Origin of the sequence: Halopseudomonas laoshanensis (assembly GCF_008365385.1) — a bacterium.
Taxonomy (GTDB): domain Bacteria; phylum Pseudomonadota; class Gammaproteobacteria; order Pseudomonadales; family Pseudomonadaceae; genus Halopseudomonas; species Halopseudomonas laoshanensis.
Genome location: NZ_QOVF01000002.1, coordinates 859489 through 917159, shown reverse-complemented (window position 1 = coordinate 917159; position 57671 = coordinate 859489). Strand labels below are relative to the sequence as shown.

General features: G+C 53.7%; 52 protein-coding genes, 1 tRNA gene and 2 pseudogenes (2 of these 55 only partly in view). 32 read left to right on the top strand and 23 right to left on the bottom strand.

Features of this window, described 5'->3' with window-relative positions; all coding sequences use genetic code 11:
* The 12 genes and pseudogenes from DT594_RS10710 to DT594_RS10655 form a co-directional block, all read left to right on the top strand.
* Positions 1-1013, top strand: the 3' portion of a protein-coding gene (locus DT594_RS10710; RefSeq protein WP_096348539.1) for a copper resistance system multicopper oxidase. Its footprint begins 724 nt before the window's first position; 1013 of the gene's 1737 nt are visible here — the last part of the coding sequence; its start codon lies beyond the left edge, outside the window; its stop codon occupies positions 1011-1013.
* Positions 1014-1057: 44 nt separating this feature from the next.
* Positions 1058-1759: a copper resistance protein B gene (locus DT594_RS10705; RefSeq protein WP_231703382.1), complete on the top strand. Its 702-nt coding sequence runs from the start codon at positions 1058-1060 to the stop codon at positions 1757-1759.
* Positions 1760-1858: 99 nt separating this feature from the next.
* Entirely contained in the window at positions 1859-3211 is a 1353-nt protein-coding gene (locus DT594_RS10700) for an APC family permease (RefSeq protein WP_096348537.1), read from the top strand.
* Between the two features lie 30 nt (positions 3212-3241).
* On the top strand, positions 3242-3466 hold the full coding sequence (locus DT594_RS10695; protein ID WP_096348536.1) for a hypothetical protein: 225 nt from the start codon (positions 3242-3244) through the stop codon (positions 3464-3466).
* Positions 3459-5795 carry a heavy metal translocating P-type ATPase gene (locus DT594_RS10690; protein ID WP_096348535.1) on the top strand — a complete coding sequence of 779 codons (2337 nt, stop codon included), beginning with the start codon at positions 3459-3461 and terminating at the stop codon, positions 5793-5795. Before DT594_RS10695 ends, DT594_RS10690 begins: the two co-directional genes overlap by 8 nt.
* Positions 5796-6098: 303 nt before the next feature.
* Positions 6099-6712, top strand: a pseudogene (locus tag DT594_RS10685) (tyrosine-type recombinase/integrase).
* 210 nt (positions 6713-6922) lie between these two features.
* Positions 6923-7291: a hypothetical protein gene (locus DT594_RS10680; RefSeq protein WP_149332614.1), complete on the top strand. Its 369-nt coding sequence runs from the start codon at positions 6923-6925 to the stop codon at positions 7289-7291.
* 68 nt (positions 7292-7359) lie between these two features.
* A complete protein-coding gene (locus tag DT594_RS10675) occupies positions 7360-7686 on the top strand; it encodes a hypothetical protein (RefSeq protein ID WP_149332613.1) in 327 nt (108 codons plus the stop codon).
* Between the two features lie 10 nt (positions 7687-7696).
* Positions 7697-9115 (top strand): TolC family protein, encoded by a 1419-nt coding sequence (locus tag DT594_RS10670; protein ID WP_149332612.1) that lies wholly within the window; start codon positions 7697-7699, stop codon positions 9113-9115.
* A 1-nt stretch (position 9116) separates the two neighbouring features.
* On the top strand, positions 9117-10508 hold the full coding sequence (locus DT594_RS10665) for a multicopper oxidase family protein (RefSeq protein WP_149332611.1): 1392 nt from the start codon (positions 9117-9119) through the stop codon (positions 10506-10508).
* 21 nt (positions 10509-10529) lie between these two features.
* On the top strand, positions 10530-11021 hold the full coding sequence (locus DT594_RS10660) for a cupredoxin domain-containing protein (RefSeq protein WP_149332610.1): 492 nt from the start codon (positions 10530-10532) through the stop codon (positions 11019-11021).
* 31 nt (positions 11022-11052) lie between these two features.
* Positions 11053-11346: a copper-binding protein gene (locus DT594_RS10655; RefSeq protein ID WP_096347162.1), complete on the top strand. Its 294-nt coding sequence runs from the start codon at positions 11053-11055 to the stop codon at positions 11344-11346.
* 106 nt (positions 11347-11452) lie between these two features.
* On the opposite strand, the gene DT594_RS10650 is transcribed toward DT594_RS10655, so the two are convergent.
* The gene (locus DT594_RS10650; protein ID WP_096347163.1) at positions 11453-12067 is read right to left on the bottom strand and encodes an undecaprenyl diphosphate synthase family protein; all 615 of its coding nucleotides are present in this window, start codon (positions 12065-12067) and stop codon (positions 11453-11455) included.
* A 325-nt stretch (positions 12068-12392) separates the two neighbouring features.
* On the opposite strand from DT594_RS10650, the gene DT594_RS10645 reads away from it, so the two are divergent.
* On the top strand, positions 12393-12719 hold the full coding sequence (locus DT594_RS10645; protein ID WP_096347164.1) for a four-helix bundle copper-binding protein: 327 nt from the start codon (positions 12393-12395) through the stop codon (positions 12717-12719).
* A gap of 158 nt (positions 12720-12877) precedes the next feature.
* Positions 12878-13561: a heavy metal response regulator transcription factor gene (locus DT594_RS10640; RefSeq protein ID WP_096347165.1), complete on the top strand. Its 684-nt coding sequence runs from the start codon at positions 12878-12880 to the stop codon at positions 13559-13561.
* 16 nt (positions 13562-13577) lie between these two features.
* On the opposite strand, the gene DT594_RS10635 is transcribed toward DT594_RS10640, so the two are convergent.
* From DT594_RS10635 to DT594_RS10595, 9 genes are all read right to left on the bottom strand, one after another.
* A complete protein-coding gene (locus DT594_RS10635) occupies positions 13578-14945 on the bottom strand; it encodes a heavy metal sensor histidine kinase (protein ID WP_096347166.1) in 1368 nt (455 codons plus the stop codon).
* 125 nt (positions 14946-15070) lie between these two features.
* Positions 15071-15355, bottom strand: a complete 285-nt coding sequence (locus DT594_RS10630; protein WP_096347167.1) for a hypothetical protein — start codon at positions 15353-15355, stop codon at positions 15071-15073.
* A 135-nt stretch (positions 15356-15490) separates the two neighbouring features.
* Positions 15491-15847: a copper-binding protein gene (locus DT594_RS10625; protein ID WP_096347168.1), complete on the bottom strand. Its 357-nt coding sequence runs from the start codon at positions 15845-15847 to the stop codon at positions 15491-15493.
* Positions 15844-18999, bottom strand: a complete 3156-nt coding sequence (locus tag DT594_RS10620; RefSeq protein WP_096347169.1) for an efflux RND transporter permease subunit — start codon at positions 18997-18999, stop codon at positions 15844-15846. The genes DT594_RS10625 and DT594_RS10620 overlap by 4 nt, the downstream gene beginning before the upstream one ends.
* Positions 18996-20453, bottom strand: a complete 1458-nt coding sequence (locus tag DT594_RS10615; protein WP_096347170.1) for an efflux RND transporter periplasmic adaptor subunit — start codon at positions 20451-20453, stop codon at positions 18996-18998. Before DT594_RS10615 ends, DT594_RS10620 begins: the two co-directional genes overlap by 4 nt.
* On the bottom strand, positions 20450-21703 hold the full coding sequence (locus DT594_RS10610; protein ID WP_096347171.1) for a TolC family protein: 1254 nt from the start codon (positions 21701-21703) through the stop codon (positions 20450-20452). Before DT594_RS10610 ends, DT594_RS10615 begins: the two co-directional genes overlap by 4 nt.
* A gap of 630 nt (positions 21704-22333) precedes the next feature.
* The gene (locus DT594_RS10605) at positions 22334-23314 is read right to left on the bottom strand and encodes an arsenic resistance protein (protein ID WP_178091473.1); all 981 of its coding nucleotides are present in this window, start codon (positions 23312-23314) and stop codon (positions 22334-22336) included.
* The gene (locus tag DT594_RS10600) at positions 23284-23379 is read right to left on the bottom strand and encodes a DUF3703 domain-containing protein (RefSeq protein WP_096347173.1); all 96 of its coding nucleotides are present in this window, start codon (positions 23377-23379) and stop codon (positions 23284-23286) included. The genes DT594_RS10605 and DT594_RS10600 overlap by 31 nt, the downstream gene beginning before the upstream one ends.
* Positions 23380-23409: 30 nt before the next feature.
* The gene (locus tag DT594_RS10595; RefSeq protein ID WP_096347174.1) at positions 23410-25641 is read right to left on the bottom strand and encodes a heavy metal translocating P-type ATPase; all 2232 of its coding nucleotides are present in this window, start codon (positions 25639-25641) and stop codon (positions 23410-23412) included.
* An 82-nt stretch (positions 25642-25723) separates the two neighbouring features.
* Between DT594_RS10595 and cadR the strand changes: the two genes are divergently transcribed.
* The 3 genes from cadR to DT594_RS10580 all read left to right on the top strand — a co-directional run bounded on the left by cadR (position 25724) and on the right by DT594_RS10580 (position 27344).
* Positions 25724-26176, top strand: a complete 453-nt coding sequence (cadR, locus tag DT594_RS10590) for a Cd(II)/Pb(II)-responsive transcriptional regulator (protein ID WP_096347175.1) — start codon at positions 25724-25726, stop codon at positions 26174-26176.
* Between the two features lie 86 nt (positions 26177-26262).
* The gene (locus tag DT594_RS10585) at positions 26263-26703 is read left to right on the top strand and encodes a disulfide bond formation protein B (RefSeq protein WP_096347176.1); all 441 of its coding nucleotides are present in this window, start codon (positions 26263-26265) and stop codon (positions 26701-26703) included.
* Entirely contained in the window at positions 26700-27344 is a 645-nt protein-coding gene (locus tag DT594_RS10580) for a DsbA family protein (protein ID WP_096347177.1), read from the top strand. The genes DT594_RS10585 and DT594_RS10580 overlap by 4 nt, the downstream gene beginning before the upstream one ends.
* A gap of 175 nt (positions 27345-27519) precedes the next feature.
* Here DT594_RS10580 and DT594_RS10575 read toward each other — a convergent pair whose 3' ends face one another.
* Both DT594_RS10575 and DT594_RS10570 read right to left on the bottom strand, forming a co-directional pair.
* Positions 27520-28926, bottom strand: a complete 1407-nt coding sequence (locus DT594_RS10575; protein ID WP_096347178.1) for a heavy metal sensor histidine kinase — start codon at positions 28924-28926, stop codon at positions 27520-27522.
* Positions 28923-29597 carry a heavy metal response regulator transcription factor gene (locus DT594_RS10570; protein WP_096347179.1) on the bottom strand — a complete coding sequence of 225 codons (675 nt, stop codon included), beginning with the start codon at positions 29595-29597 and terminating at the stop codon, positions 28923-28925. Before DT594_RS10570 ends, DT594_RS10575 begins: the two co-directional genes overlap by 4 nt.
* 463 nt (positions 29598-30060) lie before the next feature.
* Between DT594_RS10570 and DT594_RS10565 the strand changes: the two genes are divergently transcribed.
* The 4 genes from DT594_RS10565 to DT594_RS10550 all read left to right on the top strand — a co-directional run bounded on the left by DT594_RS10565 (position 30061) and on the right by DT594_RS10550 (position 36467).
* Positions 30061-31290, top strand: a complete 1230-nt coding sequence (locus DT594_RS10565) for a TolC family protein (protein WP_231703249.1) — start codon at positions 30061-30063, stop codon at positions 31288-31290.
* A gap of 107 nt (positions 31291-31397) precedes the next feature.
* Complete coding sequence (locus tag DT594_RS10560) at positions 31398-32963, top strand: efflux RND transporter periplasmic adaptor subunit (RefSeq protein ID WP_096347180.1); 1566 nt, start codon at positions 31398-31400, stop codon at positions 32961-32963.
* Positions 32953-33321, top strand: coding sequence for a P-II family nitrogen regulator (locus DT594_RS10555; protein ID WP_231703248.1), 369 nt, complete (start codon positions 32953-32955; stop codon positions 33319-33321). The genes DT594_RS10560 and DT594_RS10555 overlap by 11 nt, the downstream gene beginning before the upstream one ends.
* 11 nt (positions 33322-33332) lie before the next feature.
* The gene (locus tag DT594_RS10550) at positions 33333-36467 is read left to right on the top strand and encodes an efflux RND transporter permease subunit (protein WP_096347182.1); all 3135 of its coding nucleotides are present in this window, start codon (positions 33333-33335) and stop codon (positions 36465-36467) included.
* Positions 36468-36792: 325 nt separating this feature from the next.
* Here the strand turns inward: DT594_RS10550 and DT594_RS10545 are convergent, their stop codons facing one another.
* Positions 36793-37008, bottom strand: coding sequence for a hypothetical protein (locus DT594_RS10545; protein ID WP_096347183.1), 216 nt, complete (start codon positions 37006-37008; stop codon positions 36793-36795).
* 279 nt (positions 37009-37287) lie between these two features.
* Between DT594_RS10545 and DT594_RS10540 the strand changes: the two genes are divergently transcribed.
* Entirely contained in the window at positions 37288-38604 is a 1317-nt protein-coding gene (locus tag DT594_RS10540; RefSeq protein ID WP_096347184.1) for an OprD family porin, read from the top strand.
* A 224-nt stretch (positions 38605-38828) separates the two neighbouring features.
* On the opposite strand, the gene DT594_RS10535 is transcribed toward DT594_RS10540, so the two are convergent.
* Genes DT594_RS10535 through DT594_RS10525 form a run of 3 tightly spaced genes read right to left on the bottom strand, consistent with a single transcriptional unit; the run spans position 38829 to position 40424 of the window.
* The gene (locus DT594_RS10535) at positions 38829-39284 is read right to left on the bottom strand and encodes a YqaA family protein (protein ID WP_096347185.1); all 456 of its coding nucleotides are present in this window, start codon (positions 39282-39284) and stop codon (positions 38829-38831) included.
* Positions 39277-40113, bottom strand: coding sequence for a nickel/cobalt efflux transporter (locus tag DT594_RS10530; RefSeq protein WP_096347186.1), 837 nt, complete (start codon positions 40111-40113; stop codon positions 39277-39279). Before DT594_RS10530 ends, DT594_RS10535 begins: the two co-directional genes overlap by 8 nt.
* 23 nt (positions 40114-40136) lie before the next feature.
* Positions 40137-40424, bottom strand: a complete 288-nt coding sequence (locus tag DT594_RS10525; protein ID WP_096347187.1) for a metal-sensing transcriptional repressor — start codon at positions 40422-40424, stop codon at positions 40137-40139.
* Positions 40425-40539: 115 nt separating this feature from the next.
* Here DT594_RS10525 and DT594_RS10520 point away from each other — a divergent pair, with 115 nt between their 5' ends.
* The 5 genes from DT594_RS10520 (at position 40540) to DT594_RS10495 (ending at position 44754) form a co-directional block, all read left to right on the top strand.
* Positions 40540-40896: a hypothetical protein gene (locus tag DT594_RS10520; protein WP_096347188.1), complete on the top strand. Its 357-nt coding sequence runs from the start codon at positions 40540-40542 to the stop codon at positions 40894-40896.
* Positions 40897-40942: 46 nt separating this feature from the next.
* Positions 40943-41677 (top strand): HupE/UreJ family protein, encoded by a 735-nt coding sequence (locus tag DT594_RS10515; protein WP_096347189.1) that lies wholly within the window; start codon positions 40943-40945, stop codon positions 41675-41677.
* Between the two features lie 14 nt (positions 41678-41691).
* A complete protein-coding gene (locus DT594_RS10510) occupies positions 41692-42369 on the top strand; it encodes a hypothetical protein (protein ID WP_096347190.1) in 678 nt (225 codons plus the stop codon).
* Between the two features lie 242 nt (positions 42370-42611).
* A protein-coding gene (locus tag DT594_RS10500; protein WP_218574504.1) for an IS3 family transposase occupies positions 42612-43747 on the top strand; the annotation gives its coding sequence in 2 pieces (ribosomal slippage) (positions 42612-42852 and positions 42852-43747; 1137 coding nt in all).
* A 251-nt stretch (positions 43748-43998) separates the two neighbouring features.
* Positions 43999-44754, top strand: coding sequence for a hypothetical protein (locus DT594_RS10495; RefSeq protein WP_149332607.1), 756 nt, complete (start codon positions 43999-44001; stop codon positions 44752-44754).
* Positions 44755-44862: 108 nt separating this feature from the next.
* Here DT594_RS10495 and DT594_RS10490 read toward each other — a convergent pair whose 3' ends face one another.
* Positions 44863-45780 (bottom strand): recombinase family protein, encoded by a 918-nt coding sequence (locus tag DT594_RS10490; RefSeq protein WP_047306926.1) that lies wholly within the window; start codon positions 45778-45780, stop codon positions 44863-44865.
* A 200-nt stretch (positions 45781-45980) separates the two neighbouring features.
* On the opposite strand from DT594_RS10490, the gene DT594_RS10485 reads away from it, so the two are divergent.
* From DT594_RS10485 to DT594_RS10475, 3 genes and pseudogenes are all read left to right on the top strand, one after another.
* Positions 45981-46220: a ribbon-helix-helix domain-containing protein gene (locus tag DT594_RS10485; RefSeq protein WP_034011918.1), complete on the top strand. Its 240-nt coding sequence runs from the start codon at positions 45981-45983 to the stop codon at positions 46218-46220.
* Positions 46220-46630, top strand: a complete 411-nt coding sequence (locus DT594_RS10480; protein WP_034011919.1) for a putative toxin-antitoxin system toxin component, PIN family — start codon at positions 46220-46222, stop codon at positions 46628-46630. Before DT594_RS10485 ends, DT594_RS10480 begins: the two co-directional genes overlap by 1 nt.
* Before the next feature lie 3 nt (positions 46631-46633).
* Positions 46634-49627: pseudogene (locus DT594_RS10475) on the top strand (Tn3 family transposase).
* Between the two features lie 48 nt (positions 49628-49675).
* Here the strand turns inward: DT594_RS10475 and DT594_RS10470 are convergent.
* Positions 49676-50413 carry a carbonic anhydrase gene (locus DT594_RS10470; RefSeq protein ID WP_149332606.1) on the bottom strand — a complete coding sequence of 246 codons (738 nt, stop codon included), beginning with the start codon at positions 50411-50413 and terminating at the stop codon, positions 49676-49678.
* A gap of 511 nt (positions 50414-50924) precedes the next feature.
* Between DT594_RS10470 and DT594_RS10465 the strand changes: the two genes are divergently transcribed.
* Positions 50925-51383, top strand: coding sequence for a phosphate-starvation-inducible PsiE family protein (locus DT594_RS10465; protein ID WP_149332605.1), 459 nt, complete (start codon positions 50925-50927; stop codon positions 51381-51383).
* 143 nt (positions 51384-51526) lie between these two features.
* Positions 51527-52201, top strand: coding sequence for a GGDEF domain-containing protein (locus DT594_RS10460; protein ID WP_178091501.1), 675 nt, complete (start codon positions 51527-51529; stop codon positions 52199-52201).
* 212 nt (positions 52202-52413) lie between these two features.
* Here the strand turns inward: DT594_RS10460 and DT594_RS10455 are convergent, their stop codons facing one another.
* The 5 genes from DT594_RS10455 to rpoD all read right to left on the bottom strand — a co-directional run.
* Positions 52414-52821, bottom strand: a complete 408-nt coding sequence (locus DT594_RS10455) for a transposase (RefSeq protein WP_471716035.1) — start codon at positions 52819-52821, stop codon at positions 52414-52416.
* A gap of 249 nt (positions 52822-53070) precedes the next feature.
* The gene (locus DT594_RS10450; RefSeq protein ID WP_149332602.1) at positions 53071-54345 is read right to left on the bottom strand and encodes an MgtC/SapB family protein; all 1275 of its coding nucleotides are present in this window, start codon (positions 54343-54345) and stop codon (positions 53071-53073) included.
* 43 nt (positions 54346-54388) lie between these two features.
* On the bottom strand, positions 54389-54682 hold the full coding sequence (locus tag DT594_RS10445) for an AlbA family DNA-binding domain-containing protein (RefSeq protein WP_149332601.1): 294 nt from the start codon (positions 54680-54682) through the stop codon (positions 54389-54391).
* A 1068-nt stretch (positions 54683-55750) separates the two neighbouring features.
* Positions 55751-55827 (bottom strand) — tRNA-Ile (locus tag DT594_RS10440).
* Positions 55828-55941: 114 nt separating this feature from the next.
* Positions 55942-57671, bottom strand: partial view of an RNA polymerase sigma factor RpoD gene (gene rpoD / locus DT594_RS10435; RefSeq protein WP_149332600.1) — the 3' portion only. It continues 127 nt past the right edge of the window; 1730 of the gene's 1857 nt are visible here — the last part of the coding sequence; its start codon lies off the right edge, out of view; the stop codon is at positions 55942-55944.

Sequence of the window (57671 nt, the reverse complement as noted above, 5' to 3'; positions counted from 1 at the left end):
GAATCCGGCTGCGCTTCATCAACTCCTCGGCCATGACGTACTTTGATATTCGGATTCCCGGACTGGAAATGACCGTTGTTCAGGCGGACGGCAACAATGTTCAGCCCGTCAGCGTTGATGAGTTTCGTATTGGCGTTGCCGAAACCTTCGACGTGATTGTTCGACCTAAAGACGCTCAGGCGTACACGATTTTTGCTGAATCCATGGGGCGTTCAGGCTATGCCAGGGCAACCCTTGCACCTGAAATGGGCATGGTAGCCGAAGTGCCAGAACTGCGTGAAGCTGCCCGGCTGACCATGGCCGACATGGGCGGCATGGAAGGTATGGATCACGGCAGCATGGCCGGTATGGAGGGCATGGACCACTCCAATATGGCTGGCATGGACGGCATGGACGGCATGCAGGGCATGGATCACTCCAATATGGCCGGCATGGACCATTCCAACATGGGTCAAGGATCAGCGATGGCTGACACTGGTGCCAGCGATCCCTTCTACGCTCAGGGCAGTGGCCTGATTCCAACGGCAGCCAATGGCGGCAAGTTTCTGTCTTATGCAGACCTGAAAGCTCAGAAGCCACTCTTTGAGGCGCGTGAAGCCACCCGGGAAATTGAAATGCGCCTCACCGGGAACATGGAGCGCTACACCTGGAGCATCAATGGTGTCAAATACGAGGATGCCGATCCCGTCCGTCTCCAGTACGGCGAGCGCGTTCGCTTCAAATTCGTCAACGAAACCATGATGACCCACCCCATGCACCTGCATGGCATGTGGTCCATTCTGGATGTTGGCGCCGGCCAGTTGAACCCAGTCAAGCATACGATCAGTGTTCAGCCGGGCACTACGGTCTATATGGAGACCGAGGTAGATGCGCCCGGACAGTGGGCATTCCATTGTCACCTGTCCTATCACGCCGCGGCGGGAATGTTCCGCAAGATTATTGTTGAAGGCGGACCTGAGACTGCAAGGGCAGCCGTGAGCGAGCAATCGGTCAAATTAGGAGGTGGGGCATGAGTTTTTTCAAGTCTCTGGCGGTGACCACATTAACCGGTCTGGTGATGATGCCCGCGCTGGGTCTTGCCCAGGAGCGGAGGCAGGACACAACCCCGCGTAAGGATCCCTTGAAGGTCTGGGGCGCTCAATTCGAAGAGTTTGAATACCGCTACAGTGATGACGATGAAGAGCTGGGTGTATGGAGTGGAGATTTCTTCTATGGCACAGACGATCTGAAAGTACGTTGGCTGACCAAAGGCGAATATGCCATAGAAGAGCAGGCTTATGAAAAGCTTGAGAATCAGCTGGTAGGGCAGATACCTGTCTCGGATTTCTTTGATGCCAAAGCGGGAATCCGGTTCGACACCCCGGAAGGTCCAGACCGTACCTATGCTGTTCTGGGTATTGCCGGCCTGGCGCCCCAGTGGTTTGAGATTGATGCCAACTTCTACGTGAGCAAGGATGGAGACACCTCCGCTGAACTGGATGCGGAGTACGAGCTGTTGCTGACCAACTACTGGATCCTGGCCGCCGCTTTCGATGCAACTGTCGCATTCAGCGAGGATCGCGAGATTGGTGTTGGCAAAGGTCTGGTATCGACTGAAACCGGACTGCGGCTGAGGTATGACCTGATAGATCGCTCTTTCTCCCCCTATATCGGCGTCGTACATGAGCGCAAGTATGGGGACACTGCTGACTTTGCTAGAGCCGATGGAGCTGGCACCGAACAATGGTTTGCCGTTATCGGCGCAAGACTGTCCTTTTAAGGGCCTGAACCGCTATTGGGCCTGCGCGGCCCGGGTTGAACAACCTCGGGTTGCTTGCTGTCCAAATATTCTGGTCATGAGTATTTAGCAGGAGGTTATATGAGCAAGGAGCAAGACAGGACCACGCATTACAACGAGGGTAGCCTGACACTGGCAGGTACTGTCATGTTGGGCACTGGCGTCATGATTGGCGCCGGTATCTTTGCGCTTACAGGTCAAATGGCAGAGATGACAGGTGCGCTTTTCCCCCTGGCCTTTTTGGCTGCGGCTGTCATTGTGTCTTTTAGTTCTTACTCCTACATCAAGATTTCCAATGCCTATCCGTCTGCTGGCGGCATTGGCATGTATCTGCACAAGGCATACGGTGATCGGCTACCAACCGCATTTCATGCCTTGCTGATGTATTTCTCGATGGTGATCGCCCAGAGTTTTCTCGCCCGTACATTTGGCTCCTATACGATGCAGTTGTTTGGCGGCGATGAGAGCGGACTTATGGTGCCGATTCTCGGGGTATCACTGATCCTGGCCGCATTTGTGATTAACCTGCTGGGCAACCAGATGGTTCAGGGCGTTGCATCTTTTATTGGTGTGTTAAAGATCACCGGTATTTTGATCATCGGTTTGGTAGGTGTCTGGTTGGCAGACAGTCTTGCTGTCGACTTTTCCAGCACGGGTGAGACCGGGGTCGCTGGCAACTTCTTGGGTGCAACTGCGCTGGGCATACTGGCGTTCAAGGGTTTCACCACCATCACCAACAGTGGGTCCGAGGTGAAGGACCCGCGTCGAAACGTTGGCCGCGCCATCATCATTTCCATTGTCGCCTGCGTGGTGATCTATACCCTGGTTGGCTTCGCTGTCGCCAGTAACCTGTCCCTCGCCGAGATTATCGAAACCCGGGACTACTCCTTGGCTGCCGCCGCTCGCCCGGTACTCGGTGAGTACGGAGTATGGTTTACCGTGGCAATCGCCATGATGGCAACAGCCGGCGGCATCCTCGCCAGTATCTTTGCAGTATCGCGCATGCTCGCCATGTTGACCGAAATGAAACTGGTACCGCATAGCCACTTCGGGATGTCGGGCAGCATTCAAAAGCACACACTCGTTTATACGGTGGTGTTGGGTCTGATCCTGACCGCCTTTTTTGATCTTTCCCGGATTGCGGCCCTTGGGATTATCTTCTACCTGATTATGGACATCGCCATTCATTGGGGGGTGTTGCGTTATCTGCGCGAGGATGTGAAGGCCGTGAGTTGGGTACCGGTAGTAGCCATTATGCTGGATCTGCTGGCGCTCGGCGGCTTTGTCTGGGTCAAGCTGAACTCAGATCCCTTCGTGCTGGGCGTGGCAGTTGTGGCCATGATCGTGATTGCGATTGGCGAGCAGGTATTCCTGACATCGTCAGCACGGAAAAAAGCGGTGGATGATGAGCATGCTCACGCAGACCACCATTGATATCTACGATTTGAAAAGGAGGTCAACACCATGATGAACGAGAGCATGTACGGAAATGCCATGTGGAGTGGGCACTGGCTATGGACGCTGGTGGTAGCCATCGTCGTCGTGCCGGTCTGGCAAATATGTCGGCGCACTGGATATCCGGGCTGGCTGGGACTGTTGATGCTGATTCCGATGGTCAATCTGGTTTTGTTGTACTTTATCGCTTTTGCCGACTGGCCAGCGCATAAAGCTGGAACAGGCAATGAGTGATCACCAGCACGATCATCATGATCATGAAAGCCGCGGCGAAAACGCTGTAAAAGACCCTGTTTGCGGCATGTCGGTCGATCCGCATACGGCAGAACATCGCAGCCAGCATGCAGGCAAGAGCTGGTACTTTTGCTCTTCCAGATGCCAGTCAAAGTTTGAAGACGATTCAGAGAAGTACCTCGGCGAAAAGAGTGCCGAGGCAGAGCCGGTTGCACCCGGTACCATGTACACCTGCCCGATGCACCCCGAGATCCGTCAGCAAGGCCCCGGTGATTGTCCCATCTGCGGCATGGGTCTGGAGCCTGAAGAAGTCAGCCTGAATGATGGACCTTCTGCAGAACTCACTGACATGACGCGTCGATTCTGGATCGGTCTTGTTTTGACGCTTCCGGTATTTCTGCTTGAGATGGGCGGTCACCTGACGGGGCTTGATCACATCGTGTCGCCGCAAATATCCAACTGGATTCAACTGCTACTGGCCACCCCGGTAGTGGTTTATTGCGGCTGGCCGTTCTTTGTTCGGGGCTGGAAATCTGTCCTCAGCCGTAACCTGAACATGTTCACGCTGATATCCATCGGTACCGGCGTTGCGTTGTTTTATAGCCTGGTCGCAACATTGATGCCGCAGATTTTCCCCGGCGCCTTCCGCCAGGAAGATGGCTCGGTCGCTGTGTATTTCGAGGCCGCGGCCGTTATCGTGGTGCTGGTGTTACTCGGACAGGTTCTGGAGCTGCGTGCTCGAGAGAAAACCTCTGGCGCCATCAAGGCCTTGCTTGATCTTGCCCCAGCAACCGCCAGAAAGCTGTCCGATGACGGTGACGAGTCCGATGTCACCCTTGAACAGATAAAGGTCGGCGACCGCCTCCGGGTGCGCCCCGGCGACAAGGTACCACTGGATGGTGAAGTCCTTGAAGGCAGCTCCAATGTAGATGAATCCATGGTAACCGGAGAGCCTTTGGCGGTCAGTAAAAAGGCCGGCGCCCAGGTGGTTGGCGGCAGCATCAACCAGCAGGGCAGTTTCATCATGCGCGCCGACAAGGTAGGCCGCGACACCATGCTCTCCCAGATTGTGCAAATGGTGGCAAACGCCCAGCGCAGTCGTGCACCAATTCAGGGTCTGGCAGATAAAGTAGCCGGTTGGTTCGTGCCGGCGGTCATCGTCATCGCCGTTATTGCGTTTGTCGTCTGGTCAATATACGGACCCACGCCGCCGATGGCTTTTGGGCTGATTGCCGCGGTAAGTGTATTGATCATTGCCTGCCCCTGCGCCCTTGGTTTGGCAACGCCCATGTCGATCATGGTGGGTGTTGGTCGTGGCGCTCAGATTGGGGTGCTGATCCGTGACGCGGAAGCCCTCGAGCGCATGGAGAAAGTAGATACGGTCGTGGTGGACAAAACCGGCACGCTGACCGAAGGCAAGCCGCAGGTGACCAAGCTGGTGACGGCTGACGGCTTCAGTGATGAGGACCTGATGCGCTACGCCGCTGGTCTTGAAAAGGGCAGTGAGCATCCGCTGGCACATGCCATTATCGAGAAAGCCAAAGCCATGCAGCTGACGCTCTCTGATGCCTATAATTTCGACTCCCCAAACGGTAAAGGAGTGACCGGCAAGATCGATGGCAAGCGGGTCCTGCTCGGCAATCGGCTGCTTATGGAGTCTGAGGCTGTCGATACTTCCGCTTTTGACAAAGAGGCAGACGAGCTTCGTAAAGACGGAGCCACGGTGATTTTTGCCGCAGTGGACGGGAAGATCTGCGGGTTACTTGCGATCGCCGATCCGGTTAAGGAGACCACCGCAGCGGCTATTGCAGCGTTACAAAATGAGGGCGTTCGCGTGGTCATGCTGACGGGCGACAATCGCACCTCCGCCGAGGCTGTAGCCCGTAAACTGCGTATTGATGAGGTAGAAGCAGAAGTGCTGCCCGAAGACAAAGGCAAGATCGTCCAGCGTCTCAAGGATGAAGGCCGGATTGTGGCGATGGCCGGTGATGGTGTGAACGATGCCCCCGCCCTGGCCACCGCAGACGTTGGTATCGCTATGGGCACGGGCACGGATGTCGCCATTGAAAGTTCGGGCATTACGCTCCTGCGCGGTGATCTGATGGGGATTGTTGAAGCACGGAAGTTGTCACGCGCTACGATGCGCAATATTCGGCAAAACCTGTTTTTCGCCTTCGTTTACAACGCTGCGGGAATACCGGTTGCGGCGGGGCTTCTGTACCCATTTACCGGCATTCTGTTGTCGCCAATCATTGCGGCAGCGGCTATGTCGTTGTCTTCGGTCAGCGTGATCACCAATGCCTTACGACTGAGGGTTATCAAGCTGTAAGCAAAGACCAGCGATGCCCCGTCAGTGGAGCCTCGGAGAAAACTCACCACTCGGTTTTCCTTGGGCTCCACATTATCCAAAGACAATTCCAAGAAAAACCGGGTGACTTCCTGCATTGAAGAACACCAGGCCGTCCCGCCATGGGCATTTGCAATCGATAAGGTTATAGCCAAACCCAACCCAGCGCTGCCAGCACTGAATAGCCCCCAGATTCATAGACAGTTTTGAGCGGCTGCTCTTGGCCGGTTAGCGCTTTTTGCCATTAAGGGGCATGGTTATCCTCCATAACGTGGAGGACAAGCCATGAACACCAGTGTTGCTCGTGAACCCTGGAATCAAGGCAAGCTAGTCGGGCAGAACCCGCCGCTTCGACTCAGAGATATCTGGTCTATTCGAGTAAGGCTCCAAATTGCTGAAAAAACTCGATATCTAGCTCTTTTCAATTTGGCAATCGACAGCAAGTTACGGGCCTGTGATTTGACGAAGCTACGGGTGCGCGACATCGCCCATGGTGCACAAGTATCGTCTCGGGCAATTGTGATGCAGCAGAAAACTCATCGACCAGTCCAGTTCGAAATCACCGAACAAACCCGGACGGCTCTAGAAGCCTGGATACATAAGGCCCAACTGCGAAGTGAGGATTTCCTGTTTCCGAGCAGATTGCACGCCTCAGCCGACCTTTCCATCAGACAATACGCTCGAATCGTCAAAGCCTGGGTAATAACCATTGATCTTGATCCGGTCATGTACGGCACCCATACGCTAATGCGCACCAAGGCTTCACTGATCTACCGTAGGACGAAGAGCCTCAGGGCAGTTCAGCTTCTACTGGGCCAACGAAGTTGGAAAGCACGGTCCGGTATTTAGGAATCGAAGTGGACGACGCTCTTGATATGGCAGAACAGACCGAAGTCTGACCAGCGATAGCGCCGGCTTAACCAGACCGGCGCTATCCGGCCAATAGCGGACGTCTCTCGCATATGCATGATCAGTCCGATTAACCTAGAAGCCTCACAAATAAGCAGACCTAGAATGATGGCATAGAAATTACAACTTGTTGCGTCGGCAACTGGATAAATATGGCCGTCAGCGGTAATCTCCGTATAACAACTCCATCAGGGTGCTTGATGAAAACTGGCGTACTACGTACCTGTCTGCTTTGGCTGATGATCTTGATCATCCCGGCCCAGGCAGTTGCGGGTGCGTTTTCTACGTCTTGTGCAGCTACACCTCCTGCCACGCAGCAGAACGAGATGCCAACTGAGCATGCCCATCATGCGATGGCCGAGCAGAGCCATGATGACACCGGCGAAGTGGTGCATAGCGGTTGCGTGCTTTGCGCGATCAGTTGTCATGGCATCAGCGCCCTGACCAGTTGCAACACCGAGCCTTTGGCTGAGTTTGCTCCGGTACTCTCTGGCGTGCCGGCCTATTTATTGTTTGTCGGGCAAACACCCGAGCCACTCAAACGACCTCCCCGCACCGTCCTCCTCTGAAACGATAACGGCTCCTGTTGAGCTGAACATTTCTGATCGGTAACACCGATCTGATCGCAGAGGTGGTCATGTTTTCCCCAACGTATTGTATTGGCGGCTTATTAGCCGTTCTGGCGTGGCACAGTCACGCCCAGGCAACTCAGCCTGATCCATCTGGCGCCAACGTCGTCCCGCCAGTGACTTACCAATCTCCATTGCACAGCTATCGAGGCTTTGAGCACCAGACTCCCGGCGACTGGCGTGAGGCCAATGCTACCGTCGGCCGTATAGGCGGTTGGCAAGCCTATGCGGCAGAGGTATGGGAGGCCAGCCAGTCGCAAGATGATGACGCTGATGCCGACATTGATAACGCTGCCGATGCCGGCGGCGACGCCAATCCGCATCAACATCATTAAGGAGCTGGTTATGAACAAGACCAATACGGCTCTCGCGCGTTTGGGTTCCACCGGCGTGCTGCTGTTGACCCTGGCGGGCTGCGCGGGGCTGGCGCCTCAGAGTAGCCTTGAACAAGTTCAGCAACAGAGCGCCGAGCTGACCGGGCAGGATTCGCTGCATTGGGCCACCGAGCAGGATCAGCCGCCGGTGGTCCGCGAGCGGATCGCCGAGCTTCTGGCCGAGCCGTTAGCGCTGGAAAGTGCAGTGGAAATTGCGCTGATGAACAATCCGGGGCTGCAAGCTCGCTTTTTTGATCTGGGTATCGCTGATGCGCAGCGGGTACAGGCGAGCCGCTTACCGAATCCCGGCTTTTCCATCGGGCGCATGACGCGTGGCAGCGAAGTGGAGTGGGAACGCGGGTTGCACCTTAATCTGGGCAGCTTGATCGCCTTGCCCTTAACCCGTCGCATAGCTGAGGGCCAGAATGCGCAGGTACAGCGGGAAGTCAGCTTGTCGGTAATGCGGTTGGCAACGGACACGCGTATAGCCTGGTATCGCGCGGTCGCAGCGCAGCAGAGTCTGGCTTATAGCGAGCAGGTTCGGCAGGCGGCTGATGCAGGCGCGGAAATGGCTCATCGTATGGCCGCCGTGGGTAATTACAGCGCCTTGCAGCAAGCCCGTGAGCAGAGCTTTTACGCGGAAGCAGCACTGGCTCACCTGCAGGCCAGACAAGAGCAGGTCGCAAGCCATGAGCGGCTGGTTCGCTTGCTTGGCTTATGGGGAGAACAGACGGATTTTACCCTGCCAGAGCGGCTGCCGGACGTGCCTGCTAAGCCATTGGACCAGCCAGATATCGAGCAGCAGGCCATGGCCAGCCGCCTGGACGTGAGGGCTGCACAACAGGGCGCCAAACGTCTGGCGACCAACTTGAAGCTGGGCAAGGCAACGCGCTTTATCAATGTGCTGGAATTGGGGGTCAGCAATAACAGTTCCAACGAAGAGCCCGTGCAGCGCGGCTATGAAGTTACCGTTGAGCTGCCGTTGTTTGATTGGAGCGGAGCTCGCATGGCCGGCAACGAGGCGCGGTACATGCAGCAACTGCAGTTGACCGCCGAAGTGGCAATCAATGCGCGCTCGCAGGTACGCGAAGGTTATCAAGCCTACCGTACTGCATGGGATGTGGCAGCGCATTACCGGGATGAGATTGTCCCGCTGCGCAAGCGTATCAGTGAGGAAAACATGTTGCTCTACAACGGCATGTTTATCGGTGTATTCGAGCTACTTGCTGATGCGCGAGAGCAGATCTCCACAGTCAATCGTTATCTGCAGGCCCAGAGTGACTTCTGGGTGGCTCAGTCTGAACTGGACCTGGTTCGTTTTGGGCCAGTAACGCCGAGCGAGGCCAATAGCGCTTCCTCCGCACCCGCTTCCCCCGCCGGAGGGCACTAACATGGTTTCACGACGTGATTTCTTCATGGGCGCGGGTGCCATAACGGCAGCCGTTGCTGCTTCTTCGGTCAGCCGGGTTTCTTTGGCGGGGTTGCCCGAGCCGGTAATTCAGGGCAGTCCGGATACCATGGCGCCACTGGAGCCGAATACTGGCAGGCCTTACAAGCCGGTGGTGACGCTCAATGGCTGGACGCTGCCCTGGCGCATGAATAACGGTGTAAAAGAGTTTCACCTGGTTGCGGAACCGGTAGTGCGGGAGATGGCTCCAGGCTTCAATGCCCATCTCTGGGGCTATAACGGCCAATCGCCTGGGCCTACGATTGAAGTGGTAGAGGGTGACCGAGTCCGTATTTTTGTTACCAACAAGCTGCCGGAACATACCAGTATCCATTGGCATGGGCAGCGGTTGCCCAACGGCATGGATGGGGTGGCTGGCCTGAATCAGCGTGCTATCCCGGCGGGCAAAACCTATGTGTATGAGTTCGAAGCCAAGCGCCCCGGGACCTTCATGTATCACCCGCATGCGGATGAAATGGTGCAGATGGCTATGGGGATGATGGGTTTCTGGGTAACCCACCCGCGCGATAGCCATCCAAACATCGATGAGGTAGACCGCGACTACTGTTTTCTACTCAACGCCTATGACGTCGAGCCGGGAAGCTACACGCCCAAAATCATGGAGATGCTTGATTTCAACATCTGGACGTTCAACAGCAGGGTCTTTCCCGGGATTGACCCTCTTGTGGCACGTAAGGATGACAAGGTGAGGATCCGCGTCGGCAATCTGACCATGACCAATCACCCCATACATCTACACGGCCATGAGTTCGAGGTCACCGGAACCGACGGCGGACCGGTACCGCGCAGTGCACGCTGGCCGGAAGTGACCACCGATGTGGCAGTGGGTCAGATGCGGCAGATCGAGTTCATCGCCAGCGATCTCGGTGACTGGGCTTTTCACTGCCACAAGAGCCACCACACGATGAACGCCATGGGCCATGACGTGCCGACGATGGTTGGCGTTGATCACCGCAAGGTGGTTACGCAGATCAATGATCTGATCCCCGATTACATGGTGATGGGCGAACGGGGCATGGCCGATATGGCGGAAATGCAGATGCCGCTGCCGGAGAACACCATACCGATGATGACCGGTGACGGGCCCTTTGGCTCGGTGGAAATGGGCGGCATGTTCACCATGCTCAAAGTACGTGCAGATCAGCCTGCCGGTGATTACCGCGATCCTGGTTGGTATCGGCAGCCGGAAGGCACCCAGGCTTTCGAGTGGACCGGGCCTCTGGCCGAGCCGGCGCGTTTCAAGTCCGAATCGACTACCGGCAAGCCGGCGGTTGAAGTGCAAGTACGCAAACCCACCGGGCATTCCGGACATTAATCTGCAACGGGAGATATACAGATGAACACGTTAATACGGATAACAGTCATTGCGGCGCTAAGTACGCTGTCGTTCGGCGTATTGGCGCATGGCGACGCCGAAGATAGCGCGCGCAGTGCGATGCCGCCGGAGCAAAAGGCCTGGGGCATCGGCGCAAGCGAGGACCAGGTAGATCGCGAGTTAGTCATTCGCATGAACGACAACATGCGCTTTACCCCGGATCATTTCGAAGTGGCTGAGGGTGAGACGCTGAAACTGGTAATTAAAAACGAAGGGAAAATGCTGCATGAACTGGTATTGGGCACCGCTGCGGAGCTGAAAGAGCATGCCGCACTGATGGCCAAATTTCCGGGTATGGAGCATGACGAGCCCTATATGGCGCACGTAGCAGCGGGGCAAACGCAAACGCTGATCTGGACCTTCAATCGAGCCGGGCGCTTTGACTTTGCTTGCCTGCTGCCAGGGCACTTTCAAGCCGGCATGGTTGGCGGTCTTGAAGTAAGCACGAACTGAGCTATTAACCTTGAGTAACAGGAGCAATACGATGAAAAAAGTAATGATGTTCTTTGTGGCATGTGCGCTTACTGCCACCTCCGCCATGGCAGACGAGCATGACGCCATGACCGAAGGTGAGCTGAGAAAGATTGATCAGGCTGGGCAGCGTGTCACCTTGCGCCACGGCCCGATCGACAACCTGAAAATGCCTCCCATGACCATGGTGTTCAGGGTCGAGAATGCGGCGGAGCTGGAAGGGCTGACTGCCGGGGACAAGGTCAGATTCCGTGCTGACAAAGAAGGTGGTAACTACATTGTTACCGAGCTTGAAAAGGCCGAGTGACGCTAGCTGTCGGTCGTCAGTGTCGGAAACGTGCTGACGGCCGTCAAAAGGTTTGTAGTAGTTATCATGAACTGCTGCGCCACAGCTGTCAGCGATAGCAACGCTATTAGCCGCCGAGTGTTTGGTCCTGATTTTTAAACCAGGCCAGCGCATCTTCAAAATGCTGCGGAGCAAAGTCTGGCCAATATTCATCTCTGACATAGAGATCGGCATAAACCGACTGTACCGGGAGAAAACCGCTCAATCGTGACCCTCCTCCCCAGCGAACGATTAAATCCAGACGTGACACTTCATTCGAACGCAGGCTACCTTTTTGAAGGCCGGTCAGATCCCATTCCCAACCATAGTTGACGAGTAAATTTACCTTCATTCCAACGCCTTGGCGCTGGCGGAATTCTTTTAATTCCTCGGGAAATTGCGCCGAGGTCTCATCGCCGACAACAAGAAGCGCGGCTCCACGGCGTACGATCTCCAACGCAAATGTAACGGTGGCATCGCTGAATGCCTTTTTCTGAATGGAAGGCCGCTTGGTGTTGTCTTGGGTAAAGCAGAAGATTGATGTTTCCTTGACTCCGTATTCTTTACATTTCTCGTACAGCAGCAATCCCGGGGCGATGCCATAAGCATATCCCGCTTCCTTGGGCAGGTCATGATCCGCCGCCCAGCGGCGGTTTCCATCGGGAATGAAACCGACATGGCACGGAGTAGTGTTTTTCGCCATTGCAATTATCCTTTCAATATCCCGCAAACGGTCATCGCGAACGCTCACCCGATCCAATGCCTGTTGCTTAAGATGACATTTTTAGGGGAGCTGAGCGTTACCCTCATTATTAGTACTGGTTGTCACAGTACACTTTTATCCTCTCAGCGCGCTCAACGAAGGTACTAATTGAACATGTCACTCACCCGATTGGAACATTACAGTTTTGTCAGGTTGTACTTGTTCAGAAACTTCTCAACGGATCTGTCAGTCGACTAAATGGAGTGTCTTGTCCTGGCTTGCTGGGGCAAGGCGCATTCAAATCGCTAATTGTGGAGATAAACGTATGCATACCCAATATGAATCCTGCATTCAAGCCTGCAACAACTGTGCAGTCGCCTGTCAAACCTGCGCAGCAGCCTGCCTCAACGAAGACGACGTAAAAATGATGGCGCAATGTATCAAGCTGGATATGGACTGCGCTGAGATCTGTCAGGTCGCCGCCGCTTTTATGGCAAGAGACAGCGACTATGCCGCTGAACTTTGTCGTATCTGCGCCAAAATCTGCCGCGCCTGTGGCGAAGAGTGCAAGAAGCACGAAGCGGACCATTGTCAGCGCTGCGCCGAAGCCTGCATGGCCTGTGCAGATGAATGTGAGCGGATGGCTGGTTAATCGCTTGGCGCGCTCGGGGGCAATCCCCGACGCGCCAATCCGTTCGACGCGCTAACACTTGCTGTGTGTTGGATCCTGTCGATTACATTTCTGACAGGTAATAGCATCTCTGTGCTGAGAACTGCACAATGAGCTGTTGCATAGGCAGGAGCTTGATTGTGAAAATATTGGTTGCAGAAGATGAGCCGAAGACCGGCGTTTACCTGAAACAGGGTTTGGCTGAAGCCGGGTTTGTAGTCGACTTGGTCACGAATGGTATTAATGCAGTCCAGCAGGCGCTTGATGAGGAATATGATCTGCTGATTCTAGATGTGATGATGCCGGGGCTGGACGGCTGGCAGGTGCTTGAGCGGGTGCGTGACGCAGGTAGTGAGACGCCTGCACTGTTTCTGAGTGCTCGAGATCGAGTGGAAGATAGAGTAAAAGGCCTAGAGCTCGGGGCAGATGATTATCTGATCAAACCTTTTGCGTTCTCCGAGTTGCTTGCTCGGGTGAGGTCGCTTCTGCGTCGGGGAAACGGTGCTACCGTCCAGACTACCCTGGCCATTGAGGATCTTCAGGTGGACCTGCTCAAGCGCAGAGTCGAGCGCGGTGGAAAGCGCATTGATCTGACCGCAAAGGAGTTCATGTTGCTTGAGTTCCTGCTTTGCCGGCGGGGTGAAGTGTTATCCAAGTCGCTTATCGCATCGAAGGTATGGGATATTAATTTCGACAGCGACACCAATATCATTGAGGTTGCCATCCGGCGGTTACGCGCGAAAATCGACGATGATTTCCCGGTCAAGTTGATTCACACAGCGCGGGGCATGGGTTATTTTATCGACGGCACTCAGTCCGACTAGACGTGGCGTTGCCGGCTCAGGCTACCGGCAATCTTATCTCGAATGTTGTGATTCCGACCGCAGACCTGCATTCGACTGCCCCCTTGTGGGCCTCGATGATTGAGCGAGTGATAGCCATCCCCAGCCCCGCATTCAAGGTGCTGCCCTCACGTCGCGCAGTATCGATCCGGTAAAAGCGGTCAAAGAGCTTGTCGATATGCTCGGCAGGAATGACAGGGCCTTGGTTGCTCACCTTCAAGAGCACCCATTGATCCGCTCTCAATACATCAATATCGATAACAGAACCTTCGTCCGCATAACGAACTGCATTGGACAAGATGTTCGAAACTGCCCGCCGCAACATGGGGTTGTCACCTTTTACCCAAGTGGCGCCTTCGGCACTCATGACCAGTTTTAAGCCCTTTTCGTCGGCCGCATATTCGTAGTATTCGAGCACGCTCGATCCGATAGTTGCCAGGTCGTGATTCTCGAAATCGGGGGTAATCATGCCGTTGTCGGCTTTGGCCAGAAATAGCATGTCGTCAACCATACGCGACATCCGGCGGAGCTCTTCCAGCGTCGACAACAGGATGTCCTTGTAGTTTTCGTCAGAGCGATCCTTCATCAGCGCGACTTCAGTTTGTGTCAGCATGCTGTTTAGCGGCGTACGTAGCTCATGCGCGATGTCCGCTGAAAAGGCCGATAGGCGAAGAAAGGAATTATCCAATCGCTCAAGCATGGCGTTAAAACTGTTGACCAGTTCGTGCAGTTCGGTTGGCACCGATTCGGTAGGGATTCGAGTGTCCAGGCAATGGGCAGTGATGGTGGAAGTCGTCTTTGACAGCCTGGATATCGGCTTGAGCCCTCGACCAATAAAGGCAAAGCCAAGCAGGCCGCTGAGAATTGCGCTGATTATCAATGTATAAATAAACCACCGCCGAATCATTTCAAAAAAGTGGGTGCGGTGCGTGACGTCTAGGGCCAGGTGAATTGTCCCTTCTCCATCCGCCCATTCACCGATCCGCTGGGTAGTTCCCGTGTAAAGGTTGGGGCCCACTTGAATTAGCCACCCGCCAGCATTCCCGGAGTTATGTACAGGCAGATATTGTTCGGACAGGTTGTGATGTGAATAAACGACGCGATCTCCGGCTTTAATCACGGCAGCAAAGCCAAATGAAGTGTCAAGCAATCGGTCGATGTCGGGCACCATGGATGACTCAAAACTGTCTTTACGTGTCAGAACCGACTTCAGCGTCTGAATTTTGTGCTGGAGAACCTGTTCATCCTGATGCTCAAAATGCAGGCGACAAAAAAAATCAAAGCTCACGGCAGCGAACGCCAGAACGGTTGTGACCACTATTATAAAAAGGAGCGCCATTCTGCTTCGCAGGGACAAGCTGATCATTCCTGTTTCCCGTTCATGGCCAGACAATCCCAAGATACCGCTTCTTGGGGCATGGAACCATACGCAACGGAGCCATCCTGCGATAGAGCAAGGATAGCTCCGGCTGCATCAAATTCTCGGCGACATTACTTGTTTGCTGCCGGGTTCCCCATAGCGTGCATCTTCCCAGCGCAAACTTTCGTCATCATCTCGCATTTCATGCGTGGATTCTCTGCTTTTTGCAGAGTGCCTGCGTCAGCCGCCCCAACAAAATAGGAATTTTGGTGCGTTGACGGTGGCACCATTTTTGCCGCTTGCGCTCGGGGTGCACTACTCAGCGCGTAATCACTGCCGTCTTCCGCCATTGCAAATGAAGACGCGATCGCCAAGGCCAGGGGAATAATCATTTTAGTTAAAGTTAGCTTTTTCATGTGTCACCTCATTGTTGGGAATGTATGCAGATTAACCGTATGAGGCTGACAGGAAGCTGTTGGAAGGCTTACAAATGAGTAAGGCATAGTCAGCATGGCTACCGCACCACAAGGGTCGATAACCATGGGCGCTGGTTAAAGTTGCTTGATCGAAGTGATGGTAGAATTCATCCCTTGTGAGGTGAATTCAAACTCGATCTCGTCCCCTTCGCTGAGCTCCTCAAGCTGTTCAGGCGTTGCCTTGAACCCCATGGTCATAGCGGGCCATTCAAGTTCTGGTACGGGCCCGTGGGCGATAGTGACAGTACCTTTATCCAGCTTGATGTTGCGCACGGTACCTGTCGCCTTTGCGCTCTGCGCAGCGGTATCCGTTTGCTCCATCTTCATATTGTCCATAGGCATGCTGTGCTTCATGTCCATACCTTTCATCTCTTCAGCAAAGGCTGCTGGAGTCAGTGCGAGGGCGAGAACGAGTGCCAGTTTGGCTTTCATAGTGAATCTCCAGATTGTGGTTTGGCTTGCTTAATGGACCGGCGTCTCATCAGGAGATAAGCCGCCGGGAGTACGAACAGGGACAGAAGCGGGGCGGTAATCATGCCCCCTACCATTGGTGCAGCAATACGGCTCATGATTTCACTACCGGTACCGCTGCCAAGCAGGATTGGAAGCAGGCCAGCTATGATGACTGCCACGGTCATCGCCTTGGGCCTTACGCGCTGCACGGCGCCCTCACGAATTGCTTCAAGGAGTGCCGGTCGGTCCGTACGCCCTGCATTCACCCGCTCGCTCCAGGCATTGGTCAGGTATAAGAGCATGATCACGCCAAACTCGGCCGATACGCCTGCCAGCGCAATGAATCCCACGCCAGTTGCTACCGACAGGTTGTAATCAAGCAGGTAGAGGAACCAGACACCGCCAGTCAGAGCGAATGGCAGCGTCGCCATGATCAGTAAGGCTTCGCTGAACCGGTTGAAAATGAGGTAAAGCAGCACAAAAATGATTAGTAGCGTAGCCGGCACCACCATCTTCAGTTTGGCATTGGCGCGCTCCATAAACTCGAACTGGCCGGAGTAACTAATGCTCATGCCTGATTCCAGGGGCACGTCGCTGTCGATTCTGGTACGCAGGTCGTTCACCACCGCAGCCATGTCGCGATCGCGTACGTCTATGTAAACCCAGCCAGTAAGACGGGCATTTTCGCTCTTAAGCATCGGCGGACCATCCGTCACACTGACCTGTGCCACCGTTCCGAGGGTGATCTGACTTCCCTCGGGTGTGTAGATCGGCAGGTTGCGCAAGTCGGTCAATGAATCACGCCATTCGCGCGGGTAGCGCAAACTGATGGGATAACGAGCCAGCCCTTCTACGGTTTCGCCAATGTTGGCACCGCCGACGGCGCCCGCCACGATCGACTGCACTTCGGAAATGTTCAGCCCGTAACGTGCAGCCGCGCTGCGGTCAATGTCGACATCGATATAGCGTCCACCGGTGAGTCGCTCGGCGACAGCCGAACTTACGCCTGGAACCGTCTTGGCGATGCGCTCGACCGCTTGCGTGGCCTTGTCAATCTGTACCAGGTCCGAGCCGTACACCTTGACCCCGATTGGACTCTTGATGCCGGTGGCCAGCATATCGATACGGTTGCGAATTGGCGGTATCCACAGGTTGGCCAGCCCAGGCACCTGCACTGCCTTGTCGAGTTCTTTTACCAGTTTTTCAGGCGTCATTCCCGGACGCCATTGGTCCCGGGGCTTGAACTGGATGGTGGTCTCGAACATGGTCAGCGGTGCCGGATCGGTCGCAGTGTCGGCACGACCCGCCTTGCCGAAAACGCGTTTTACTTCAGGCACGCTTTTGATCATGCGGTCGGTCTGCTGCAGCAGTTCCGATGCTTTCTGAACAGACAGACCGGGTAACGCCGTTGGCATGTACAGCAGGTCACCCTCATCCAGTGGCGGCAGAAACTCCCCACCCAGCCGGGAGATCGGCCAAAGTGCCGTCAGAAAAATAACCAATGCGATCACGATGGTAGTTTTCGGCCAACGGAGCACGGCTTCGAGAGCCGGCTGATATATCCAGATGAGTCCGCGATTGATTGGATTGCGATGCTCGTCGGGAATCTTGCCGCGGATCCAATAACCCATCAGTACCGGAACCAGGGTGACCGACAGCCCTGCGGCTGCCGCCATGGCATAGGTCTTGGTGAAGGCAAGCGGGCCGAATAGCCGGCCCTCCTGGGCTTCCAGTGTGAAAACCGGAATAAACGACAAGGTGATGATAAGCAGGCTGAAGAACAGTGCCGGACCGACTTCGGTAGCTGCATTGGTGATAACTTTCCAGTGCTCGGCGCCCTCAAGTTTCTTGCCCAGATTTTTCTTGTGCCAGGCTTCTATGTGTTTATGGGCATTTTCGATCATCACAATCGCAGCGTCGACCATGGCGCCGATGGCGATCGCGATTCCCCCCAGGGACATGATGTTGGCGTTCACCCCCTGCCGCTGCATGATGATGAAGGCGATCAGGATACCCACCGGCAAAGAGACAATCGCTACCAGCGATGAACGCAGGTGCCAGAGGAACAGGGCGCACACCAGCGCGACAACAATGAATTCTTCCAGAAGCTTAAAACTGAGGTTGGAAACGGCGCTGTCAATCAGCTTGCTGCGGTCATAGGTAGTGATCACCTCAATTCCATCAGGGAGGCTCTTCTTCAGCTCTTCAAGCTTGGCCTGCACTGCGGTGATCGTTTCGCGGGCATTTTTTCCGCTGCGCAAGATCACCACGCCACCGACTACCTCGCCTTCGCCGTCCAGCTCGGCAATCCCCCGGCGCATCTCCGGTCCCAATTGAATATGCGCGACATCGCCAAGTGTTATCGGCGTGCCAGTAGCGCCCAAGCCGAGCGGAATGGTACGGAAATCTTTCAGTGATGAGAGATAGCCCGAGGCGCGAACCATAAATTCGGTTTCGGCAAGCTCCAGTACGCTTCCGCCCGTCTCTTGGTTGGCCTCTTCAACCGCCTGCCTGATCTGCTGCTGAGTGATCTGCTGACTGGCCATCCTTATCGGATCCAGCACTACTTGGTACTGCTTAACCATACCTCCGATCGGCGCGACCTCTGCAACATTGGGGAGGGTTTTCAGCTCGTAACGCAGGAACCAATCCTGCAGCGACCGCAATTGAGCAAGGTCGTGCTGGCCGGTGCGATCCACCAGAGCGTACTGATAGATCCAGCCTACTCCGGTGGCGTCAGGGCCCAGCGCTGGCGCAGCGCCTTCGGGAAGCCGGCTCTGCACCTGGCTGAGGTACTCGAGCACCCGCGATCGCGCCCAGTACAGGTCTGTATCGTCCTCGAAAAGAACATACACATAGCTGTCGCCGAAGAATGAATAGCCCCGCACGGTCTTCGCCCCGGGAACCGACAGCATGGTCGTCGCCAGCGGGTAGGTGACCTGATTTTCAACAATCTGCGGCGCCTGCCCGGCATAGGGTGTGCGGATGATGACCTGAACGTCGGACAGGTCAGGCAGCGCATCAACGGCGGTGTTCTGGATCGACCATATGCCCCAGGCGACCGAAAACAGCGTCGCCAGCAATACCAGAAACCGGTTTGCGACTGACCATCGAATGATGTTGGCAATCATGGCTGATCTCCGAGTTGCTCGATCCGCTCGATAACAAGACCTTCATCGCTTTCGCTGACGCCTACCTGTACCCGCTCACCTTCTTTGAGTCCTTCCAGGAGGACCGGGTCTGCGATCGGAAATGCCATCGTCATGCCCGGCATGTTCAATGTCTTGAATGGACCGTGAGACAAATTGACCATGCCATCTTCTATACTCAGGATGGTGCCCTCGGCCTCGTGCAAGGCCGGTCCGGTGTCTTCTGGCGATTGCTCTGGTTCGGTGGTCAGTCCGCGCAGGCTGGCTTCGGAATCAAGCAGGAACTGCCCGGACGCAACCACGCGTTGGCCCTCCTCAAGACCCGACAACACCTCTGTCTTGAAATCGGTTTCGCGCCCGACCCTGACTTCTACTGGCCTGAACTTGCCCTCACCCTCGGCGACCATAACCAGGGTGCGCCTACCTGTTCTGATCAGTGCTTCAGTGGGTACCACCAGGGCTTCGTCTTCGTCACGGCTCAAGGTCACGTCGGCGGTCATGCCGGGGCGCAGGAGTTGATTGGAATTGGGTAACACGACTCGAACCCGAACGGTTCGGCTATCCAGGTTGGCCTGGGGTAAGATCGCCTCGATAATCCCTTCCAGGCTTTCGCCCGGGTATGCAGGCAGTTTGGCCTCGACCTTTTGCCCTACCTTCAGGTTCCTGACCTGCGCTTCAGGGACGGCAACATCCAGCCAGACCTTTTCCAAGCCATTGATGCGGGCAAGGGATGCGCCCGCAGGCAGCGTCATACCCTCTCGGACATCAAGCGAACGAAGTACCCCGCCGATAGGGCTGGTAATGGTCCAGCTCGGGCTTGCCTTGCCGCTGCGCTCCAGCGCTGCAATGTGTTCGGGTGGCATGCCGGCAATACGCAGACGCTGACGAGCAGCAGCCAGTAATTGCGGCTCGCCCATGCCACGCAATGCCAGATATTCCTCCTGTGCGGCCGACCATTGGGGGAAGAAAAGGTCGGCCAGTGGCGCATTTTCTGGGATCACGTCGTCTGGGGCCAGGTCGTAGACTTTCTCGACAAAGCCGGCGCTGCGTGCCTGGACAATGGCTACGTCACGCTCATCGTAACCCAGCGTGCCTACCGCTTCGACGGTCTGGCTGATGGATTCTCGGGTAACCGGAGTGACCCGCATGCCCAGATTCTGTATCACTGTAGGATCGATGAGCATGGAAGCACCATCCCCCCCTTCATCGGCATAACGAGGCACCAGGTCCATGTCCATGAACGGCGATGGGCCAGGTGCGTCAAAGCGTTGCTGCGGATACATAGGATCGTACCAATACAGCACTTCTTTCTCGGTCTGCTCGGCAGACTGAGCGTGAGTGCTGCTTGCCACAACTGAGAGGCTCGCAGCTACAGTGCTCGTTATAAACATGGGCAGGCCAATCAGTAGCGCCAGTCGCTTGATCTGAAGTGTCATGGCTGGGTGTCTCCAAAAGAGAAATGTAAGCGGGCGTTGGTTAGCGAGCGGTCACGGGCTAGATCGACAAGACGCAGGTGCATTTCTACCAACTCCTCGCGCGCTTTAATCACCGCAGTCAGTTCACCTTTGCCTGAACGGTAATCGGCCATGGCCAAATGGACTTTTTCATCGGCGAGAGGCAGCAGCGTTTCTTCGGTACGATCCAGCGCCCGTTCCAGACGTTGGAACTCGGCAAGGTCTGCTGACAGCTCCTGCCTGAGCTGACGCAGCCGATCCTGGCGCTCGGCTTCCAGCCCCTCCAAACGCGCGCGCTCAGCGCTGATCTTCGGATCCTGTCTGGATCCTGCGAAAACCGGCAGATCGAAGCTGAGGTTGAGGCTGATCATGTCGCCAAAGCCGCTTGCTCTATTCTGGTAGTCCACGCCCCAGGCCCAGTCGGGTGTTTTTTCCGAAATGGCCTCGGCAATCTGGGCTTCGGCTCGGCTGGTCATCGGGCCAAATTCCAGTAGCTCCGGGTGGCGGGGAAAGTTGTTTAGATAACGCTCGGGGCTGCTTCGCCATTCCGGCCAGTCGCCCTGCAGTGGCTGGGTTGCAGCCTCGCCGATCCAGCGTTGAAGCTCGGCCCGGGCAACCGCTTCATTGCGGGCCAGGAGATCTTCCTGTTCGGCCAAGAGCGCGGCTTCCTGCCTGGGCAATACGCTATCGCTCGAGAGTCCGCCAGCGCCGGCGATTTTCGCCTTGACCGCTTGAGCCAAAAGCCGATTTTCGGCGTAGAGCTGGTTAAAAATTGTCAGCTTGCGCTCGGCAGCCAGGGTGGTAATCCAGGCCTCGGCGGTCATCTGGCGGACCTTGAGCCGCTCGACCCTCTGCTGCACCCGGGCCAATGTTACGGTGGCTTCGGCGCTTTCCACGCGTGCACGGCGTTTGGCACGGTTGGGGACCTCCTGCATGACGCCGACCATCTGCATGGTCATCGCCTCTGCACCCAATCGCAGTCGGGACTCACCTTCGATAGGCAGATTCTGAACGCCCAGTTTCAGCCTGGGGTCCGGCAGTTCGCCAGCGGGCGTGACCGAGTCTTGGGCTGCTTGCAGGTTCGCGCTGCGCGCACCCAGGGAAGGGGCTTGGCGCTCTGCCAGATCAATGGCTTCTGCAAGGGTCAGTGCTGCTGACAAGCCTGGTGTTGCCACCAGGCCAAAAAGCAGCGCGGCCGCGTATAGACGCGTTCCGTGATTGCGCTGATTCATGAATTTGATTCCGTTGATGTTCTAGCGCATGCCAGAGACATGCCTAAACCGCCTGTTCCTACAGCTCAGGCGACACTAGGGGACACAAACAAAATCAGCTGCGCGGAGGGTGCCAGACAACATCAGGCGCGCGAGTCGGGGCCCGACCAGGGAGGAGGGCGGAAGGGCGAGGGGAGAGCGCTGGCGATACGACCTTGCCGAGCGCGAGTTGGAGCAAACTGCTGGTTTTACATTCCTGCCCGTTTTCGCAGACTGACCCAAGCGCATCTGGATCACAGCAATCATGCTCAGACGTATCCAGTTCCGAAGCAGCGTCGCTGGACGCCATGGCCGACGGGCTCATAGCATGCCGCGTGTCAAACGTCATGGTTTGTGCCATCCCGCTGACAGGAAGCACAAGAATCATAAGCAGAACGATAAATACATTCCGACAGGTCATCATAGGCTCAGGCTATTGGAAAGCGAAACGGGGTGCAACCGGCTCTGCCTTCCCTTTCTCCCTCAAGGTAATGCCATAATAGTAGCAGACCTCGCTGACGCACAGCTGGATTGAAGATTACATTTATGTCAGTTTTGCGCTTTCATGGTTATTCGATCTGGGCGCGCTGCAAGAGCGGCGCGTTTCTCTGTTTATCCCTTGAAAAGTTTGCCGGGAACCCACCACAGGTAAAACACCATCCCGAAGAGCTCAACTAACGATTGCACTACGATCACAACGGCAGTCACTTCCCAGCCAGCCGGCAGCGACAGAGCAAAGGGTAGCACCACAAAGGAGTTGCGTGTGCCCAAACTGAAGGCAAGAGTGCGGCTTTGATCGGCGGGCAGCGCCATGAGCTTGGCTAACCCTTTGGCGATCAGTGCGGCCAACAGCAGGAAGACCACGAATAAAGGCACAATCAACGGAAGCAACCTCAGCGCACCCTGCACTGCGCCCACCTGAGCACCCGCGATCAGAAAGACTACCAGCGCAAGTAATGGCACTGGCCACCAGGCCAGGCTGTTGCGAAAGACCTCTCGCTCTGCCCGGGCGTCAATCCAGCGTTCTGACAGTGCGGCGGCGGCGAGCGGTGCAAGAACCACAACCCATGCGGGCCAGATGTCGGCCGGTGCCAAGGCTGCCGAAAGGTCGGATCCCAGCATGAGCCACAGATAAAATGGCAGTAGCAGCAGCTGCAAAAGAAGGTTGATGGGTGTCACCGCTATTGCGCGAGGCACGTTGCCATGCCCCAACTGGCTAAAGGTGATAAACCAATCGGTGCATGGTACCAAGAGTACAAGCAGAACCCCGAGCCGCAACGCGGGATCAGCGGGTAGCCATTGCACCAACAGCCAAGCCACGACCGGCAGGACGATGAAGTTTCCCACCAATACGGTTATGACGAACCTTCCGTCCCGTATTGCATCACGAAGATGCAGCAGTGGTACCTGCAGGAAGGTTGTATAGAGCAGCAGTATCAGCGTTGGCCAAAGCAGCATCTCAAAGAAGCGGCTGGTGTTGGCCCACGTGCTGCCTACTAGCAAACCGCCAAGGATAGCTGACAGGTAGATCCATACTTGGCGACGTTCGAGTGTTAAGCGATTCAAGCAGTTTTTCCTTTGCTCAGGAGACACATCACCCTGTGTAATCTGACATGCGTTAGGGGTTGGCGTTGAGTCAGAATATGTGCACGCGCCAACCATTGAAAGGCATCTCCAGCTTTCCTGTTCTATTTTTTAAGGAGACGCAGGCCATTGAACACTACCAACAAACTGACGCCCATATCAGCAAATACCGCCATCCACATGGTGGCGTGGCCCGATAGCGTAATGGCGAGAAACAGTGCCTTGAACCCCAGCGCCAGAATGATGTTTTGCTTGAGGATGGCTGCGGTTTGCTGAGACAGACGGATGAAGGACGGGATTTTGCGTAGGTCGTCATCCATCAAGGCTACATCGGCAGTTTCGATGGCCGTGTCGGAACCAGCGGCAGCCATGGCAAAACCAATTTCAGACTTCGCCAGGGCTGGCGCATCGTTGATGCCGTCGCCGACCATGCCGACAACATAGCCGCGTGCTTGCAGTGCTTCAACGGCTTGTAACTTGTCGACCGGGAGGAGGTTGCCGCGCGCCTCGTCAATCCCCACCTGCTTGGCGATGGCCTCAGCGGTGTACGGATTATCGCCGGTCAGCATGGTTGTCTTCACTCCCAACGCGTGAAGCTCCTCGATTGCCTGACGACTGGAGTCTTTGACGGTGTCGGCAACGGCGAACAGGGCCACGGCACGCTGCGCATCGCACAGTACTACCACCGTTTTGCCCTGGCGTTCGAGTGGCTCCAGTAATGCTTCGAGCTCTGGTGAGCAGAGGCCAAGCTCTTCCACCAGGCGGTGATTACCCAGGTGAAAGTCCTCGCCCCCAATGTTGCCCCGTACACCTCGTCCCGGCAGAGCTTCGAATCCATCCACAGCTGAAAATGTCAGCGCGGTATCATGGGCATGCTTGGCTATCGCTAATGAAACCGGATGATCAGACCGGCTGGCCAGGGTGACTGCTTGGGCGCGATAGCGCTCCGAGTCCTGTTCGATCAAGGGGATGTAATCGGTCTGTACAGGCTTGCCGTGGGTAATGGTTCCGGTTTTGTCGAGAGCCAGGAAGCCAAGCTTGCCACCGATTTCAAGATACACACCGCCTTTGATCAGAATGCCTTTACGCGCTGCGGCAGCCAGGCCGCTGACGATGGTGACGGGTGTCGAAATGACCAATGCGCAAGGGCAAGCGACGACCAGCAATACCAGGGCGCGGTAGATCCAGTCGTACCAGGCTTCGGCCATAAACAGCGGGGGGACGATGGCGATAGCCAGCGCAAACAGAAATACCACCGGCGTGTACACCTTGGCGAACTGATCGACAAAGCGCTGGGTCGGTGCACGTGAGCCCTGTGCCTCTTCAACCGCATGAATGATGCGGGCCAGCGTCGTATCAGCAGCGACGGCGAACGCTCGGTACTCCAGTGAACCGCTTTGGTTGATGGTCCCGGCAAAAACCGTGTCGCCGGGGGCTTTCTCTACCGGCAGGCTCTCCCCGGTAATGGGCGCCTGGTTAATGGTGGAGTGGCCGGAAGTGACCTCACCATCGAGTCCGATGCGCTCGCCAGGCCGAACCCTGAGCACCGCTCCCACGGCAACGGTTTTTACGTCGACTTCCAGCCATGTGCCGTCGGACTGCTTCACCGTGGCCTGCTCAGGCGTCAAATCCATCAGCCCGCGTATGGCATTGCGCGCTCGATCAAGCGATCTGGCTTCAATCAGTTCGGCGACAGCAAAGAGAAACATGACCATGGCTGCTTCAGGCCATTGTCCTATCAGCAACGCGCCGGTCACCGCGATACTCATAAGCGCATTGATGTTCAGGTTACGGTTCTTCAGGGCGATCCAGCCCTTCTTGTAGGTTGTCAGCCCACAAAGCAATATGGCTAGCAGCGCAACGCCAGCCACAACCCATTCTGGTGCCAACTCGGCGAAGTGCAGCAGTTCGGACGATACGGCGGCCACACCTGATAACGCCAAAGGCCACCAGGCCTTCTTGTGGGGGGCAGCTTGCACCTCTTCGTTGGCCGTTGCTGATCCCTCAACCACAGGAGTGAAGCCCAGGTCCCGAATTGCGGCAAGTACTCCTGGCAGTGCACTTGCAGAGTGCCTGACGGTAAGTACGCGTTGAAGCAGGTTGAACCCCAGCTCCGTGACACCCGATATTGACGCCAGCTTGTCGCGGATCAGCTTTTCTTCTGTGGGGCAGTCCATCTGGTCGATTCTGATGCGGGTTTGGCCTTCAGTGGAGCCGGTAGATGTACCCACGGTTGAGGCGGCCGCAGAGGAACGTTTCACTGCTTCGCTGGTGTCACAACAGTCGCTTTGCATAACTGCTTGAGTTTTGTGGGCGTTATCGCAGCAGCCAGTCATGTGGGTATCCTCGTTGATCATGTATGCTAAGTGAACACCCTGAAGCCGCTACAGGGTCAAGCGTTTATCGAAGAGGTAGGTCATGAAAATTGGAGAGCTGGCCAAGCTTACTGATTGTCAGGTTGAAACGATTCGCTATTACGAGCATGAAGGGCTGTTGCCTGCTCCGGCGCGCAGCGAGAATAATTATCGGCTTTACACCAGTGAGCATCTTGAGAAACTAACGTTTATTCGTAACTGCCGAACACTAGACATGACGCTGGACGAAATCAGAAGCTTGCTGGCGCTGATGGATCAGCCGAGAGAAAACTGTGGGGATGTTGATCGTTTAGTTGACGAACACATCCAGCATGTAGATTCGCGTATTAAAAGTCTGCTCGCATTGCACCAACAATTGGTTGACCTGCGTCACCGCTGCGCTTTTGGGCGCGGGGCAGAGGCGTGTGGGATACTTCAGCGCCTGACTACCTCAGGCGGCGTGAATGCGCCTGCAGAAAGTAATCACTCCCACGTGGGGAAAAGCCACCGTCACTAACAATCAGTTGCAGTGATTGCTGGTCAGCGTGCCGCAGTTTCTGCATCGGCAGGCTAGGTCCCGTTATCAAGTAAAAGGATGAATAGATGAGTTCTAAGGAGTCTATACGTGACGCGAACCGCTGGGGATTATTGCTCGCCGCCTGGCTACTGGCAGTTGCAGCGACTTTAGCCGCGCTGTTTATTGGCGAAGTCATGGGCAAAACCCCGTGTGTGCTGTGCTGGTTCCAGCGGATTTTCATGTTTCCGCTCGCAGTCATGTTGACTATCGCGTGCTATCGGGCTGATTTCACCGTTTGGCTATACGCGCTGCCGCTGACCGTTATCGGCTGGGGGTTCGCCCTGTATCACAGCCTGGTTTTCGTCGGGGTGATTCCGGAGGCGCTAAAACCATGCAGCGCCGGGACCTCGTGTTCCGGCGCCGATATGCTGATCTTCGGTAGCGTGCCGCTGCCGTTGCTTTCACTGGCGGTTTTTACCGCCATTGTCCTGCTTCTTGCCATGATTCGCCGGAGAGCCCTTGTATGAACAGACGTGCCCTTGTACTGACCATCAGCGCAGTCATCATTGCCGGATTTGTTGCTGCAGCACTGCTTTATCAGCGCTCCTCTGCGCCACAGGATGCGCCGACAGTCACCCAGACGACCGGCTCGCTGGTACGTTTTCATTCACCATCACTCGGGCCAATCAATGCGCCGGTCACTATCGTCGAGTTTTTCGATCCTTCGTGTGAGAGCTGTCGGGCATTTTATCCCTACGTAAAACAGATTATGGAGAAGTACCCTAAGGACGTGCGTCTGGTCGTGCGCTACGTACTCTTTCACCAAGGTTCAGAAGAGGCAGTGCGTCTATTGGAGACGGCACGCATGCAGGGGTTGTACGAGCCGGTATTGGCCGCAGTACTGGAAGCACAACCGTTGTGGCATGACGACGCGACAGCGCAGAAAGCCTGGGAAGCAGCTGCAGCAGCCGGGCTGGATATCGAGAAGGCGCGCGCCAGTATGAATTCGTCAGCTATCGATGAAATCCTGGCCAAAGATGCAGCTGATGTACAAGAGGTTGGAATTCAAGGCACGCCCACGTTCTACGTCAACGGGAAACTCCTGACCGAGTTTGGTCCGGGGCCGTTGTTGGAACTGGTGGAAAGTGAGCTAGAAAACGTGCGTTAACATCAAACGAGCGTGAACGCGCGCCGCGCTGTCGGAACTCTTCGTTCGGCACTGGCGGCGCTCATTTTGGGATCAAAGTGCTGGCTCAATGGCTGGCCTGTTCAGCCTTAACGCTCCGATCTGGAAGCTCAACGCTGCAGTACATTGAGGAGATGGGCAAAGATCTCCTATTTTGCTATTTGACAGGCTGTTTCTGTTCGACTATCGGAAAGTTAAGGCTAAAAACGGTAATCCCTCCTGGGGTGCTGCTCACTTCGGCAGAACCGCCATGTAAACTCATGATGGAGCAAATGATTGCCAGCCCAAGACCGGTTCCGCCTTCGGAGCGGGAACGGCTTGGGTCAACTCTGTAAAAACGCTCAAATAAATGCGGAAGATGTTCGGCAGCAATTCCTTCGCCTGGGTTGGATACCGACAAAGAAATAATCTCCTGTCGCCTTTCTATCGTTAGATGCACATCTGATTCCGTTGGGCTATGCCTGATGGCGTTGGACAGCAGGTTGGATATTGCGCGCTGGATCATCAGCCGATCACCAAGGATAGTGCCCATGCCATTGATATTGAGTCTGATCTGCTTTTCTTCCGCTGGAATACTAAAAAGATCAGTCAGGCGGGCAACCTCCTGTTCCAGCCGAATCGGCTCGAAAGGTATCAGGGTGGCTGGGTGGTTCGTCTGCGCCAAAAACAGCATGTCAGATACGATTCGAGAGACGCGCTCCAGTTCCTCGGTACAGCATTCAAGCACCGCTTTATATTCTTCTGGCGGGCGTTTCTTGGACAGCGTCACTTGGGCTTTGCCCATCAGGTTGGCGATAGGTGACCGCAGTTCGTGGGCGAGATCATCAGAGAACTGTGAAAGCTGCTGAACGCCGTCATCAAGTCGATGGAGCATAAAATTGATGGCATGTGCCAATTCACTCAGTTCCTGGGGTAGCTTATCTACGGATATTCGGTGCGTGAGGTCTTGAGTGGATACGAGTGATGCGATATGCCGGAAACGTCTCAAGGGCGCAAGGCCCCTTTGCACAATCCACCACGCGCCAAAGCCAATCAGCGCTAAAAGTGCAGGTAAAAATAATAAGGCGGATTTAAGGTACATCTCAAGTAATGTGCTGTCTTCGGATCTATCGACGGTCAACAATACTTTTACCGCGTTGCCGTCCTTAAGCGAGATTATTTTCGAGACGGTAAGGTAATCAACGCCCTCAGCATCGGACCACTCGGTCAATCTACTATTGTCCGACACAGGGATGCCCGAAAGATATCGAGCGGCTGACTTGTCTCCAAGCGCAAGCAGTACTGTGGAGCGAGGCTGTAACGTGGCTATATTCAGACTTAAATTGTCGTGCCCCATGACCATATCCAGCAGCGCATGCGGATGCTGCAGAAGTGCGTGAGCGGTCATGTCCGCGTTCAGGCTGTGTTCAACTTGTCCTAGTTTGCCATCCAGATTGTTTTTGGCTATTGAGTCGAGTTGATGGTCAAGTACAGCATAGGTTAACGCGGCCAAGATGACGATCAATGCCGCACCCATAAGGCTGACTGAAAGTCCCAGGCGCAGAGATAAACTCGGCGGCTTCATCCTCTGTCCTCAAGAACATAGCCAACGCCTCTTATGGTATGGATTAATTTTATATCAAAGGGCTCGTCTATCTTTGCACGCAGTCTGCGTATAGAAACTTCAACAACATTAGTGTCGCAATCAAAGTTCATATCCCATACTAAAGAAATAATCTGAGTGCGTGATAGTACTTCACCAGACCTTCTCATCAGCAAGTGTAAAAGAGCAAACTCTTTGCTGGTAAGATCGATACGTTGAGGTCCTCGAAATGCGCGGTGTCTGGCAGGATCCAGCTCCAGATCGCTTACCTTTAATACCGAGGGTACGGGCATCTGCTCGCTACGTCTAAGCAAGGTGCGGATGCGGGCGAGTAACTCGGGAAACTCAAAAGGCTTGACTAAGTAGTCGTCGGCTCCCAGATCCAGGCCCTTTATTTTGTCAGCCAGCCGGCCTCGTGCCGTGAGCATGATAACGCGCGTGCCGCTGCGGCCCCGAATATACTTGAGAACATCCCAGCCATCGATTTCAGGTAGATTGACGTCAAGTATGACCAAGTCATAGTTATGCTGGTTCACCAAGTGAAGTCCATCTACGCCATTCGAGGCCTTATCTACTACATAGCCACTTTCGCTCAGACCCTGATGTAGATAGTCTGCGGCTTTGGGCTCGTCCTCAATAATAAGGATACGCATTGTAACGACCTTTTATATAGTGCCCACTAACGAGACACTATTGTTTGATGTAAGTTGTTAATATATTTAATTGAGCAATGCGATGCACTCATTCGGTTAATGCCGCCCGCCCGGCACATCGGGCTGACCAGGCACATGCGGAGTGACAATATGCCGCATTGTATTTTTTGACCATTGAATGATGTTTTCTTTGATCAATCCAGCGTGGGTAATATTAATATAACTAATGTTGAAATAGTCCCACATAACATATTTGTAATTATATCGACACCTCTGTGATAGCTCCACAACGCTAACGTTCCAGACAAGTAGCGTTCGGCTCCTGTTTTCAACGGTCTCTTTAGATTTCCGGGTTCAGTGAGTCTGACGGTTTGTTTGAGTAGCGGTTGAGGAGAATTTCCAAGTGCATTTAGAGAATATTGTGCCCTACGGGCAATGCCGAGGGTGGCGTTGCATCGTCGGGTTGTTGGCTCTGTTGCTGGTTCCTTTTGACGCGATGTCTGCGGTGCTATCGCGAGAATCGCTGACAATTCAGGAAGCGATGGCGGTAGCGTTTGCGGAGAACCCAGATCTAGCAGCAGCACGATGGGAAGCCGACATCGCAAAAGGGTCCGTTATACAAGCCGCTTCACTGCCAAACCCAGAGCTGTCCGTGGCTGTCGAAGATACCCGCCGTGAATCGAGCCTGACTAGCGTTGAGTTCACCCAGCCAATTGAATTGGGGGGTAAGCGTCGTGCTCGCACGACCTTTGCCGAGCGAGATCGAGATGTGGCTTTGATCCAGACAGAGCAAAAGGTCAATGAATTGCGCTCCGCGGTCATTCACGCATTCTATTCAGCGCTTCGTGCACAGGAAGCGTTTGAGCTATCCGGTAAGGCGGTAGAGCTAGCCACTCGTGGTGCTGCAGTTGCGCAAGGGCGAGTTACCGCAGGCAAGGCCTCTCCCATGGAGGCCACCCGCGCACAACTGGAGCTGTCAGACATACAGCTCAAAATGGAAAGCGCTAGATTTGACCTCGAAAATGCCTATTCGATGCTCGCCCTTGTCGGTGGTCAGGGCGCGCCGTTCTTCAACTCAGTGGAGGGAAGCTTTGAGGCTCTTCCCGCGCTGCCAGCCTCGGAAATAATACTGTCGCGTGTGGAAGGGGTACCTGAAGTCAGGTTGGCCCGCATGAATATTCTGCGGGCAGAGGCCAATGTGGGTGTTGAGAAAGCGGAGCGAATACCCACGGTGAGTCTCAGCGTGGGTAGCCAATATGATCGTGCGTTGGGGCAGCGAGTCAACCTGGTGGGTGTATCAGTGCCGTTGCCGCTGTTTAATCGCAACCGCGGAGCGCTACTCTCCGCAGCGCGAGGCGCTGACCAGGCCAGAGATATTGGGCAGGCAACAGAGTTGCGTATGCGTGCGGAAGTTCGGCGCACGTTAGAGCAATGGAAGTATGCAAAAAGAGAAGTCCATTCGCTTAATACGCGCCTGCTTCCTGACTCAGAAAATGCGTTGGAGGGCGCCGTTCGCGGTTTTGAAATGGGAAAGTTCGCGTTGATAGATGTGCTTGACGCTCAGCGTACATTCTTTGCGGTGCAGTCCCGATATATGGACTCGCTCGGAAGAGCGATTGACGCCTGGGTCAAGTTGGAAAAAATCTATGGTGTTGAGCTCGGTGTTGAGCTCGATGCCGAGTTTGATCGCTAGTTGTAAAACCTTATTACGTCGCCCGCCTTATCGGCATTGAACTGCTTCGAGTCAGGGGCAGTTGTGTGTCACGGGTTTTTATAATTACTTTATTACTGGAGTGTCAGATGGCATCCACAAATCCCAAAAAGCAGTATTTGATAATAGCAGTGGTGCTCGCGGTGGGATTGGTTCTCGCTGGTTTGATGGTAAGAGACGGTGAGGAATCGGTCGAAACTGATGCGCATGGCCAGGAATCGAATCATGAAGATGCGGCAGGCCACGATGACGAGGAGCGTCGCAACGGATCTTCGGCTACTGACGGCGCTGATCCGGAACATCAGGAGGCCCTCGAAGCTGTGACCGGCCCGAAGGGCGGCAAGCTTTTCACAAAGGGTGACTACGGCGTTGAGGTGACAATATTTGAAGAGGGCGCGGACCCTGAATTTCGGGTTTATACCTATCTTGATGGTGAATTGCTGGACCCGGCCAAGAGCACAGTGGAAATGCAATTGCACCGGCTTGGGCAAGATGCGCAGGTCATACAATTTACCCAGATGAACGACTATCTTTTGGGCGATCAGGTCGTAATTGAGCCTCATTCCTTCCGGGTTGACCTGGACGTTCAATACGGGGGATCCACATTCGCTTTTAGCTACGAGCAGGTTGAGGCACGTGTAACGCTTAGCGATGCGCAGCTTGAGCAGGGTGGCGTCAGCGTGGCAACCGCGGGTCCGACAACAATCGCGTCGCTTGTTCAGACGTTGGGTGAAGTTCGCTACAACAATGACAACACTGTCCAGGTCGTGCCTCAACTCTCGGGGCGCGTTACGTCGGTGTCGGCTAATGCCGGTGACAAAGTTCGCAAAGGCCAGGTTCTGGCAACGGTTACAAGTCAGGCGTTGGCAACAGTGCGCGGGGAGTTACTGGCGGCACAAAAACGATCCCAGTTGGCGCAAAGAACCTTTGATCGGGAACGGCAGCTTTGGAAAGAAAAAATCTCCGCCGAGCAAGACTTTCTTCAGGCGCAGCTTGAGCTGCAAGAAGCCAATATTGCGGTCCAGCGCCTTCAGGAACAGGTTGCATGGGTGGGTGGGTCTGCTGCGGTGAGCCTGACCGAGTTCGGGATCGTCTCTCCAATCGACGGTGTTATCACAGAGAAAAAAATCTCGGTGGGCGAGATTGTAAACGAGGCATCTTCTGTCTTTACCGTGTCCGACCTGTCTTCAGTCTGGATAGAGGCGACCGTCTCGGCAAAGGATCTTGGTGCCATAGCCGAGGGGCAGCGAGCGATGGTAAGCGCCAGCGCTTTTTCCGCAACCGCCGAGGGGCACATATCTTACATCAGTGCGTTGGTGGGGGCTCAGTCGCGCTCCGCCGTAGCGCGTATTGTTTTGGATAATGCCGACGGCATCTGGCGTCCTGGTCTTTTGGCTACTGTCGATATTGTCACTGACGAGACGACTGTGCCGATCGCGGTATCGACCGATGCCGTGCAGACGATCCGAGACTGGTCCGTCGTGTTTGGACGCTTCGGCAGCTTTTTTGAAGCGCGGCCAGTTGAACTCGGGAGGACTGACGGCCGTTTTGTAGAGGTTCTATCGGGGCTCAAGTCCGGCGACCAATATGCGCAGGACAATAGCTTCCTTGTAAAGGCCGAGCTTGGAAAAGCCGGCGCGAGCCATGACCATTAATCTGGAGTCATCCGAGATGAAACAAGTTACAGCCATTGTCCGGCCTGGCCGGCTTGAAGCGGTAGAGCAGGTGCTTCACGCGTTGCCGCACCTTCCCGGGTTCACCATTGTGCCGGCGCAAGGTCACCCGCGAGGCCATGGAGAAGGCCATCGGTACATTGCGGACGAATGGGATCCGGACGCTCACCAGCATTTTATGCTTCTGATTTTTTGTTCCGATGATTTCCTCGATGATGTTCTTCAGGCGATAGAAAAGGCAGCACATACGGGTATCCCTGGGGACGGCATTGTCGCCGTTACCACGCTGACAGATGTGTTACGCATCCGTACCGGAGAGCGTGGAAATGAAGCGCTTTAGGAGTCAAAAACATGTTTGAAAGAATAATTCGATTCTCTATTGATCAGCGCTGGCTGGTCATTCTGGCGGTCTTGGGTATGGCCGCTCTGGGGATCTATAGCTACCAGAAGTTGCCGATTGATGCAGTTCCCGATATCACCAACGTACAGGTTCAGATAAATACCGCAGCTCCAGGCTACTCGCCATTAGAGGTAGAACAACGGGTTACTTATCCGGTAGAAACGGTCATGTCTGGCCTACCCAACTTGCAGGAAACGCGTTCTTTATCTCGTTACGGGTTGTCTCAGGTCACGGTTATCTTTGATGAAGGGACTGATATCTATTTTGCACGTCAACTCGTCAACGAACGCATACAGGAGGCAAGAAGTAACCTGCCTGGAGAGCTCTCGCCTAAAATGGGGCCGATTGCTTCCGGTCTGGGTGAGATCTACATGTGGACCATTGAGACCGAGCCGGATGCAAAAAAACCGGACGGCAGCGATTATACGCCGATGGATCTGCGGGAGATCCAGGACTGGATTGTAAAGCCTCAATTGAGAACAGTACGAGGCGTAACAGAGATCAACACGATTGGCGGGTTCGCGAAGGAATTCCAGGTGTCCCCTGATCCCGCGCTTCTGGTCGCTCACGGTTTAACGTTAAACGAGGTGATAACTGCTCTGGAGCGCAATAATGCCAACGTGGGAGCAGGCTACATAGAGCGCAACGGAGAGCAATATCTCATACGTGCGCCTGGTCAGGTTGGTGACATAGCGGATATCGGCAACATCATCATTAAAAACGTCGATGGGGCGCCGGTTCGTATCGCGGACATAGCCGAGGTGGGGTTAGGAAAGGAGCTACGCACGGGCGCCGCCACCGAAAATGGCCAGGAGGTGGTGTTAGGCACGGCGTTTATGCTCATGGGCGAAAATAGCCGTTCCGTTGCCCAGGCCGTTGACCTGCGACTGAAAGAAATAAACCGCAGCCTGCCGGATGGTGTTTTTGCGAAGACAGTATATGACCGAACCATCCTGGTTGATAAGGCCATCAGTACGGTGAAAAAGAACCTCATTGAGGGCGCTTTGCTTGTTATAGCGATACTTTTTCTTTTCCTTGGCAATATTCGGGCCGCGATTATTACCGCAATGGTGATTCCGCTATCGATGCTTTTTACTTTTACTGGAATGGTCAACAACAAGGTAAGCGCCAACCTGATGAGTTTGGGCGCGCTGGACTTTGGCATCATTGTGGACGGCGCGGTGGTTATCGTCGAAAACTGTGTACGTCGCTTGGCTCACGCGCAAACAATTGCTGGTCGCGCATTAACCCGGAACGAACGCTTCAGCGAAGTGCTCGCTGCGTCCCGAGAGGCACGTAGGCCGTTGCTCTTCGGACAGCTGATAATCATGGTGGTGTATTTGCCGATTTTTGCCTTGACTGGCGTAGAGGGCAAGATGTTTCACCCTATGGCTTTTACCGTAGTAGCCGCGTTGCTTGGCGCCATGATTCTTTCGATTACTTTTGTCCCGGCAGCGGTTGCGCTCTTTCTTACCGGCAAAGTGAGTGAGAAGGAAAGCCGTGTTATGGCTTGGGCCAAGCGAGGATATGCGCCATTGCTCGACTGGGTTCTGGTCAGCAAACCCCTGGTACTGACTGTGGTAGTGGTGTTGATCGGGCTGTCCGCCTTGACTGCGTCCCGTATGGGTAGTGAATTTGTACCTAGTTTGGATGAGGGCGACATAGCGCTGCACGCGCTGCGAATCCCGGGTACCAGCCTTACACAGGCTATTGAGATGCAAGCTCAGCTCGAGCGGAGAATCATGTCTTTTGCTGAGGTGGATACGGTGTTCGCCAAGCTGGGTACGGCAGAGATTGCCACCGATCCCATGCCTCCGAACGTCGCAGATAATTTTGTAATGCTCAAGCCGAGAGAAGAGTGGCCAGACCCTGAGCGAGCAAAATCAGATCTGGTTTCAGAGATGCAAAAAGCGGTAGAGGAGGTGGCGGGCAATAATTATGAATTCACCCAGCCCATTGAAATGCGCTTTAACGAGCTTATATCGGGCGTGCGTAGTGACTTGGCTGTTAAAGTTTTTGGCGATGACATGGACATTATGAACGAAACGGCCGAAGAAATTGCCGAAGTTCTCGAAGGTATCCCCGGAGCAGCTGATGTGAAAGTAGAGCAAACAACAGGCCTGCCGATGCTCAGCGTTGAAATTGATCGTGAAAAGGCGTCGCGGTATGGCCTGAGTTTGTCGGACATACAGGATGTCGTGGCGATATCAGTCGGTGGCCGCGAGGCAGGTGTGCTTTTTGAGGGGGATCGCAGGTTTGAAATAGAAGTGCGGTTGTCCGATGAATGGCGAAACAATGTCGAAAGAATCGAACAACTTCCCATACGGCTTGCAAGTGGCGACCAGGTCGGAGGCTCGAGTTTCATACGTCTAGGTGACGTGGCGACGGTTATTTCGACCCCTGGACCAAACCAAATCAGCCGGGAAGATGGCAAGCGAAGGGTGGTCGTTACCGCAAACATCCGCGAACGTGATATCGGATCTTTTGTGGCGGAGGCGAAAGCGCGTTTAGACGAGTCTGTAGACGTACCGCCAGGCTACTGGACGGCTTGGGGCGGCACGTTTGAGCAGCTTCAGTCTGCGGCAAAACGGCTGCAGATTGTAGTTCCAGTATCGCTATTGTTGGTATTCACCCTGCTCTTCATGATGTTTGGCAATTTCAAGGACGGTTTGCTTGTCTTCACTGGCGTACCTTTTGCGCTGACAGGGGGGATAGCTGCGTTGTGGTTGCGTGATATTCCACTGTCAATTTCAGCCGGGGTCGGTTTTATCGCCCTTTCAGGGGTCGCCGTATTGAACGGGCTGGTAATGATCTCTTTCATTCGTATGCTTCGCGAAACCGGATTAGGTTTGGATGACGCGATCAGGCAAGGGGCTTTGACTCGGTTAAGACCGGTTCTGATGACGGCACTGGTTGCTTCTCTGGGGTTTATTCCAATGGCGCTGGCTGTTGGTACTGGTGCCGAAGTGCAACGGCCTTTGGCGACAGTCGTCATAGGGGGAATACTGTCTTCGACGGCGCTGACACTGCTGGTGCTACCAGTGCTTTACCGATTGGCTCATCAACGCTCGGGCATACGCACGTAGAATGGCAGGCGACGCCGTTGTTGTGTCACACGGCGTATGCTGCCTGGTTTTTCAGAAGCTGATTTGATTAGCGGGCGCTGGCAGTTTCAGTTGAACTGCCGGTTGGCTCTGGGTTTTGCTCGCAATTGCAAACAGTTTGCAATGCCCTTTTGAGTCCTGCGCCAAAGCCGTGGATCGCTAGGCTGGATAATTGAAGGGGGGCTGGCGTGGGATAAATGCCGGGAGATGACCATTAACAAAAAAGCCAACTAGATAATCATCTAATTGGCTTGTTGAGCAGCTATGAATAAAACCGCTTACTCGATTTGTCGCACTAGGACAATACTCAGTCTTGAGTGTCAGCGCTCGCTTTTGCCTCCTCCTTACGCTTGCTCTCCTCCTGCTTTGCCACATAGGAATTATCACGATCACTTTGGATATGTTGCGGAGCTCTAGCGGATGATACACCGCTAAGTGCGCGATCACTGCCATCCTCAGCCAGTACGTTAGCCGACATTAAAGCGATAACAAATGGTATAGCCAGTTTACTGATTGCTTTCATGGAACCTCCTCGTTTGTATACCCCATAGCTTACCGAAGATGAGTAACAGCAAGCTGAACGCAAAATGACAAATTGGTTATTATTGAGTTATGTCCGAATAATTAAAGCGTTCTTGTGTTTGATGCGTCTTTTATGACGAAGTCCTGCGAATTTCATGTTTATGTCAAAATTGTAATGTGACCGTCAGTTGGGTGTTATTTTAATCCGGCATACTCCGCCTTATAACCATTAAACAAATAAAGTCTTATCGCGATGTATGCCACAGTTAAGGAGCAACTGATGAATAAAAGACAAATCCTTTTTCCTGCTTTGGTTTTGGCTATCGGTTCGGGTAGTGCGCTGGCTGCTGAGGAGGCTGATGGCTTCGTTGAGGGAAGTAGCCTGGACCTGACCAACCGAAACTTTTACTTCAACCGTGATTTTCGCAACGGCCAGTCCAGCCCTGTAGGTAATGGCTATTCTGAAGAATGGGCTCATGCGGTTATTGGAGAATTTCGCTCTGGCTTTACTCATGGCACCATTGGCTTCGGTGTCGACGCCTTTGCCATGTTGGGGCTCAAACTTGATTCAGGTGGTGGCCGCTCAGGCGCAGGTGGCTCTGTCGACCTTCTGCCCTATGACAGTGCGGGCCGTGCTGAAAATAGTTACTCCAAAGTAGGAGGTGCGGTAAAGGCAAAATTTCAAGATACCGAAATAAAAATAGGCGATGTATTTCCGCAGACGCCGGTAGTGTATTACGGCGATTACCGGTTATTGCCCCAAAGCTTTCGGGGTGTCAATCTGGTCAGCACTGAGGTCGATAAACTGACCATTCAGGCGGGCCGCCTGCACTCCATGAGCCAACCCAACACAAGTAGCATGCGAGACGATTTTGCTACGTTCTATGCAGGCCCGGTCAGTTCGCCTTGGGTTGCTTATTTTGGCGGGGACTATGATCTGGGTCGTAACGTCAATGTCAGTCTTTACACCAGTCGGCTCAAGGATGCATGGGATCAACATTACGCCGGCACATCATTTACATATCCGTTGGCAGATAATCTGACGCTGATGGGCGGCCTTAACTATTACCGCGCGGTTGATCAAGGTCGGGAGTTGTTAGGCCGTTTCGATAATGATATTTACAGCGGTAATGCCGGTGTGCAGTTTGGTCCACATACGGTCACTGTTGCATTACAAAGAAATAGTGGCGATGACGATTTTGATTATCTGCGTCAGTCCGGCTCTATTTATCTGGATAACTCGATTCAATATAGTGACTTTAACTCGCCCAAAGAAAACTCCCGGCAGATTCGGTATAACCTGGATATGACGACGTTTGGCTGGCCCGGGCTAAGTTTAATGACCCGTTATGCACAGGGGCGAGATGCAAACTACTCCGGCGCTAATGATATCTATGTCCGTCGTGATGGAAACGGTGTGCCATTGACGAATCAAAAGCGGTGGGAGCGTAACGTGGAAGCTAGCTATGTTGTTCAAGGGGGAGGAATGAAAGGTTTGACCTTCAGGCTTCGCCAGGCTACGACCCGTGCTACCGAATTTGAATCCGACCTTGATGAAGTTCGTCTGATTGTAGAGTACCCACTAGAGGTGCTCTGAACGGCTTGGCGGCCAAGCGTGGGATCGTACTTGCTCACGCTTGATCGCGCCGCAGAGCGCATGAGCTAGAGCCTGTGTTGAGAGCTACATTGGTTTTTGATCTTGCGACCAAGCAATGATTTATTACCGTCTTCATCTCTTGCAGCAATTTGCTCCTTCAAAAAGAGATGTTTTAGCGCCTTAACCGGCGCTTTTTTTGCTTTACGATTGTCGGCAGGGCGGTCTCAGAGGCCAACCCAACCCAGGGTCAGCGCTGCCAGCAACAAGTAGCGGGCAGCCTTGGCCAGGGTAACGATCAACAGAAAACTCCAGAAAGGTTCGCGCATGACGCCGGCGACCACGGTAAGTGGGTCGCCAATGATCGGCACCCAACTGAGAAGTAGCGACCAGCGACCAAAGCGATGATAAGCCCGCTGTGCCCGTTCCAGCTTGCCTTCGCTGACCGGAAACCAGCGTTTTTGCCGGTAGCGTTCGATGGAGCGGCCGAGTAGCCAGTTGAGCGCGGAGCCAAGCACATTGCCGATGGTCGCTACCGTCAATAATGCCCAGGCAGCATAATGGTCTGTCAGCAATAATCCGACCAGCACCGCTTCTGACTGCATCGGCAATAGCGTGGCAGCGCCGAATGCTGCGAGGAAAAGTCCAAAATAGCCGGAAAGCTCAAGCCAAATGTCAGGCATTTAGCCCGTTCCAGCCGTGAATGCCGATATATATCCCCACGCCGATGATCAGTACGCTGGAAAAATAAGGGGCGCGGCGTGCTACGGTGCTGAGCCACGGCCATCGATTGGACGCTTGGCGTGCGCCGATGGCGGCAGCGGCGCCAACAGTGACCAGCGTGATTGCCAAACCAATACTGAAGCACAGCACCAATACAGCTCCCAGTGTGACTTCTTTCACCTGCAGGCAGAGCAGCAATACGGTAATCGCCGCCGGACAGGGGATCAAACCCCCAGTCAGCCCGAACAGAATGATCTGGCCGGTGCTGACATTGCCATTGCTGAAACGCGTGCGGATATCCTCGGCATGCGCTCGTTCGTGGGCATCCTGATAACCTTCCAGCGACAGCTCAAGCCCTCCAGCTTTGACATGATCATGGTTATGGCCATGTTCATGTTCATGGTGATGCTGATGCGCACTAGCCGCCTCGAACTGCCATGTTTGCTCGCCCTGCCAGGTGCGCCACAGCATCCACAGGGCGATGAGAATAATGATGGCGGCGCTGGCGAGCTGGAAGTAGGGTTCGGTAGTGTCAGCGTCGAGATTCTGCCCCAGATACATGCCAAACATGGCCACTAACCAGACTACCGCCGTGTGAGAAATCGTCGCTGCGAAACCAAGCAGCACGGCCTGTTTCACCGTGCCGCGAATCGCCACGATAAACGCCGCCATCATGGTTTTGGAGTGTCCCGGCTCCAGGCCGTGCAGAGCGCCCAGTAAAATGGCGGTGGGAAAATATAACCACGCCTGGGAGGCTCCCTGTTGCAGTAGTTCGGCGAAACTCGACATGGGAGAAACCTGCTGGGAAAGTTTTAGAGGTATTTGGTGATTTGCTTGAAATCTTCCAGTGGTGCACGTTCACCGCCGGAAAGCGCTTCTAACGTGTGCTCCAGACAGTGGTCAATATGGTCCTGAATAAGCGTTCGCTTGGCTTGGCAGACGGCCTTTTCGACCGCGTGCAACTGTTGTGCAATATCGACACAGGGGCGGCTGCTTTCAATCATGGTGATGATGCTGCGTAGGTGACCCTCTGCCCGTTTCAATCTTTTGACGATATCGCCATGGCTTGCGTGCTGGTGGCCCTCTCCGTTTTCGCTCATGTATTGAGTCTCATGTCTCGATGGATTATGCTCGTATCCTATCCCCCTGGAGGGGATACGGTCAATCCGTTGAATCAGCAAGAATCACCAGCCCCAGGCACCGGACCCTCAAGATATGCCCAGCAAGCCCATCAGCGCCAAGGTGATATTTGCCCTCGCTCTCGTCGTATTGATGGCATGGGTCGGGCACAGCTCGGCATTGATGAATGGCGCAAGCCCGCCCGCCTGGGGCGACAAACATGCTCACGCGCATTCGCACGGTAACGACGTTCCCATCTGCTCAATCTGTGCGGATCACTTCCATTCATCGCTGACTGCCGATCACGTGCACGAAACGCCGCATCTGAATACGCCTCTTGGCGTAAGTGCTCAATCGAAGAGTCCAGCGCTTCTGCGTGACGCAAGCAGTTTTGTGCCTGCGGCACCGATTTTTTTATTCAAGCGGCCTCCCCGTCCTGACCTGGTGTGCTGACAACGCCGCCTCGCGGCTTATAACCACTGTCATTCAGGACTAAATCATGCATTCTTTTCCAGGAAGCGATCCGGGCAGATTCCTCGTACGCTCGAATCGCCCGCTATTGCTGTTATTACTGTTCATCACGCTGTTGCTTATAGGTATGCCTGACGCATTTGCCCACGCTGTCGCCGAAGGCGATAAGGGCTACATTCAGGAAATCACTGGCGTGAACCTCATTGCCTTCATGTACCTCGGGGCCAAGCACATGGTCACCGGCTATGATCATCTGCTGTTTCTGCTGGGGGTGATTTTCTTCCTCTACCGCATGAAACATATCGCTATCTATGTAAGCCTGTTTGCTGTTGGACACTCGCTCACCATGCTGCTGGGCGTGTACTTCAATATCGGTATCAACAGCTACATCATTGACGCGATCATCGGCCTTTCTGTGGTCTACAAGGCGCTGGATAACCTGGGCGCTTACCAACGCTGGTTTGGCTTTCAACCCAACACCAAAGCCGCCACCTTGATCTTTGGTTTGTTTCACGGCTTCGGTCTGTCATCGAAGATTATCGAATACGACATCTCCCCGGATGGTCTGGTCCCGAACCTGCTTGCGTTCAATATCGGCGTGGAAGTGGGTCAGCTGATTGCCTTGGCCATGATCCTGATTGCAATGAGCTTCTGGCGTAAGACTGACGGCTTCTTCCGTCATGCCTACACCGCCAACGTGGCCATGATGGGCGCGGGATTTCTGCTCATCGGCTATCAGCTCACCGGCTACTTTATTGCTTGATTCTGGAGACACTTATGTACAACACCGATATGCCCTCACGCGCCGAACTACCCAGTACAGCAAAACTGATTCGCTCTACCATCATCTCCGCCATCGTTGCATTGGTGCTTCTGGTGACCGTGGTCATGCCAGCCGAATACGCGATGGACCCGACGGGTGTAGGCCGTTTGTTGGGTTTGACTGAGATGGGCGAGATCAAACAGCAACTTGCCGATGAAGCCGCTGCGGATGAAGCCGCGCAGTTGACGGCGGTACCTACCACCACTGAAGCGTTTTCACCCGAGCCCGTTGCACCTGCTCAGCAGGCCGCGACCTTCCCTGAGCCACAAATCGAAGCCACTGCCTCAACCCCTGCGCCCGCAGCTGCGGCGGCGCCCGAATGGAAAGATGAGGCACAGTTTGTCCTTACTCCTGGGGAAGGCACAGAGTTCAAGCTGACGATGGAGGACGGGGCGGTTGCCAGTTTTCACTGGGTATCCGATGGGGGGGCGGTGAACTTTGATACCCACGGTGATGGCAGTGGCCAGTCGATTTCTTATGAGAAAGGGCGTGGTGTAGCGGAGGATGAAGGTGAACTCACGGCGGCGTTCACCGGCAATCATGGCTGGTTTTTCCGTAACCGGAACACTGAGGATGTCACGCTGATTCTCCGCACTCGTGGCAACTACGGTGAGTTAAAGCGGGCGATGTGAAGCGGAAGACATAATTAATTGCAGTCTCGCCAGGCCAGTCTCGAATTGAGGCTGGCTTGGCGTGGGGACCATAAACGTGTGCTTCTGGTAGATATTGAAACCTTCCTCCACACCTCTTGGACTGCTGGCCGCTCTTGGCCGAAAGCAGTCTGGGCGGACAGGCTGTTAACGGCCAAAAAGCGGTGGAATGCCCCGGGTTACCTGGACACTTCTAGCCTATTATTTGAGCATAGGAGGAAGTGATGAGTAACCAGCGATATTCACCCGAATTCAAAGACGAAGCGGTCCGGCAGGTCGTCGAGAGGGGTTACCCAGTAGCCGAGGTCTCGGAGCGACTGGGTGTCTCTGCCCACAGCCTTCACAAATGGGTCAAGGCAATCAAGCCAAGTAAATCCGACGAACAGACCTCAGAGCTCAACGACGCAAAGAAGGAAATTCTTAAGCTGCGAGCCCAGCTTCGACGAACTGAGGAGGAGCGAGATATCTTAAAAAAGGCCGCTCGGTACTTCGCAAGCCAACCCGAGTGAAGTACCGATTTGTTGCTGACCACAGTAGCGAGTTTCCGGTGCGCACCATGTGCAACCTGCTTGATATCTCGCGAAGCGGCTACTACGCATGGCGTTTCCGGCCGTTGTCCGACAGAGCTGTCGAAGATGCTCGGCTGCTGCCTTTGATACATGCTTCTTACGGTGCCAGCTTTGGCGTCTATGGCTATCGGCGGATATCAATGGACCTGAAAGAGACTGGTGAGACGTGCGGTAAGCACAGAGTCCATCGCATCATGAAGACCAATAATATCAAAGCGATACACGGTTATAAAAAGCCAAGAGTTGTGAACGGCCGACCATCGATCCTGGCACCCAATACGCTTAACCGGGAATTCAAGGTGACCACACCAGACACCGCTTGGGTAACCGATATTACTTACATTAGGACCTGGCAAGGATGGCTATACCTGGCAGTCGTACTGGATCTGTTCTCACGCAGAGTAGTGGGCTGGTCCATGAAACCGACGCTAGCACGCGAGATCGTTCTAGACGCTCTCATGATGGCTGTCTGGCGTCGCAAACCCACTAGCCGAGTGCTGGTTCACTCAGATCAGGGGTCTCAATATGGCAGCGACGACTGGAGACGATTCTGTCATCACCACAACCTTGAGCCAAGCATGAGTCGACGCGGCAATTGTTGGGACAATGCTGTCGCGGAGTCATTTTTTAGTAGTTTGAAAAAAGAGCGCATTAAGAAGCGCATCTACAAAACCAGAGACATAGCTCGCGCAGATATCTTTGATTACATCGAAGTGTTTTATAATCGAAATCGGCGCCACAGCCATCTCGGCGGCTTAAGCCCAGAGGCTTTCGAGGCCGCTTCAGCATGAGGCTTCAACGTGTCCAAAAACCCGGGGCATTCCATCATTTACGTCCTTACAGCGCTGTCCATCGGAACGCTTCCTCAGGCTTGAACGTTACGCTAAACCAGATCAACGCGAACTCCTATGACGGAAGCAAGCTTGCTGAGGTGGTCGCACAACTACCTCTTAGGGACTCAAGCGGAATTCCAGTCCTTGTTAGTTACGATGGAGGCATAGCAATCCCTCAATGTGATGACTTCCCTAGTCGGGTTCATGGCGTGCGCAAGCTCAATGAGATACTTTGCAGCCTGCTTCTAGGCGGCATACATGTTGAAGTTCTTCGCTCTGAGGAACTCGTTATTGGGGCGTTACACGATAAGGCCAATCTCGTTGCATATACCCCATCACTCCACGCTAACCTTCGTTTGAACTGGGCTGCTCCGACAGATCGTATGGGGCCTTTGATTCACCCAAGAGTCCTCATGGTGGATGAGATGCACAAGGCATTTCACCAGGGACAACAGGTCATTCAATCGATGCTGTCTTTTTCTTCGCTCTTCCTACTGAGTGGCTACACGGCGATGATGTATCGGAATAACAGCGATGCACTCAACAACCTCTGGATAACTGTGGAGCAGCTTACGGAGCATATATGGCGTGAGCAGTACCTAAAGAACAGGAGCAGCTTTCCAGTCTACGTTGCGAAAGCTCACTCGAAGCCAAGGATCAAGAAGAGACTTGGCAGCATTTCCACGAAGCACAAACTTCTGTGCTTATCGAATATTTTCAGCAAAGATTGCTATCGTGTCCTCAATCGTGCGCGGCGAAAACGCAATCACCTCGCGCATAGTGGTGTCGTACCCGAATCCAACCTTATCGAGCAGTTGTGGAGTGTGCTGCCTGAACTAATCGAAGTGGCCTCTGATACTAAGCATCTGGGATTGAGGAGGCTCAGTGGTGGTGCGATGGAGAATTGGGATATTCCGGCGAGAACAGACTTCGAAGAGTGGGTAAACCTTGCGAAGGCTCTTTAACTGACCTACTGCCAGTCAAGTATTGATGGCAGCTTCGCTCTAAAAACTGTTTTGTAAGCTCTGTGGTGGGGGTTTGGGGAGCAATGGAACCAAAAACCAACGTAAGCCTTACCACCTCCGCTCAGAGCCCTCTTCCCAGGCATCCGCCTCGATAAAACAATTGCGCATCTCGGCTTCCTGGCTGATCTCGGTCAGCAGATCATGTACCGTCTTATCCAATGCCTCATCATTGCGATATGGAATGCTCAGTGCGTAGTTGCCCGACTCCAGTGGCTTCATGCCATAGGGTTCCAGGCAGTAACGCTCGATGTTCTCTTTTGCCCGCTTTTTGCCACGCACGAACTTGCTGTTGTTCTCGACGGCCAGGCGCAATATGACCGTCGCGATCCGTTCGGCATCGTCCACTGCCGGTGGGACTGTAATGTCGAGATGCAGGGAGATTTTTGTGGGTACGCCGATCGTTATGCCGCGATGCCGGAGGTAGCGGTAAAGCGTACTTTTGGAGATGTGCAGTTTCTTGCCAATGGCGCTCACACTTAACCGTCCCTCGCGGTACAGCGTTTCTGCGGCCATAGCTGTCGCTTCGGCTTGAGCTGGCAACCCCTTCGGACGGCCACCGACTCGACCACGTGACCGTGCAGCGGACAAGCCGGCCTGTGTGCGCTCACGAATCAACTCGCGTTCGAACTCTGCCAATGAAGCGAACAGGTTGAACACAAAGCGCCCTTGCGCGTGAGTGGTATCGATGGGGTCATTCAGACTTTGCAGGCCAACGTTACGAGCGGCCAATTCACCGACCAGTTCGACCAGGTGCTTGAGTGAGCGTCCCAGACGATCCAGCTTCCAAATCACCACGGCATCACCGGCTCGCACATGAACCAATAATTTATCCAGTTCCGGACGTGCGCTTTTTGAGCCGCTGGCAACGTCTTGATAGATCCGCTCGCAGCCTGCCTTTTTCAGAGCATCGATCTGGAGGTCTGCGTTCTGATCCCGAGTACTCACCCGCGCATAGCCAATTTTCATCAGAAGTACCGTTTACTCAACAGATAAATTGAAAATAGAACCTTGATTAACGATACCAGTATTTAAAACCATAATGAGGCTTAACTCAGAGCAGGGCTGGTCTTCCGTTAAAGTTCTATAAAACGAGGGTTTTATCGAACCATTGCGAAGCGGCAAGGAACGGGTGTATAAACACACAAACACCTGTTATTGGAGAAGTCATGAACACCACTCGCTGGAACGTCGCCGTCTCTACCGACACCGACCAATCGCTTCGCATGTTTCTGGCCAGCCAAGGCGGTGGCCGTAAGGGCGACCTGTCGCGCTTCATCGAAGAGGCGGTGCGGGCACACATCCTGGAACTGAGCGCTGAACAGGCCAAGGCTTTCAACGTCCATCTAAGTGAGGCAGAGCTGACCGACGCGGTTGATGAAGCGCTCGACTGGGCACGTAAACGCTGATGCGGGTTGTATTGGATACCAACATTCTATTCAGCGCGCTGATCTCACCGCATGGGGCCCCTGATGTGATCTATCGGGCCTGGCGTTCGGCTCGCTTCGAGGTAGTAACCTCACGGGCACAGCTCGATGAGATTCGGCGCGCTAGTCGATACCCCAAGCTTCAGGCCATCCTGCAGCCTGCCAAAGTCGGAGCCATGATCAACAACCTGCAACGCGCAGTAGTATTGGAGCGCTTGGTCATCGAGGTTGAAGCCGATGATCCGGATGATTCATTTCTGCTGGCCATGGCCTTGGCGGGCAATGCGGACTATCTGGTGACCGGTGATCGCCGCGCCGGCCTCTTGCAGCGCGGGCATATCGAACGCACGCGGATTGTCACCCCCGCGGTGTTCTGCGCCGAGGTACTGTGATCCATGCCGGTCGGCTTTCTGACCCAGGAGCAGCGCGACGGCTTTGGTCGCTACATCGAGGCACCCAGCCGTGATGAACTGGAGCGCTACTTCCACCTGAGCGATGAAGACCGTGAAGCCGTCCAGGTACTACGCGGCAACCATAACCGCCTGGGCTATGCCGTTCTGCTGACTACCGTTCGCTTCGTGGGTGTTTTGCCGGACAAGCCCGTTGCTGTGCCGGTGGAAGTCCTGCATGTACTTTGTCGGCAATTGGCAATCGCCGACCCTGACTGTCTTGCGCGTTACAGCGATCATCGTCGCTGGATACATACGGCCGATATTCAAGAGCGCTATGGCTATCGCCACTTTACAGACCCTGGCATCGGCTTTCGTTTGAGCCGATGGCTGTATGCCCTCTGCTGGACAGGCACAGATCGGCCTGGTGTGCTGTTTGAACGAGCCGCCTCATGGCTGTTCACACAGAAAGTCCTATTGCCTGGGGTTTCCCAGTTAGAGCGTTTCATTGCCCAACTGCGTAGCCGCGTTGAAGAACGCCTCTGGTACACCTTAGGCCGCAGCGTGACCGAGGAACAGAGACAACACCTACAAGACTTGCTTCTGGTGGCTGAAGGCAACCGCAGTTCCCGGCTGGATCAACTACGCTCCGGCCCGGTGATGGTCAGTGGCCCTGCTCTGATTCGGGCGCTGCGTCGGCTGGATGATGTGCGTGGGTTGGGTATCGCCTTGCCGCCGGCTGCACATATCCCGCCCAGCCGTATTGCAGCCCTGGCCCGCTTTTCCAACACGGCCAAGGTCACGGCCATCAATCGACTGCCGGCGTCGCGCCGGTTGGCGACGCTGGTGGCGTTCGCGGTTTCCCTTGAAGCCAGTGCGCACGACGATGCGCTGGAAGTTCTGGAGGCGCTACTACGTGATATTTTCAACAATGCGGAGAAGGCTGACAAGAAAGCCCGGTTGCGTAGCCTAAAAGACCTGGATCGCTCGGCGGCAACACTCGCTGCTGCGTGCAAGGTCGTGCTGGATAGCTCGATCAGCGATGACAACGTCCGTTCCCAGCTGTTCAACGACCTGCCACGTGTCAGGCTGGAGAAAGCCCTGGAAGAGGTCACTGCGTTGATCCGTCCGGCCAACGATGTATTTTACCTCGCCCTGGAGGAGCGCTACCGCAGTGTGCGCCGCTTCCTTCCCGATCTTCTGAAACATATTCGCTTCGGCTTCAGTCCCGCCGGCAAGGGGGTGGCGGCTAGTCTGGACTGGTTGCAACTGAATCTACCTCGCAGGAAGCCCGAGGATGACGCGCCGCAGGAGATTGTTGCCAAGGCCTGGCAGAACCACATCACCCGCGAAGATGGCTCCCTCGACATGGGCGCCTATGTCTTCTGCACGCTCGATGCACTACGCACGGCCCTACGCCGCCGCGATGTCTTTGTTGCACCCAGTTGGCGCTATGCCGACCCGCGTATCGGTCTGCTCGATGGCGCAGAATGGCTGTCGGCGCGACCGATCATCTGCCGCTCACTGGGCTTGACCATCGACGCCAAAACCACTTTGGACGCTTTGTCTGCTGAGCTGGATTCAACGTGGCAGGCGGTTGCCGCCCGACTTCCCGACAACCCGGCCATCCAGCTAAGTGAGAGCGCAGAGGGTAAAACCGAGCTGTCCCTCGGGGCGCTGGACAAGTTGGAGGAGCCAAACTCGCTATTGCAACTGCGTGCAGCAGTGGCCGACTTGATGCCGCGTGTCGATCTGCCGGAAATCCTATTGGAAATCGCGGCCCGTACCGGCTTCGCTGAGGCCTTCACCCATGTATCCGAACGCAATACGCGGGCCGACAACCTGGTGACAAGTCTGTGCGCCGTGCTGCTGGGAGGCGCCTGTAACACCGGCCTGGAGCCATTGATCCGCAACGATAACCAAGCGCTGCGCCGTGATCGGCTGTCGTGGGTCAGCCAGAACTATCTCCGTGACGACACCCTGTCAGCAGCCAACGCCATTCTGGTGTCGGCGCAAAGCCAACTGGAGCTGGCTCAGATCTGGGGCGGCGGCGAAGTGGCCTCCGCCGATGGCATGCGTTTCGTCGTACCAGTGCGCACCGTGCATGCTGGGCCCAACCCGAAATACTTCGGTACCGGCCGGGGCGTCACCTGGTACAACCTGATTTCCGACCAGTTCTCCGGCCTGAACGCCATCACAGTACCCGGCACCTTGCGCGACAGCCTGGTACTGCTTGCGGTTGTGCTGGAACAACAGACCGAATTGCAGCCCACACAAATCATGACCGATACCGGTGCCTACAGCGATGTGGTGTTCGGGTTGTTCCGTTTGCTCGGTTATCACTTCTGCCCGCGCTTGGCCGATGTCGGCGGCACCCGCTTCTGGCGCACACGCCCAGAAGCGGATTACGGCAAGCTCAACGGACTCGCCCGGCAGTCGGTCAAGCTCGACCTGATCGCGGAACACTGGGATGACCTACTACGCCTAGCTGGTTCACTCAAGCTCGGTCGAGTGCCGGCGACCGGCATCATGCGCACGCTGCAAACGGGAGATCGTCCGACCCGCCTGGCCCAAGCGCTGGCAGAGTTTGGGCGGATCGAGAAAACCCTGCACACACTGACCTACATCGATGATGAGTCCAAGCGCCGCGCCACCCTGACCCAACTGAACCGAGGCGAAGGTCGGCACAGCCTGGCCCGTGCCGTGTTCCATGGCAAACGCGGCGAGCTTCGCCAGCGCTATCGCGAAGGTCAAGAGGATCAACTCGGTGCTTTGGGCCTGGTGGTGAACATCATCGTGCTGTGGAACACCCTCTAAATGACGGCAGCTGTGGAACGGCTAAAGCAGCACGGCTACCCGGTGCAGGAAGAGGATCTGGTTCGGCTGTCGCCGCTGATCTTCGAGCATATCAATATGTTGGGACGGTACTCCTTCGCGGTACCGGAAGAAGTCGCCCGAGGTGAGCTACGGCCACTGCGTAATCCAGAGGAAGACCTGTAGCTGTTTGTGATCGAAAGCGGCCATGCCCAGGCTGACGGTTATTTATTCTCAGGTAAAGAACTCAACCTCTCCACCCACAAGCTTATACATAGCGCCTACAATTTTTATTTTCCCATCCTGCTCGAGCTTATTCAGGGTGGGGCTGTGTTGACGGATATCGGCCAGCGTCATCTTGATGTTGGTGCGGGCAACGGAATCGACAAAGTCATAGTTGTCAGCCGTACGCTCACCTGCGTATGCCGTTTCAGTAATTGCCGGTTTAATTTTGCTCAGCAATCCAGTCAGGTTTCCCAGTTCGGCGTTGGCAATGGCACCCTTCACCGCACCACAGGAGGTATGCCCCATCACCACTATTACCTTGGCCCCTGCCAGAGCACAGGCAAATTCCATGCTGCCGAGAATGTCTTCGTTTTCCACATTGCCAGCCACACGGCAGTTAAACGTTTCACCAATACCGGCATCCAGCAGGATTTCCGCCGGAGCGCGCGAATCAATACAGCTTAAAATTACCGCTGACGGATACTGCCCCTTTTGACTGGCGCGCTTTTGCGCCAAATAGTCATGCTGCTGCATTTTGCCTTCACGGAAACGCAGATTGCCAGATTTCAGGCTTTCAATGACCTCATCCGGCGTCATTTTATCTCGCTCTTCTTTGCTAAGCGCTGCGGCAAAAGACACTGAAGGCACAGTTAACCCGGCCACTCCAGTAATCGCCAATGTGGAAAGGGCAGCTCCGCGCTTGAGCAGCATGCGGCGGGATGGGTGTTGCGGGTCAGATTGGCTCATTGTTCAGCTCCTAGATTGTGGTGTTGGGCCACATTAACTCAGATGCACATTGCCGTCAGCAATACTTTCGAAAAGTACGGAAGATCAATCGAGGGAATTGCCTAGGAAGAAGGCTCTGAGCGGAGGTGGTAAGGCTTACGTTGGTTTTTGGTTCCATTGCTCCCCAAACCCCAATAACCTCTCATGCTTCACTTCTTTCCGCCCCCAGTCTCTCTGCTCTTCGATCAGCTGACGCGACAACTATCCTGACACCGGGGGCTAGCGGCGGAGCAGCACCTAGCAAAACACTTTATGGCTTGGCTGCTAAACCAGCTAACCCTCACAAATACTTAGAACATCAATGCTGTCGACGTTATGATAGCCGTGGGTGATAAGTTGGCTGCGGTATTACAATGAGATGAGCGCGTCGTGGAAGTTGAATCTACTATCCACGATTTTATAAATGTAATGATTTTTACAGCTAAAATCATTACTCTGTTTTGCGACATATTCACATTATAAGGTAACAACAATGAGTGCCGAAGATTCGGAATTGATAAAAAAAATGGATTTGATAATACAGTATGTTGCAAAAACGATTGCCGTAATCATGGTGGTTGTCATCATGTGGGGGGTTGCGGACATAGTTTATGTTCTTTATCAAAGACTTATGGCTCCACCATTTATGCTATTGGAAATAAAAGACATCCTTGCCACGTTTGGTGCTTTCATGGCCGTTTTAATTGCAATTGAAATTTATCACAATCTAATTCTTTACGCCCACGACAGCCACAATTCAAGGCTTGCGGTGGAGATAGTTTTAGGCACTGCGCTTATGGCCGCAGCACGGAAAGTCATTATATTTGACTACAATGAGATGGATTACAATTATGTCTATGCAACTGGAGCGGTGATTCTGGCTTTATCTATTGCCTACTACTTCATTGTTATCGTTCCAAACAAGAAGCATGGCTTGCCGAGTAACGAATAATGTTAAAGGGCGGAACTGTTTTGTGAATATGAGCGATTTGGTATTGTCTAGACCAAGCTTAAGAATGGATTTTTCGCTTAAAGCATTATCCCTTTCGAGTGTAATTTTAATTGGTTATTTGCATTTTATAGTTGGTCCCTCATTTGAGTTTCATCTTTTTTTTTCTTATTCCTATTATAGTTGCCTCATGGTTTGCTGGCGCATTGTTCTGTTTTTTTATTACGATCTTGGCAATTCTTTCATGGACTATTAGTGATTATTTAATAGCACATGGAAATATTGATGTATTTTCGTTTCTATTTAATTCAACAGTTCATGCGCTCATTTTGGCTTACGTAACTTACCTGCTTCGTTATATTCGTCGACTGTTAATCAGGGAGTCACAATTAGCGCGCGAAGATAGCCTTACAAAAATACCAAATAGAAGATCATTCTATGAAAATGGAGAGGTTGCATTTTCAACCGGTAATCGTCAGCAGTTGCCAATAACAATTATTTTCATTGATGTTGATAACTTTAAATCCATAAATGATGTATATGGCCATAAAATTGGTGACAAGCTCTTATTCGAAGCAGCACAAGTAATGAACGAGAATATCAGAAAAAATGATGTTATAGGTCGCCTGGGGGGAGATGAGTTTTGTTTAATTCTTTTGAGTGCTGATAGAGAGCATGCACTAATGTATGCCATCAATTTAAGAAACAAACTGAACGAAAGAATGTTGAAACACAAATGGCAAACAACCTTTAGTATGGGTATTGTAACTTACGCTGTAACTCCGCCCGATTTTTTAAGAGCTATCGAGGATAGCCGATAAGCTAATGTATCGAGTTAAGACAAATGGGCGGAATGGATTTTCACAAGAATATTACCCATGATGATGCCGCCTAGTTTGATAATGAAGGTGAGTCGGACGTGGTTTTAGGATTGATTGGCACCGGCCTTTATAATGTTTTACTTAGCTGAAATTCTGAATCGCCCCGGGTTTGTCGGAGGCTAACTTTCTTGAGAGAATTAGCCTATGAAAATTCATGGTTTTATTCTCGGGGGAAAGGTCACCACTACGATGCGTTGCAGTTGATTCTTCTTCAAGGCTTTTTCATCAAACGCAATGCGCAAGCTTTCTTGTAACAGCTTCTCAAAGAAACTTTCACCTACGCGTTTACGCCAATGGGTTATGGAGGAACGTTCAATCGGAAACCGATGCTGGAAAAATTCTTCACCGCAAAAATATTGGTAATAGGGATTTTCAATCCAGCGTTCACACACGGCTTCATCCGATAAAGCGTACATACTTTTTAACAGATGCAACCCCACCATCAAACGGGATGGAATCGCGGGGCGACCTTCAACGGAAAAGAACGGTTGACATTGGCTATCGATATGCGCCCAATCAATACGGTCAGTAAGTTTGACTAATTCATGCGACGTGTTGATGATGGGGGGTCAGGCGCGAGCAGAATAAATCGTCGTTTTTTACTTCTTTTGGATGACGAGGTTTCACAATAATCACACTCCAAATTGCAAGGTTTTGCGTAGTAAAAAACGCTTTTCTTGCAATTTGCAGTGCATTTTTTTGAATTATTATCGTTACAAATTAATGTCTTAATCAGTTGTTAACGGGCGACTAAATAGAAATCAAGTGCTAACCAAATAGCTGACTGCTAGTTAGCATATTGCAATAATCTATTCTAAGCTAATAATGTCATAAAATAGATAGACGCCAAATGAGCTGGCAAGAATTCCAGCAAAAAACAACGAACAAATAATGAAGAGCTTGGTACCGCCTGCGCGCTGAATAAGAACCAATTTCACTATCATGTTTGCTGCCATTGCAATAATAATTGCGATGGCAGCCATCGCAATTAAAATTTCGCCTGAACTCGCCAGCTCTGAAACAGAGAAAGTCACAACCCTTAAGCTTGTCGCTCCGCCTAACGCCGAAGTTAAATACAAACCAACTTCACCAAACCAGCGCTGAGCTAGTGCAATCACAACCAATCCTGTTGATATCATTAATGCAAAGCTAATAGTTTTCTTTAAAGATATTGGATTCTCAATGCCAAGCTCGATTGTATTTTCTTCTACCATTTTTCCTAAATATAGTGTAATTAGAATTACAAAAAGTCCACCGACAAGGGCTGGTATCCCTAAATATAGCGCTAAAGACGTAGACACTTCAGGCGCGATAACCATTAACACCACTAATTGCATTAATAACGAAGTAACGTCTGCCAAGATAATACCGCTTGTTACCAACCATAGGGCTTGAGGCTGGTTTTTAGCATGTCGGGCTAGGGTCAATGTTGTAGCAGTTGCGGAAGCGAACCCGCCAAACAAACCGGTAATGATTAACCCTAATTTTGTTCCTACTTGACGTAAAGCAATGTAACTAGCAAATTCAATACCTGCTATAACTACAAACAAAAGCCATATTCGTGTGGGGTGAATCAATTTCCAAGGGTCGACAAACTCATTAGGCAATAGCGGTAGAATAACAAAAGCACTCATAAGAAAAGTGAGTACGGCATTCATTTCTTTTTCACTGATGCCTGATTGAGCAAACATACGTAACTGCTTTTTTATCGCTAATAATACAAATACAATCACGGTCAATATCAATGCTATCTGACTATTAGAATTTGCCAAATAGCCAAGAATAAAAGTTAAAACAACGGCTACAGCTGTTGTTGCTCCAAATTTAGAAATATCAGAATTAAATTTCCTTATACTGTGCATATGGCTTAAAAGAACAAGAGTACACACAAATATACTTATGATAATAAGAAGGGGTTCATTTCCAATATGCGCAGAAACCACACCCAACAAAGCGATCAAAGGAAAAGTACGAACACCAAATATTGTTTTTTTACCGTCCTGGTTTATTGATCGTTCTCTCTCAACACCAACTAATAGTCCGATGATTACAGCGGTGAGAAAAGGCATAAATTCTTGAAACATATCGTTCGCCTTTGTTTATTTAGTTTTGGAGTTTTATTAAGAATTAGCATTTAGGCATAACGAAAGCGGCGTTTTTCAAGGTAGTTGTCGCGCCAGCTGTTAAATTCATGCCGCGTAAGGTCCTGCTACCGTCCTTTTTTGCCTCCACCCCTATCACTATGAAAGCGGTATGGTCGCGGGGAGTATTCGCCATAGATATTATATCCTTGGCGAATTTAGCTCGATTGACATTGGACTCATACGAGTCGTTATCTGAAAATGAGTAACCCTGTGATTTAAAATCTAGAGTGTCAGACTCCGACCGCTTGAGCAGCTGTTCGAAATGCGCTTCATCCATGGTGACGTTCCGTGATCGTGCGAATTATATTAGTAGAGCTAACCCTACCCTGTCTTTATGAGGCTGCCTTATTAAAGTAAACCAATCAACAGTTTTGTGCATGGCTTGAAGGTCTTCTGAGTCACCTCTAAATTTGTATGCGCTGAATGACGGTTTCTGGCCGAAAGCAGTCTGGGCGGACAGGCTGTTAACGGCCAAAAAGCGGTCCTACGCGATGTGTCTAGAATACGTGGGGCAATTCACTATGGTCCTCTTCGTAATCATCGAACATGGAGCGCACCAAACGCTCGCGCTTGACGTCTGCAAGTATTCTGAAAAAGCACGTTTCGCAGAGCCGGAGCTCGTAGCTCTCGCCATCATGGGAAGAGCCGGGCCCCCAGTTTGCTCGGAGCACCCCGAACTCGGGAGGTAGCTCTCCTGATCGAAGGTCTTTGTCACAGAAATCGCAGTTCAGGTCATGGACCGGCTCCCTTTGTTCCTCTGTTTCAATGTTCATAGATTTTCCTCACGTAGCAATGCTACTTTTTTTGAGTTTATCCTATCCCAGCTTTGAGCCGGAAAAGCTCTGGCGTTTCTCGGCCCGCGGGAAACGACTGAGGCCAAAAGTCTAGATTCATCGTTAAAGAGCGATGTCGCTGCTGATGATTGCTTCTGCGTAGTGAGGATTAATAGTCCGTTCTCCTTACTTAGCTTCCTGCCTTACCCATGCAGCTGCGGCCTTGCGAGGACTGTATGTGGATTACGTGGATGAGTGAGTTCGCCATTGCTTTGCTTGCACATTACCAATGAGAGCGTCACTGTGCGGACTCTTTGCCTGGCCGAACGGCTTGGCAGTCGCATGTTAGGGTGCGGCAGTTAGCGCTCCCCGAGCAGCCCAAGCGAGCGAAGTAGCGGCCGTGAAGGCTGACGAAGAATGTGCTTGCTGTAGGGTTGGCTCTGACCGTAGCTCGTGCGGCTAGGAAGCTTGATGTTTTGGGCGGACACGGTACGTCGCGATTATTACCATAGTGTGGCCAAACCGGCCAATCTATGGTTCTAAGAACAATAGGGTCTGATTGCGCAATATAATGGTGGGCCCAGTAGGACTTGAACCTACGACCAAGCGATTATGAGTCGCCTGCTCTGACCAACTGAGCTATGGGCCCACGATAGTGCGAACGCCGCGAATTATACGTATTGAGACGGCTGCTGACCATAGTTATGCACTTCGGAAATAAAAACGCCCGGCATAGCCGGGCGTTTTCGTCACTGCAGTGCGCTTACTCGTCGAGGAAGCTGCGCAGGTGGTCGCTGCGCGTGGGGTGACGCAGCTTGCGCAGCGCCTTGGCTTCGATCTGACGAATACGCTCACGGGTTACATCAAACTGCTTGCCGACTTCTTCCAGCGTGTGGTCGGTATTCATATCGATACCGAAGCGCATGCGCAGGACTTTGGCTTCCCGTGCGGTGAGGCCGGAGAGAACTTCGCGAGTGGCTTCCTTGAGGCTTTCCACGGTAGCCGAATCAATCGGCGATTCCATAGTCGAGTCCTCGATAAAGTCGCCCAGATGCGAGTCTTCGTCATCACCGATCGGCGTTTCCATGGAGATCGGCTCTTTGGCGATCTTCAATACCTTGCGGATCTTGTCCTCGGGCATTTCCATGCGCTCGCCCAGCTCTTCAGGAGTAGGTTCGCGACCCATTTCCTGCAGCATCTGCCGCGAGATACGGTTGAGCTTGTTGATCGTCTCGATCATGTGCACCGGGATACGAATGGTGCGTGCCTGGTCGGCAATCGACCGGGTGATCGCCTGACGAATCCACCAGGTGGCATAGGTCGAGAACTTGTAACCGCGACGGTATTCAAACTTGTCCACGGCCTTCATCAGACCGATGTTGCCTTCCTGAATCAGATCGAGGAATTGCAGGCCGCGGTTGGTGTACTTCTTGGCAATCGAGATCACCAGACGCAGGTTGGCTTCGACCATTTCCTTCTTGGCGCGACGGGCACGGGCTTCACCAATCGACATGCGACGGTTGATGTCCTTGACCTCGGAGATGGTCAGGTCGGCTTCCTGGGCCAGGCCAGCGAGCTTCTTCTGCGCGCGGATAATGTCGGGCTTGCGGTCTTCCAGGGCTTCAGCGTAGCGCGGCTTGTCGGCCAGCAGGCTGTCAACCCAGTCGGTGTTGATTTCGTTACCGGGGAAGCCGCGCAGGAAGTCGGCGCGGGGCATGCGTACGTCACGCACACACAGCTGCATGATGGCGCGTTCCTGGGCACGGATCTGGTCCTGGGCACCACGAACCCGCTGAACCAGCGCTTCGTATTGCTTGGGAATCAGCTTGATCGGCATGAACAGCAGGGCCAGCTCTTCCAGCTCAGCAGTCGCCTGCTTGCTGCCACGGCCGTGCTTTTTCAGGGCTTTCTTGGTCTTGGCCAACTGATCGGCAATGGCGGTAAAGCGCAGGCGTGCGACTTCAGGATCAGGACCGCCGTCGCCTTCTTCCTCGGCGTCGTCGTCGCTGTCGTCATCGTCGTCTTTGTCGTCCTTGTCCTTGTCGTCGGTCTTGGCTTCGGCAGGGGCTTCTTCCACTGCGGGCGCGCCACCGGACAGACCGTCATCATCAGGATCAATGTAACCGCTGAAGATATCGGACAGGCGACCGCTCTCTTCAACTACACGATGGTAGTCGGCGAGAATGCCGTCAACGGTACCGGGGAACATGGAGATGGCAGCCATGACTTCACGGATGCCTTCCTCGATGCGCTTGGCGATTTCGATTTCGCCTTCGCGGGTCAGCAGCTCGACTGTACCCATTTCGCGCATATACATGCGCACTGGGTCAGTGGTGCGACCAATATCGCTTTCAACGGCGGCAAGGGCAGCAGCGGCTTCTTCAGCAGCGGCTTCGTCGGCATCGTTGTCTGCCAGGAGCAGGGCATCGGCATCGGGCGCCGTCTCGAAGACGGTAATCCCCATGTCGTTGATCATGCGGATGATGTCTTCAA

Bases quoted from the DNA above. Each gene is read 5' to 3' on its own strand.
- DT594_RS10690 (WP_096348535.1), top strand. From the start codon at position 3,459: ATGAGTGATCACCAGCACGATCATCATGATCATGAAAGCCGCGGCGAA.
- DT594_RS10585 (WP_096347176.1), top strand. From the start codon at position 26,263: ATGAGTTCTAAGGAGTCTATACGTGACGCGAACCGCTGGGGATTATTG.
- DT594_RS10625 (WP_096347168.1), bottom strand. From the start codon at position 15,847: ATGAAAGCCAAACTGGCACTCGTTCTCGCCCTCGCACTGACTCCAGCA.
- DT594_RS10540 (WP_096347184.1), top strand. From the start codon at position 37,288: ATGAATAAAAGACAAATCCTTTTTCCTGCTTTGGTTTTGGCTATCGGT.
- DT594_RS10555 (WP_231703248.1), top strand. From the start codon at position 32,953: ATGACCATTAATCTGGAGTCATCCGAGATGAAACAAGTTACAGCCATT.
- DT594_RS10480 (WP_034011919.1), top strand. From the start codon at position 46,220: ATGCGGGTTGTATTGGATACCAACATTCTATTCAGCGCGCTGATCTCA.
- DT594_RS10490 (WP_047306926.1), bottom strand. From the start codon at position 45,780: ATGAAAATTGGCTATGCGCGGGTGAGTACTCGGGATCAGAACGCAGAC.
- DT594_RS10655 (WP_096347162.1), top strand. From the start codon at position 11,053: ATGAAAAAAGTAATGATGTTCTTTGTGGCATGTGCGCTTACTGCCACC.
- DT594_RS10530 (WP_096347186.1), bottom strand. From the start codon at position 40,113: ATGTCGAGTTTCGCCGAACTACTGCAACAGGGAGCCTCCCAGGCGTGG.
- DT594_RS10520 (WP_096347188.1), top strand. From the start codon at position 40,540: ATGCCCAGCAAGCCCATCAGCGCCAAGGTGATATTTGCCCTCGCTCTC.
- DT594_RS10630 (WP_096347167.1), bottom strand. From the start codon at position 15,355: ATGAAAAAGCTAACTTTAACTAAAATGATTATTCCCCTGGCCTTGGCG.
- DT594_RS10665 (WP_149332611.1), top strand. From the start codon at position 9,117: ATGGTTTCACGACGTGATTTCTTCATGGGCGCGGGTGCCATAACGGCA.
- DT594_RS10670 (WP_149332612.1), top strand. From the start codon at position 7,697: ATGAACAAGACCAATACGGCTCTCGCGCGTTTGGGTTCCACCGGCGTG.
- DT594_RS10705 (WP_231703382.1), top strand. From the start codon at position 1,058: ATGATGCCCGCGCTGGGTCTTGCCCAGGAGCGGAGGCAGGACACAACC.
- DT594_RS10485 (WP_034011918.1), top strand. From the start codon at position 45,981: ATGAACACCACTCGCTGGAACGTCGCCGTCTCTACCGACACCGACCAA.
- DT594_RS10645 (WP_096347164.1), top strand. From the start codon at position 12,393: ATGCATACCCAATATGAATCCTGCATTCAAGCCTGCAACAACTGTGCA.
- DT594_RS10650 (WP_096347163.1), bottom strand. From the start codon at position 12,067: ATGGCGAAAAACACTACTCCGTGCCATGTCGGTTTCATTCCCGATGGA.
- DT594_RS10580 (WP_096347177.1), top strand. From the start codon at position 26,700: ATGAACAGACGTGCCCTTGTACTGACCATCAGCGCAGTCATCATTGCC.
- DT594_RS10470 (WP_149332606.1), bottom strand. From the start codon at position 50,413: ATGAGCCAATCTGACCCGCAACACCCATCCCGCCGCATGCTGCTCAAG.
- DT594_RS10545 (WP_096347183.1), bottom strand. From the start codon at position 37,008: ATGAAAGCAATCAGTAAACTGGCTATACCATTTGTTATCGCTTTAATG.
- DT594_RS10515 (WP_096347189.1), top strand. From the start codon at position 40,943: ATGCATTCTTTTCCAGGAAGCGATCCGGGCAGATTCCTCGTACGCTCG.
- DT594_RS10450 (WP_149332602.1), bottom strand. From the start codon at position 54,345: ATGTTTCAAGAATTTATGCCTTTTCTCACCGCTGTAATCATCGGACTA.
- DT594_RS10525 (WP_096347187.1), bottom strand. From the start codon at position 40,424: ATGAGCGAAAACGGAGAGGGCCACCAGCACGCAAGCCATGGCGATATC.
- DT594_RS10615 (WP_096347170.1), bottom strand. From the start codon at position 20,453: ATGACACTTCAGATCAAGCGACTGGCGCTACTGATTGGCCTGCCCATG.
- DT594_RS10535 (WP_096347185.1), bottom strand. From the start codon at position 39,284: ATGCCTGACATTTGGCTTGAGCTTTCCGGCTATTTTGGACTTTTCCTC.
- DT594_RS10680 (WP_149332614.1), top strand. From the start codon at position 6,923: ATGAAAACTGGCGTACTACGTACCTGTCTGCTTTGGCTGATGATCTTG.
- DT594_RS10610 (WP_096347171.1), bottom strand. From the start codon at position 21,703: ATGAATCAGCGCAATCACGGAACGCGTCTATACGCGGCCGCGCTGCTT.
- DT594_RS10620 (WP_096347169.1), bottom strand. From the start codon at position 18,999: ATGATTGCCAACATCATTCGATGGTCAGTCGCAAACCGGTTTCTGGTA.
- cadR (WP_096347175.1), top strand. From the start codon at position 25,724: ATGAAAATTGGAGAGCTGGCCAAGCTTACTGATTGTCAGGTTGAAACG.
- DT594_RS10675 (WP_149332613.1), top strand. From the start codon at position 7,360: ATGTTTTCCCCAACGTATTGTATTGGCGGCTTATTAGCCGTTCTGGCG.
- DT594_RS10550 (WP_096347182.1), top strand. From the start codon at position 33,333: ATGTTTGAAAGAATAATTCGATTCTCTATTGATCAGCGCTGGCTGGTC.
- DT594_RS10700 (WP_096348537.1), top strand. From the start codon at position 1,859: ATGAGCAAGGAGCAAGACAGGACCACGCATTACAACGAGGGTAGCCTG.
- DT594_RS10575 (WP_096347178.1), bottom strand. From the start codon at position 28,926: ATGAAGCCGCCGAGTTTATCTCTGCGCCTGGGACTTTCAGTCAGCCTT.
- DT594_RS10595 (WP_096347174.1), bottom strand. From the start codon at position 25,641: ATGACTGGCTGCTGCGATAACGCCCACAAAACTCAAGCAGTTATGCAA.
- DT594_RS10695 (WP_096348536.1), top strand. From the start codon at position 3,242: ATGATGAACGAGAGCATGTACGGAAATGCCATGTGGAGTGGGCACTGG.
- DT594_RS10465 (WP_149332605.1), top strand. From the start codon at position 50,925: ATGAGTGCCGAAGATTCGGAATTGATAAAAAAAATGGATTTGATAATA.
- DT594_RS10635 (WP_096347166.1), bottom strand. From the start codon at position 14,945: ATGATCAGCTTGTCCCTGCGAAGCAGAATGGCGCTCCTTTTTATAATA.
- DT594_RS10570 (WP_096347179.1), bottom strand. From the start codon at position 29,597: ATGCGTATCCTTATTATTGAGGACGAGCCCAAAGCCGCAGACTATCTA.
- DT594_RS10445 (WP_149332601.1), bottom strand. From the start codon at position 54,682: ATGGATGAAGCGCATTTCGAACAGCTGCTCAAGCGGTCGGAGTCTGAC.
- DT594_RS10510 (WP_096347190.1), top strand. From the start codon at position 41,692: ATGTACAACACCGATATGCCCTCACGCGCCGAACTACCCAGTACAGCA.
- DT594_RS10660 (WP_149332610.1), top strand. From the start codon at position 10,530: ATGAACACGTTAATACGGATAACAGTCATTGCGGCGCTAAGTACGCTG.
- DT594_RS10560 (WP_096347180.1), top strand. From the start codon at position 31,398: ATGGCATCCACAAATCCCAAAAAGCAGTATTTGATAATAGCAGTGGTG.